General features: G+C 70.6%; 24 protein-coding genes and 1 tRNA gene. 16 read left to right on the top strand and 9 right to left on the bottom strand.

Annotated elements, in window-relative coordinates:
* The first annotated feature begins 159 nt into the window (after positions 1-159).
* On the top strand, positions 160-978 hold the full coding sequence (locus PV350_RS17895; protein WP_500334778.1) for an alpha/beta fold hydrolase: 819 nt from the start codon (positions 160-162) through the stop codon (positions 976-978).
* A gap of 149 nt (positions 979-1,127) precedes the next feature.
* Here the strand turns inward: PV350_RS17895 and PV350_RS17900 are convergent, their stop codons facing one another.
* Positions 1,128-4,817: a S8 family peptidase gene (locus PV350_RS17900; RefSeq protein ID WP_500334780.1), complete on the bottom strand. Its 3,690-nt coding sequence runs from the start codon at positions 4,815-4,817 to the stop codon at positions 1,128-1,130.
* A 476-nt stretch (positions 4,818-5,293) separates the two neighbouring features.
* Between PV350_RS17900 and PV350_RS17905 the strand changes: the two genes are divergently transcribed.
* A complete protein-coding gene (locus tag PV350_RS17905; protein WP_499516384.1) occupies positions 5,294-5,521 on the top strand; it encodes a hypothetical protein in 228 nt (75 codons plus the stop codon).
* 156 nt (positions 5,522-5,677) lie between these two features.
* On the opposite strand, the gene PV350_RS17910 is transcribed toward PV350_RS17905, so the two are convergent.
* Entirely contained in the window at positions 5,678-6,433 is a 756-nt protein-coding gene (locus tag PV350_RS17910) for an SDR family NAD(P)-dependent oxidoreductase (RefSeq protein WP_499516383.1), read from the bottom strand.
* Between the two features lie 131 nt (positions 6,434-6,564).
* Here PV350_RS17910 and PV350_RS17915 point away from each other — a divergent pair, with 131 nt between their 5' ends.
* Positions 6,565-6,999: an Rrf2 family transcriptional regulator gene (locus PV350_RS17915; protein ID WP_500334782.1), complete on the top strand. Its 435-nt coding sequence runs from the start codon at positions 6,565-6,567 to the stop codon at positions 6,997-6,999.
* A gap of 146 nt (positions 7,000-7,145) precedes the next feature.
* On the opposite strand, the gene PV350_RS17920 is transcribed toward PV350_RS17915, so the two are convergent.
* Positions 7,146-7,508: a superinfection immunity protein gene (locus tag PV350_RS17920; protein ID WP_500334783.1), complete on the bottom strand. Its 363-nt coding sequence runs from the start codon at positions 7,506-7,508 to the stop codon at positions 7,146-7,148.
* A gap of 381 nt (positions 7,509-7,889) precedes the next feature.
* On the opposite strand from PV350_RS17920, the gene PV350_RS17925 reads away from it, so the two are divergent.
* Positions 7,890-8,318 carry a PP2C family protein-serine/threonine phosphatase gene (locus tag PV350_RS17925; protein WP_500334785.1) on the top strand — a complete coding sequence of 143 codons (429 nt, stop codon included), beginning with the start codon at positions 7,890-7,892 and terminating at the stop codon, positions 8,316-8,318.
* A gap of 88 nt (positions 8,319-8,406) precedes the next feature.
* On the opposite strand, the gene PV350_RS17930 is transcribed toward PV350_RS17925, so the two are convergent.
* Positions 8,407-9,321, bottom strand: a complete 915-nt coding sequence (locus PV350_RS17930) for a LysR family transcriptional regulator (protein WP_500334787.1) — start codon at positions 9,319-9,321, stop codon at positions 8,407-8,409.
* 131 nt (positions 9,322-9,452) lie between these two features.
* On the opposite strand from PV350_RS17930, the gene PV350_RS17935 reads away from it, so the two are divergent.
* From PV350_RS17935 to PV350_RS17960, 6 genes are all read left to right on the top strand, one after another.
* Positions 9,453-10,475, top strand: a complete 1,023-nt coding sequence (locus PV350_RS17935; protein ID WP_500334789.1) for a DUF4331 family protein — start codon at positions 9,453-9,455, stop codon at positions 10,473-10,475.
* 151 nt (positions 10,476-10,626) lie between these two features.
* Positions 10,627-10,803, top strand: coding sequence for a hypothetical protein (locus tag PV350_RS17940; RefSeq protein WP_500334791.1), 177 nt, complete (start codon positions 10,627-10,629; stop codon positions 10,801-10,803).
* A 297-nt stretch (positions 10,804-11,100) separates the two neighbouring features.
* On the top strand, positions 11,101-14,865 hold the full coding sequence (locus PV350_RS17945) for a S8 family serine peptidase (protein WP_500334793.1): 3,765 nt from the start codon (positions 11,101-11,103) through the stop codon (positions 14,863-14,865).
* A gap of 310 nt (positions 14,866-15,175) precedes the next feature.
* The gene (locus tag PV350_RS17950; protein ID WP_499516375.1) at positions 15,176-15,928 is read left to right on the top strand and encodes a hypothetical protein; all 753 of its coding nucleotides are present in this window, start codon (positions 15,176-15,178) and stop codon (positions 15,926-15,928) included.
* A gap of 126 nt (positions 15,929-16,054) precedes the next feature.
* Positions 16,055-16,288 (top strand): type II toxin-antitoxin system HicB family antitoxin, encoded by a 234-nt coding sequence (locus tag PV350_RS17955; protein WP_499516374.1) that lies wholly within the window; start codon positions 16,055-16,057, stop codon positions 16,286-16,288.
* A gap of 1 nt (position 16,289) precedes the next feature.
* Positions 16,290-16,661: a toxin Doc gene (locus tag PV350_RS17960; RefSeq protein ID WP_499516373.1), complete on the top strand. Its 372-nt coding sequence runs from the start codon at positions 16,290-16,292 to the stop codon at positions 16,659-16,661.
* Between the two features lie 103 nt (positions 16,662-16,764).
* On the opposite strand, the gene PV350_RS17965 is transcribed toward PV350_RS17960, so the two are convergent.
* Both PV350_RS17965 and PV350_RS17970 read right to left on the bottom strand, forming a co-directional pair.
* The gene (locus PV350_RS17965; protein ID WP_500334796.1) at positions 16,765-20,880 is read right to left on the bottom strand and encodes a carboxypeptidase regulatory-like domain-containing protein; all 4,116 of its coding nucleotides are present in this window, start codon (positions 20,878-20,880) and stop codon (positions 16,765-16,767) included.
* A gap of 669 nt (positions 20,881-21,549) precedes the next feature.
* Positions 21,550-22,401: a D-alanyl-D-alanine carboxypeptidase family protein gene (locus PV350_RS17970; protein ID WP_499517050.1), complete on the bottom strand. Its 852-nt coding sequence runs from the start codon at positions 22,399-22,401 to the stop codon at positions 21,550-21,552.
* 473 nt (positions 22,402-22,874) lie between these two features.
* On the opposite strand from PV350_RS17970, the gene PV350_RS17975 reads away from it, so the two are divergent.
* From PV350_RS17975 to PV350_RS17985, 3 genes are all read left to right on the top strand, one after another.
* Positions 22,875-27,080: a carboxypeptidase regulatory-like domain-containing protein gene (locus PV350_RS17975; protein ID WP_500334798.1), complete on the top strand. Its 4,206-nt coding sequence runs from the start codon at positions 22,875-22,877 to the stop codon at positions 27,078-27,080.
* A 405-nt stretch (positions 27,081-27,485) separates the two neighbouring features.
* A tRNA-Met gene (locus PV350_RS17980) sits at positions 27,486-27,559 on the top strand.
* 243 nt (positions 27,560-27,802) lie between these two features.
* On the top strand, positions 27,803-28,444 hold the full coding sequence (locus PV350_RS17985; protein ID WP_500334800.1) for an aggregation-promoting factor C-terminal-like domain-containing protein: 642 nt from the start codon (positions 27,803-27,805) through the stop codon (positions 28,442-28,444).
* A gap of 238 nt (positions 28,445-28,682) precedes the next feature.
* Here PV350_RS17985 and PV350_RS17990 read toward each other — a convergent pair whose 3' ends face one another.
* Complete coding sequence (locus tag PV350_RS17990) at positions 28,683-32,786, bottom strand: carboxypeptidase regulatory-like domain-containing protein (protein WP_500334802.1); 4,104 nt, start codon at positions 32,784-32,786, stop codon at positions 28,683-28,685.
* Between the two features lie 831 nt (positions 32,787-33,617).
* On the opposite strand from PV350_RS17990, the gene PV350_RS17995 reads away from it, so the two are divergent.
* Together PV350_RS17995 and PV350_RS18000 are read left to right on the top strand one after the other, a co-directional pair.
* Complete coding sequence (locus tag PV350_RS17995; RefSeq protein WP_500334804.1) at positions 33,618-35,081, top strand: MFS transporter; 1,464 nt, start codon at positions 33,618-33,620, stop codon at positions 35,079-35,081.
* Positions 35,078-35,641, top strand: coding sequence for a TetR/AcrR family transcriptional regulator (locus tag PV350_RS18000; RefSeq protein WP_500334806.1), 564 nt, complete (start codon positions 35,078-35,080; stop codon positions 35,639-35,641). Before PV350_RS17995 ends, PV350_RS18000 begins: the two co-directional genes overlap by 4 nt.
* 667 nt (positions 35,642-36,308) lie before the next feature.
* Here PV350_RS18000 and PV350_RS18005 read toward each other — a convergent pair.
* On the bottom strand, positions 36,309-37,793 hold the full coding sequence (locus PV350_RS18005) for an MFS transporter (protein WP_500334808.1): 1,485 nt from the start codon (positions 37,791-37,793) through the stop codon (positions 36,309-36,311).
* A gap of 579 nt (positions 37,794-38,372) precedes the next feature.
* Complete coding sequence (locus PV350_RS18010; RefSeq protein WP_500334810.1) at positions 38,373-38,954, bottom strand: TetR/AcrR family transcriptional regulator; 582 nt, start codon at positions 38,952-38,954, stop codon at positions 38,373-38,375.
* 897 nt (positions 38,955-39,851) lie between these two features.
* Between PV350_RS18010 and PV350_RS18015 the strand changes: the two genes are divergently transcribed.
* Entirely contained in the window at positions 39,852-40,454 is a 603-nt protein-coding gene (locus tag PV350_RS18015) for a VOC family protein (protein ID WP_500334812.1), read from the top strand.
* Positions 40,455-40,473: the final 19 nt, after the last annotated feature.

Raw genomic sequence — 40,473 nt, forward strand, 5'->3', positions numbered from 1 at the left:
CCACGCGGAGCCGGCCGGGGGAGTGCTGTTCTTGGTCATGTCTTTTCCGCCTTGGTGGTGTGAGGACGTGGGGTGTGGCCTTGTGGGGGCCCGCGACCCACGTCGCGGGCCCCCACAAGGCCACACCCCACGTCCTCACACCACCAAGGCGGAAAAGACATGACCAAGAACAGCACTCCCCCGGCCGGCTCCGCGTGGAGCGGCATGATGCCCGTCGACGACACCGCCCTGGCCGTCACCGACACCGGCGGCCCCGGCACCCCCGTCCTCTACCTCAACGGCCAGTTCGCCACCCAGGGCTACTGGCGCCGGGTCATCACCGAACTCGGCTCCGGATGGCGGCACATCACCTACGACGAACGCGCCCGCGGCAGAAAATCGAAGCGCTCGGCGGACTACTCCTTCGAAGCCGCCGTCCGTGACGTCGACGCCGTCCTCGCCGCCAGGAACGTGGCACAGGCAGTGCTGGTGGGCTGGTCCTACGGAGCAGTCGTCGCCGCCCACTGGGCCCACCGCAACCCCGACCGCACCCTGGGCGCGGTCCTGGTCGACGGCGCATTCCCCCACGACTGGCTGGACGAGGCCATGGAACAACGCATCCGCACCTTGTTCCGCCGCATGAGCTGGATCACCCCGCTCCTGCGCCCCACCGGCCTGACCCCCCGCATGACCGCCCACCAGATGGCCGACAGCAACATCGAACTCGGCCGGCTCTCCCGCGAACGCGAACTCGGCCCCGTCCTGGACGCCATCACCGTCCCCGTCCGCTATGTCGTCGCCTCCGGAACCTCCCTGGGAAGCCGCGGGGACGAGCAGGAACGCATACGGACCAGCCTCGAGGCCGTCACCACCCGCAACCCCACCATCCGCATCAGTGCGAAGGTCGCCAGCAACCACGGCGCCATCCTCAAGAAGGACGCCCCCGCCATCGCCCACGCCGTACACGAAGCCACCGGCCTGAACCGTGCCAACCACTGACCACACGCCACCACACACCGCCGCGAACCCACGCACCACGCTGCGGCGGCAACAGCGAAGCAGGCCGGCCAGCCGCCTGCTTCGCTGTGCCATTGCGTTCGGTGCGCTCACCGCGCCGTGACCGCACCGGCGCGGTGTCGGCTCGCGGACTATCCGGCCGGCCAGTGCGGCCAGGCCGGGGCATATCCGCACCACTGCTCCGGGCAGCCGACGCGGTAGGCCCGGGTGACCGTCTCCGTCACCGATGTGCCGGAGCGGTCCGTGGCGGTCACCTGCAGTGAGACCCAGCCGGTGCCCGTCGCGGGCACGGTCACCCGCCGGTCGCCGTCCCGGCCCCGGACCTCCGCCGCGCGCCAGGTGGCGCCGTCGTCCGTGGAGTACCGCACCGCCACCCGCTCGATGCCGGCGCCGCCGCTCACCCCGGCCTGCCGGCCGATGCCCAGGCCGAAGGTGAACTCCCGGTTCGCCGCGACCGAGTTGTCGCCGTCGAGCCCCGCCATGACGTAGCGCGTGTCGAGCAGCGGCAGCGGGCGCTCGGCACCGGTGTGCTCCGAGCGGAACCGCCAGGTTTCCGTGACGTGCGTGCCCAGCTTCCACTCCGGGCTGTCGTGGTGCGCGGACGAGGTCATCTCGTACCACTGGCCACGTGCGGGCACGTCGAAGACGCCCTGCCCCGGCTCGTCGTTACGGGCGATCACCTTGCCGGAGCCATCGCGCAGCACCGTCTCGCCGGACTCCAGATTCCGCAGCGGCTCCGACCGGTGGCCCGCGGCGTCCGAGAACATCGGCAGCGCCAGACGCAGCTTGTCCCCGGCGCGGGTGGCCTGTGCCCGGCCGTCGGGGCCGTTGACCGACAGCGACGGGTTGAACGGCGCGGTGAGCCAGTTGTCCGTGACGGTGCGTCCCTGGCGGAGGACCGTCGGGTTGGTGTACTGCACACCCAGCGGTCCGTCGTCCAGCGCGTACTCGAACGTGGCCGTCGTCCACGGCACTTCGGGTGTGTAGTACGCCGTCATCCGCTGCGGTGCGCGGAACAGCGTCGACTGCTGGGCGAGATTGAGACCGCGGTAGGTCACCCAGCCGTAGATCCCCTTGGGGTCGTTGGGGAACCCGGTGGTGCGGAAGCTGTGGTCCACGCGGGCCAGGTCCCGGCGCCGGTCCTGCCAGTTCGCGCCCGCCGGCACCCCGTCGTCGTGGGCGTGGAACGTGAAGTAGGTGCGCTCGCCGTTGCGCTCCCCCTTGATCCGCAGGGTCACCTCGCCCTTGGCGAGCTGCTCGCGCAGCAGGGCCACACCGTGGTCGTCGGTACCCAGCGTGGGGTCGTCCGCGCCGATCGACGCCGACCCGGCCAGCAGGATCGCCGCCGGCCGCAGCGCCTTGACCGCCTGGTAGCGCCGGTCCAGCTCCTCCCAGGGCAGGCTCCAGTCCGACTCCAGGAGCACGATCCGGTCCTCGATCTCAAGACCCGTCAGGTCCCCGCCGTCGCCCGCGTCGGTGACCCGCTTCTCCAGGTCCCACTCCAGCCGCTGCGTCATCAGCCACACCGGCACGTCCACCGGGCTGCCGGAGCTGTCGGCGGTCGCCGCGAGGACGGACGGCTGCTCCCAGGAGGCGGCGGAGAAGTACGTCAGTCCGGGTATCTTCGCGCTGCCCACGGCATAGGACCGGTAAGCGCCGGAGTAGAGCGGCGCGACCAGGCCCTCCGGGACGCCCGCCCCGGCCGACGAGACCAGCCCGGTCGCCGACCCCCACTCGTTGATCCGCATCTTCGGGTCGTCGATGCCCATGGTGACCGGCTTCGCGCCGGACAGGTCGGTCCGCAGCGTCCGGTCGCCGGTGAGGGTCAGACGCCGGGCGACGGCGACGGACGTCTCGGGCACGCTTGCGCTGCCGTACCGGACGTACTCCCACACGCCGCCGAACACCCGGTAGTCGCCGACCGGCAGCCGGAGCTCCTCGGACCCCTCGGTGAGGCTGACCAGCCGGGCCTCGCCGGTCAGCTCGTTCTGCACCACCAGGTTGGTGTACGCCGTCTCGACCCCGGGCCGCAGCGCAGCGGCTTCGAGGGTGAGCGTGGCGGCCGGACCCTCCGCGTCGACGCCGACGGGGGTGCGCGTCGTGCTGCCGTCACTGCCGTGTGCGGTGATCCAGGCGCTGTGGGCACCGGCGGACGCACGGGCGGTGTCGATCCGCACGGTCGCCTCGGCTGTGCTGCCCGCCGGGACGGTCAGCCGGCGTGTGACGAGCGAGACCGGTGCCTTGCCGCTCAGGGAGAGGTCCAGCCGGATGTCCTTGCCGCCGCTGTTGCGGTAGGTCACCGTGCGGGTCGGGTTGCCGGTGTACGGCCAGGTCAGCTCAGCGGAGACCACGGAAGGAGAGGCGGTGACCGTCGACGAGAGCGCGCCGGGCACGTCCACGCTGCCCGCGCCCTGCTCGTACACGCCGGCGCCGTCGACCGGGTCGGCGGTACCGACGAGCGCCGCCTTGAGCCGCTGCGCGTCCCAGTCCGGGTGCCGCTGCTTGAGGATGGCGGCCGCCCCGGAGACGTGCGGGGTCGCCATGGAGGTGCCGCTGATCGTCGCGTAGAACTCGCTGTTCGCGGCGCCGTCCAGCGTGCCCGCGGCTCGGGCGGCGGTGATCGCGCTGCCGGGCGCGGTGATCTCGGGCTTGACGCCTCCGTCGGTCACCGCCGGTCCCTGGGAGGAGAACGACGACATCGCACCCTCCTTGGTGATCGACCCGACGGTCAGGGCGCTCGGAGCGGCGGCCGGCGTGCCGATGGTGCCCGGCTTGCCCTCGTTGCCGGCCGCGACGACGAACAGCGGTCCGCCGTCCCCGGACAGGGTCTCGACGGCCTGGGAGATCGGGTCGCTGCCGTCGCTCGGCAGGTTGGAGCCGAGGCTCATCGAGACGATGTCGGCGTCCTGGGCGGCGGCCCATTCCATGCCTTCGAGGATTCCGCTAAAACTGCCGGACCCGCTGCCGTCGAGCACCTTGCCGATCAGCAGGTCGGCCCCCGGTGCGACGCCCTTGTAGCGGCCCTGCGAGGCGGCACCGCTTCCGGCGACGGTGGAGGCGACGTGCGTGCCGTGGCCGTGGAGGTCGGTGACGTCCTCGTCCCAGGTGAAGTTCTTCTCCGCGACGACCTTGTTCTTCAGGTCGGGGTGGGCGGGGTCGTACCCGGTGTCCAGCACGGCGACGCGCACGCCCTTGCCGTCAAGCCCCTTGCGCCATGCCTGGGGCGCGCCGGTCATGGCGACGGACCGGTCGAGGCTCGCCTCGACCTCGGCGTCCAGCCAGAGTTTCCCGGACGCGGCGGCGCGGGACGTCCCGCCGGCGGCGAGGAAGCCCCGCCAGGCCGTGGCCGCCTCGGACTTGGCGACCGTACGCGCCGCCAGCCCAAGCTCGGGGAAGGTGTCCCGCTGCGTGGACCCGCGCAGCGCGGGACCCGCCTGGGCCGTCGTGATCAGCGGAATGGACGCCCGGGTCGCGTCGTCGAGCCCTTGCGCGGCGAGTGCGGTGACGTCGAAGAGCTGCCGGTCCACCCGCCCTTCGGCCAGCGGCTCCGTGGCGTCGACGGGAATCACGTACTCGTGGTCGTTGAGCCTCGCCCGGGTGAACGCGATGTGGCCCCGGCCATTGCCCGGGGTCACCCCGCTGACCTGGAGTCCGCTCCCGCTGCCGGTGAAGCCGACCCGGTCGCCGCTGATCAATGTGACGGTGTGTTGCGCGGGCGGCGCCGGCGGTACGGCCGGGCGGCCGGTGCCGGCGGCCGGCTCCGGCCCGGCTGCCGCCGGCATCCCGGTGGCGAGCAGCGCCACCGCGGTGGCCGCGACCACGGCCGCGGTCCTCGATCTGGATCGCATAACGTTGTACCAACTCCCCTGAGATCGCCCGATGAACGAGCGTCACCGGCGTGTGCCCGGCAACAGTCGGGCCAGGAGTTGACGCTGTGCCAGGTGGAAGGGGTGGCGCATAGACGCCATGTCACCTGTTCGCCAGTCGGCCACCCTGCGAGCGGTGGCGTGACCAGCGAGGGCCAGGTGCTCGGGAGTTGCCGCGTCCATCCGTGCCCAACTGCCGGCCGGCAAAGACGAGCTCGCACGACCGAATCGTCAACTGGCGCACGGCAGCTACGTCATCCGGGATCGGGAGGCGAGGTGGTCCGGCAGCCGGGCGATGGTGGCCCGGAAGGAGCCGGATGTGGCGCCGTCCGCGGCAGCGCGGTCCGGATGTCGGCGGTGCGGCGGCCGCAACCGGATGGATCGTTCGTTCGTCCGCAATGACGAGACCGGTCCCCCACCGAGAGGCAGCTGTGACCCAGCCCGCGGATCCCCTCGTCGAGTACTGCTTCATCATCACCTTCAGCCATCGCGATCAGGATCTGATGACCTTCTCCGGTACGTACACACCGGCGCCGGGGATGACCAGGCACGATGTCTACAACACGATCCGCGCCGATCATGTGCGGCAGCTGCCTTCACTGATCCAGGGCTACTGCCAGGTGAGCTTCTTCTCGCTGGAACGCAACCAGCTGCTGTGACGGGCTGTTCCGCCGGACGGGAACGCGCCGCTCCTGGAGCCGGCGATGGTCGCCCGGGGCGAGCGGCCACCGTGCCGCGGGCCGGCGCGGGCGCGCATGGCCCGCGGCATGGTGGCCGAGGCTCGATGTCTCTTCGGGGGCGCGGCAGGATCGCCCTCAGGCGTTGTAGCCGCCGTGGGCGTCCAGCACAGCCCCTGTGACGTACGACGCGGCGGGGCTCGCCAGGAAGGCGATCGCCGCGGCGATCTCCTCGGGGCGCCCCATGCGCTGGAGGGAAAGGGAGCCGACGAGGGCCTTGAGGGTCTCGGGGTCCGGCGGTTCCATGCCGCTCTCCATCAGTCCGGCCTCCACGACGTTGGCCGTGATGCCCCGGTGCCCGAGGTCCCGCGCGACGCCCATGGTGTACCTCTCGATCCCCGACTTGGTGGCCGAGTAGTCGGCCAGACCGGGAAGGCCGACGCGGGAACCGAGCCCGGAGCTCACGGTGATGATGCGGCCGTCCGCACGCAGCACCCGGGAGGCGGCCCGGATGACGGCGATCACACCGAGGTAATTGGTGGCGTGCATGCGGTCGAGTGCGGCGGTGTCGGCGTCCGGATCGTCCACCGTGCGGCCTTGTTCCACCGATATCGCCGCGTTGTTGACGAGGATGTCCAGACCGCCGAAGGCGGCGACCACCTCGTCGATCAGCGCCGGCGCCAGGCTCGTGTCCCCCTGGTCGGTCTGGATGGCGACGGCCTTCGCTCCCTTGCCGCGCACCTCGTCGACGACGGCCTGCGCCCGCTCTGCGGAGCTGACGTAGGTGAACGCGACATCGGCACCCTGCTCGGCCAGGAGCCGTACGGTGGCGGCTCCCAGTCCGCGGGATCCTCCGGTGACCAGGGCGACCTTGCCCGTGAGTGGCTGGCTCATAGTTCCCACCTCGTTGAATCTGTCTCTTCCGACGCCTGTCGCAACAAGAATGGTTACGACAGCTATCGCAACTATACTCGTTACGACTGCATAGTCGTAACAGAAAATGTTTCCACTGCGAGGAGGGTCACATGAGCGCCAACAGCAGGTTGACGATCGCCGCTCACGCGCTGGCCTGGATCGGCCTCTACCAGCGCCAGGGCCATGAGGTTGCCACCTCCGAGCAGATCGCGGCCAGCGCGAACACCAATCCGGTGGTGATCAGACGCCTGCTGGGCGAACTGCGCCGAGCCGGTCTGGTGGAGTCCCGGCGAGGCGTGGGCGCAGGCTGGACGCTGGCACGTGAGCTGGGGTCGATCACCTTGCTCGACGTGTACGAGGCCGTGGAACCCGGCCCGCTCTTCGCACTGCACCGGACCACCCCGGACCAGGGATGCGTGGTCGGTCACGGCATCCAGCCGGCGATGCGGGGTGTCTACGAGGGCATTGAGGAGACCGTGCGACGCGAACTGTCCCGCGTCTCGCTCGAGGACGTGCTCCGGGACGTCCTCGCGGCACCTCGCTGACGGCAGGCGCGGCCCAGACGTGCGACCCGCGCCCACCGATCACTGCGGCGCGGGCCGCCCTCGGGGGTCGGCGGGAGGCAACCATCCGGCGCGTACGGGCCCCGGCAGCCACCGTCCCTCACACTCTTGGCGACCTCACCAGCGATTCACGCCGAGCCTTGCACCGACGCCTTGGGCTTCTTGGGCGTGCGGGTTGCCATGTAGAGGGCCACACCCCACCCGATGAGCGATGAACCGAGGAACACATTGATGACAAGAATCAACCACCGGTCCTTTGCTCCACGCGCAAACGCCATGTACGACGGCGCCATGTAGAGCACGGCAAAAGCAAGTATGAGCATGAACGTCAGCAGGTCTTCCACAGCGCCCCCCACGAGTTGATCTTGAAAGACTGCCACAACATACACCCGTGCCCGGGGTCCGCTGAAGGCTTCGCGGGCGACCGTCCACCCTTTCCGGCCGACTCCTACCATCGTCACCGCACGTAGGCGGTCAAACACATCCTCCATCCATGATCCCTTGGCAAAATGCGCGAAAATGAAGAAGCAGTTGTTTCGGTATGTGCCAGGGAGCAACCCATGAACGCCTCGGACGAACTCCTGCAGAGGGCTGACCCGGCGGCTCTTGTGACGCTGGACGGGGCCATCCGCAGCCTCAACCCTGCGATGGCCACAACGTTGGGCAAATCGGCGGAGCAGTGCCTGGGACCTGGCAGGCCAGGCGCTGAGGCGCATCAGGTTGCAGCAGGCACGAGTCGAGCTGGCCACCGCGCTGCAGCAGACCATGCTCCCCACGCTGCCCGAGCACCTCGCGGGCCTGGAGGTCGCCGCCCGCTACCGGCCCAGCAGACACGGGCCGGACGTCGGCGCGACTGGTACGACGCCTTCGTCATGCCCGACGGCGCCATCGCAGTGGAGATCGGCGACGCCCAAGGGCACGACGTGGACGCCGCCGCCCTCATGGGACAGGTCCGTTTGTCCATGCGTGCGATCGCCGCCCACGAACCGGATCCGGCAACCGTGCTGACGCGCACCAACGAGCTGCCGGGCGGGCCGGTCCTCGGAGTCGTGCCCGACACCGAGTACCGCGAGGAGACCTTCACCCTGGACAAGGACAGCGCGCTGATCATGGTCACCGACGGCGTCGTCGAAGGACCGGGCCTCACGTTGGAAGCCGGACTGGAGCGAGCCGGAACACTGGCCGGCGCAGCCCTCCACGACGGACTGAACACCGAGGAGACCGCCGACCGCATCCTCGACGCCGCGGTCGCGGTGGACCACGCCGACGACGTGGCCGTACTGGTCATCCAGCGCACATGACGGCGCCCACGTCCTCACGCACCCGCATCGTGCGGGCAATGAGCCGGGACTCCGAGAAGGTCCGTGACTGGGCATCAGCCGGCAACCGTCAGCGGTCCTCGCGGTGGGTACGCGCCGCGATCCGGAGCAGTTCCTCGACCGCGCCGGTCAGCGGGCGGTCCTTCGGCCACACGGCGCGCAGCCGGCGGCGCAGGTCGGCCCCCGTCACCGGGACCTCCACGATGCGCCCCTCGGCCAGGTCGTCCCGGACACTGACCGCGCTGAGCACCGCCGGGCCCGCGCCTTCGGCGACGGCCTTGCGTACCGCGACGTTGGCGTCCAGCACCATCAGAGGTCTGGCCGGCTCGGCTCCCGCGCCGGCGAGCACACGCTCGATGGTCTCCCGCGTACCTGAACCCGGTTCGCGGACGATCAGGCGGGTTCGGGCCAGCTCGGTCAGATCCACCGGCTCTCGCCGTCGTGCCCAGGCATGCTGCGGCGCGACCACGACGACCAGCCGGTCGGCACCCACCTGTCGTGAGCTGAGGCCGGACGGAACGGTGGGCGCCTCGATGAACCCCAGACTGATCCGGCCATTCGCCGCGAGCGTGGCGACCTGTTCGGAATTGGTCACCTTGAGGCTGACGTATACGTCGGGCGATCCGCGCTGCAGCGTGCCGATCCACCGCGGCACGAAGTGTTCGGCCAGCGTCATGCTGGCCGCCAGGTGCAGGTCGAGGGCGTGGTCACCGCGCAGCGCCGCGACGCCCACCATCAGGGAGTCCACTTCGGCCAGCACCCGCCCCGCCCATTGGCACACCGCCTTGCCCTCGACGGTCAGTGCGGAGCCGCGGGTGTCGCGCTTCACCAGCGTCAGCCCCAGGCGCCGCTCGAGTTGTGTCAGGCGCTTGCTCGCGGCGGGCTGGCTGATCCCCATCCGCTCGGCGGCCTGCCCCAGGCTGCCGATCTCGGCCACCCATGTCAGCAACAGGAGACTGCTGAGATCGGGAGGCGACCTGCTCATAACCACAGTGTATGACGGCATTCCCGATGTGGCGGTACCAGGCCGCCGCCCGCTCGGCGAGGATGAAACAGCCGGAAAAACGCCCGGCACCCTTTCCTCGGAGAAAAACCGAAAGAGTTTAAGGACCGACCATGTCGCACCATCTCGACACTCCGCTGGCGGCCCAGAACGGCCAGCTGTTCATCGACGACCTGTACGTCTTTCCCGGTGAGCGCAGCACGGTGTTCATCATGGACGTCAACTCCGACATCACCGGCGTCTACGCCGAGCCCGGGTTCCACCCGGAAGCACGCTACGAATTCAAGGTTCACTTCGACGGCGCCGAATTCGAGACCTTGACCTATCGGGTCTCCTTCGACGAACCCGGCCCCGACGGCAGGCAAACCCTGCGCCTGCACGTCCTGACCGGAAACGAGGCGCGCGAGGACTCCGCTGACGGCGACCTGGTGCTGGAAGGCCGCACCGGTGAAACGGCCGACGCGGACGGCACCCGCGTCTGGGCCGGGCGCATCTCCGACTCCTTCTACATCGACCTGTCCCTGCTGGCCGTCGTCAATGGGGCGGTGGCCAAGGGAACGGCGGTGGACCTCTCGGACTGGCGCCCGCAGGAGGCGCAGAACAGCTTCGCCGGCACCACCGTGGAATCGATCGTGCTGGAGGTTCCGCACGAGCACGCGCAGCTGCGCCCCGGGGCCCGCACGGGCGTCTGGTGTGCGACCAAGCTGGCCACCGACGCCGGCGGATGGCGGCAGATCAACCGCGGCGGGCACCCGATGATGTGGCCGATCTTCTGGCCCGGCGACACCGACTTCAGCAACCCGGCCAACACCCGGCACCCCTCGCAGGACCGCGCCGCCGTGGGCGAATCCATCGCGGGCCAGGTCTCGGCTGTCGTCGCGGCCACCGGGACTTGCGCCGACCCAGAGGGCTACGGCCGGACCGTGGCCGGGCAGCTGTTCCCCGACGTGCTGGCCTACGTCGTCGGAACGCCCGCCACGTACGGCTTCGCCGCCCGCAACGGCCGCACCCTGGCCGACAACGCGCCTGAGGCGATGCTCTCGCTCGTGACCAACACGGCCGTGCCGGCCGGACTCAAGCCGTCCGTCGCCCAGCACCTGCGGAACGACCGCTTCCCGTACGTCGTGCCCGTATGACCACCCCGGTCACCCGTCCCCTCCGCGTCGCGATCGTCGCGGAGGGCTTCCGGCTCACGGGTTCCGACCGCATCGAGAGCCATCACGACACCGCCAACCAGGCCGACGGAGGACTTCGCGGGCACCGTCGAAACGCTCGGCGAGGGCGTGGATGGCCGCGCCGGACGGCGTGAACGCCGTGGCGCCAGGCAAGGACGAAACGCTGCTCATCTCCGGCGCCACCGGCGGCGTCGGTGCCTTGGCCGTGCAGATCGCCGCCGCCCGCGGCGCTCACGTGATAGCCACTGCCCGCCCCGGCGCCAAGGCCGACGTCGTCACCTGCGCCTGACCCCGCCTTTCCGCGGTCCGTCGCCCAGGCGGCGGACCGTACCCCACCGCGGCCGCCCCGCCCCGCCCCGACAGCCCCCGCCGTGGAGGGGTATCGCGAGAGCACCGATGGGCGCTCCCGACTGCCGATCACAACGAGAGCCCGTTGTTCCGTTGGTGTGCCCACACCGATCTCTGGGAGCCGGCGGCACAGGCGGTGGGCAGAACGGGGCGGTTGAACGGGAGGTAGACAACCAACACATCACATGTTGTGACACCATGCGTTGCACATCCAACGGAGACTCGACCAAGGACTCGTGTGCGACCACATATTCCGGCCCGGCAGGGCCTGCCCATCCTGGCGGCGGTCACCGCGCTGCTGACGGTGGTCCCCCTGGCGACAGCCGCCGACCACACCCCCGCCGCGGCCAAGGGCGTCACCATAGCCAACGGCGGTTCACTCGGATCCACTGCGCGGACCGTCACCCTCATCTCCGGTGACCGCGTCACCGTCACCCCCGACGGCTCCGGCCCCGCCACCGTCACCGTGGCCGCACCGAACGGGGACCGGGCGGACGTACGCGTCAGCAGCAGGGACGGGGACGTCTACGTCGTGCCCGCCGTGGCGGAGCGGTACGTGGCCGCCGGCCTCCTCGACGAGACCCTGTTCAACGTCACCCGGCTCGTCGCCGACGGGTACGACGACTCGCGCTCCCGTGGGCTGCCCCTCATCCTGAGCTATTCCTCGGACTCGCTGCGCAAGAAGGACCTGGCGTCCCTGCCCGAAGGTGCCACCGGCGCACGGGCGTTGACCAGTATCGACAGCACCGCTGTCACCCAGACCCACAGCCGGGCGGCGGACTTCTGGGCCGAGCTGACCCAGGCGACGCCCGCGGCTCGCGGCACCACCGCGGGCGAGCCGGCGCTGAACGGCGGCGTCCGCAAGGTCTGGCTGGACGGCAAGGTCAAGGCGACGCTCGAGTCGAGCGTCGCACAGATCGGCGCCCCCGACGCCTGGGCACGCGGCAACACCGGCAAGGGTGTCGACGTGGCCGTCCTCGACACCGGATACGACACCGAGCACCCGGATCTCGCAGGCGTCGTCGCCTCGTCCCGGAGCTTCATCCCGTACGAGGACGTCGTGGACCGCAACGGCCACGGCACACACGTCGCCTCCACCATCGCCGGCAACGGCGCAGCGTCCGGAGGCAAGGAGAAGGGCGTCGCGCCCGGAGCCGAGCTTCACGTCGGCAAGGTCCTCGACAACTCCGGCTCCGGATCCGACTCCTGGGTCATCGCCGGCATGGAGTGGGCGGCGCGTGAGACCAAGGCACGCGTGATCAGCATGAGCCTCGGCGGTATCGCCCCCGACGACGGCACGGACCCGCTCAGCCAGGCGGTGAACGCACTCAGCGCCGAGACGGGCGCCCTGTTCACCATCGCGGCGGGCAACAGCGGGGAGAACGGCCCGTCCACCGTCGCGAGCCCGGGCTCCGCGGACGCCGCCCTGACCGTCGGCGCCGTCGACTCCACAGACGCACTGGCCTGGTTCTCCAGCCGCGGCCCCCGATTCCGTGACGACGCGATCAAGCCCGAGATCACCGCGCCCGGCGTCGGCATCCTCGCGGCACGCTCGCAGTACGCCACGTTCGGCAGCGGCTCCTACGCCTCCCTGAACGGCACGTCCATGGCGACCCCGCACGTGGCCGGCGCCGCCGCCCTCGTGGCGGCCGGCCACCCGGAGTGGACCGGGGCCCGCATCAAGGACGCCCTCGTGAGCACGGCCCACGAGACGCCCGCCAACACGGCCGACGACGGTGGCAACGGGCGCGTCGACGCCGCGGCGGCCTCCGCGGCCCGCCTGGTGGCCACCGGCACCGCCGACGCGGGCATCCACTCCCTGGGCGGAAAGCCCGGGCAGACCGTGGAGCGCCGGATCGAGTGGCTCAACTCCGGCGACAAGGCGGTCACCGTCACGCTACGGGTCGACGCGCCCGACGCACCGCAGGGCCTGTTCACCGTGGCGGACCGTCAGGTGACCGTGCCGGCCGCGGGCACCGCCGCCACTACGCTCACCACCGTCCTCGACCGCGCACCGGCGGGTTCCCGCTTCACCGGACACCTCACGGGCCTGGTGGACGGCAAGCCCGCCACGCGCACCCTGGTCGCCGTCAGCACCCGCGAGGAGCACCACCATCTGCGGCTGCACTTCCAGGGCCGGGACGGCGAACCGCTGGCCGACGTGGTGCGGGTCCAGCGCCATGGTGACGGGTCCCGCTTCGAAGGGGTGACCAACACACGCGGCGACATCGACCTGGTCGTGCCGAACGGCGTCTACACGGCCTGGTTGTGGGGCGACGTCCGAGGCACCCACGGGGCCTCGTCGCTCGGGCAGGGGCTCCTGCTCAAGACCGGCATCCAGGTCCGCGACGCCGACACGTCGGCGACCGTCGACGGCAGGCAACTGCGACTGACCGAGGTCGTCACACCGCAGGTGACCACGGCAGGCGTCGTCCGCGCCGATTTCCTCCGGTCGTTCACCGACGGCTCTCCCGCCATCGGCGAGACCTCGACCCTCGCCCCCCAGCACGACAGCATGTGGGCGCTGCCGGCGAGCAAGCCCGCAGACGGCGATCTGCTGTACACCGTCCGGGCACGGATGGAGCAGCCTCTGCTCAGCCTCTCCTCGGGCTTCCAGAACTTCGACGACCTGGCTCTGGAGCCCGGTTCGGCCCGGCCGGCCGACCGGACGCACACCCTCCCGGCCGTTTTCGCCGGTGACGGCCGGGAGCAGGACTACGTCGCGGCCGGGGCCCGGGGCAAGGTGGCCGTGGTCCGCTACGTACCCCCGCCGGACGACGACGATGACGGCGATTCCCGGACCGCCTCCCACGACCAGATCGCCGCCGCCGAGAAGGCCGGCGTGGCGGTCCTCGTCATCGTCAACGGCGACAGCGGACGCTACTGGCCGAGCGGCAGCCGTAGCAAGATCGTCGTCGCGGGCATCTCGCGAACCGAGGGCGAGATCCTGATCGGCCGCATCCAAAGCGGTTCCGGCTCGGTGCCCATGCACATCGTCGGCCGCTCCACGACCGCGTACCTCTACGACCTGGTGCGCACCTGGCGCGGCGGCATCCCGAAGACGCTGCGCTATGCGCCGGGCACGAGGGAACTCGCCCGGGTCGACGTCGATTTCCGCACGACGAACAAGGTGTACGAGAACCGGTTCGACATCCAGCCGTACCAGCTCTTCCTGCTGGACTCGACCCGGCTGTCGACCTCCGGGGCGCGACGCACCGACTGGGTGACCGCCGCCCCCGGCGCCGTCTGGAGGGAGGAGGCCCATCAGAGTGGCAGCCAGTACTCCGACCAGTATTCCGGCCAGGTCGCCTATCGGGCAGGACGTGCCACGAGCGTCCAGTGGTTCGGTCCGGTCGAACGGCCCCGGGTCGTCGAGTACCTGGACACCCCGCGGCGCACGGGCGCTTCCGTCGTCGGGCAGATTCCCGGCTTCGGGGACGGCGGCCGCCATCACGCCGGCACCAATGGGCCCGGTACCACGACGCAGTCCGTCGAACTCCGCCGGAGCGACAAGCTGCTCGGCAGCACCGAAGGCCCGTACTTCGACTTCCCGGTTCCGAGCACCCCGAGCCGCTACCGGCTGGTGACCACCACGAAGCGCACCGAAGGGTACCCGTACTCCACCTCCACCCGAACCGAGTGGGGCTTCATGTCCGGGGTACCGCGGAACGGCAAGGCGCCGCTGCTCCCCCTCGTGCAGCTGGACTACACCATCCCGACCTCGACCGACGGGTCGGCCCGGCGTGACGCCGAGCTCGTCGTGGAGCCGTCGCACATCCGCGGCGCCTCCACGGCCCGGGTCCGCACCGACACGGTGGAGGTGTCCTACGACGACGGCAGGACCTGGCACCGCGTCAAGCAGCGGGACCTGCGGGACGGCGCCGTGCGCGTGAGGTTGGACGCCCCGCGGAAGGCCGCGTTCGTATCGCTGCGGGTCCACGCCTCGGACACGCGGGGCAACACCGTCACGCAGACGGTCATCCGGGCCACCGGCCTGCGCTGACCGGCCATCGGCGACCGGGCCGGGTGGGAACCACTCGGCCCGGTCGGCCTCGGGGCCCTCGGGGTCCTCGGGGAGGTGCCATCGCGAGCCGCACCTGGCACGGGAAAAGGGCTCCGGGGCGATCCGTCCCGTGCCATGATCCAGGCTTGTGTGGGGTGACGAAAGTCTGGCCGAACTCGAGGATTCCCTGAAGCGCCTGGCGGTACCTGGCCGTGCTCCGGCCCGGGTCCGCGTTGCCATCCGTCGCAGGCGTCACCTTCGCATCTTGTTGACCTGCATCCTCTGTTGCGCAGCGACGGGTGCGGTCTTCGTGACCGTCGACTACATGACCGCTGACGGCGTTTCCATGGCACAGACCCCCTGGGCAGTGGTCGCGCTGGTCTTCGGTGCCGTCGCGATTCCGGTGATGACCCTTCGCAGTTCCCTCGGCGGACGCGAAGCACCGCAGACCCGCTTGTCCTTCCGGCAGGTAGGCGTGGTCTTCGGTGCACGGCGGTACGCACTGGTCATGGAGATCGCCGAGGCCATCACGGCCTGCGCGGAGGCGCACAAGGCGGGCGGCGAAAGGCTGGCACCGAAACTTCGCACGGTCTCCCGCCGGATCGGAGCGGTCAGTCGTGGCATATCCGCCGCTCACAGGCAACGGCGCTCCGTCTCCTTGCTCTCGCACCGCCGCAGGACGCTCAAGGCGCACGAGCGCCGGGTGATCGCCGCGCTGCGCGCCTGCGAAGCCCGTCTCGACAGCGATCCGCGCCCGGCGCTGGAGGAGCTGGGCGGACTCCTTCTGACCATCGCGGATCGCTACTGCCAAGCCCGGGTGGGCGCGCTTCTGGACGAGGGCCAGCTACAGGGCGCCGTGGCGGGGCCTGACCGGGAGTGGATCCGTACCGTCACGTGGGCCGTCCTCACGATCGGAGGCGTGATCGGCGTCTCCCGGCTGGGGTTGTCCGACGGTGCTGAGCCGATCGTCATGGCGTGCACCGCCATCGCGGTGGCGGCCGTGGTCTGGAACCGCTCCGTACGTCGCGCCCTCGACATCGTCGGCCTCGCCCTGGGCCCTTGAGAGCGGGCCCCGCGCGCCGTGGGGCGCACCTGGGCGAGCGGGCGTCGGCACCAGCGTTCGCCGTCGCTTCGGCCTTGCGCTTGGCGCGGCATCCCGATGTATAGCAGCCTGCTATACACTGGGGGCATGGCGAAGCAGATCAACATCCGGCTCGATGACGCCGTTCATGCCCGTCTCGTCGCACGCGCCGAGGCCGAGGGCACCACGGTGACCGCACTGATCACGCAGGCTGCCGAGCGCGACCCCCGCCTCGACGACGGGGCCGCCACGGCCGCTGCGTTCCTGGCCAGGCATGCCGCGGAGTTCGCCGAGGCGTTCCCGGAAGAGGAGCCGGACAGCGCCACCGGACGGGCCGCCTGAGGTGGAGCTGCAGGTCGACATCCGCTGGCTGCTGGAACGCCAGGCCGAGGTGCTGCCGAAGGAGCCGTCGGTCCACGACTTCTCCGGTCTGGTCGCGGCGGTCGCCCGGCACCGGGTCAACGCCCCGAAGCTGGATTACACCGTAGACGCGGCCTGGCGTGCGGCAGCCCTCTTCCACGAGATCGTTTCGGTGTGCCCGCTGCCCGCCCGCAACGCCATGTACGGGGCGCTCGTCGCGGTGGCCTACATGGCGGCGTGCGGCCAGGCGGTCGATGCGCCGTACGGGGCGCTCAGCGACCTGGCGAAGCAGGTCCGTGCGGGGCGCGCGGACGTCTACGCCTGCGCCGACCAGATCCGTCGCTGGCGGCTCTGACCCACCTGCATCGTCACCCGCGACGAGGCGACCCGGCACCCACCGGACGGGCGCGGGCCGGTCCCGAGGGGCCGGCCCGCGTCCGCTTCCGCCGGATCTGCGGTTACTGCTTCTTCAGCGTGAAGTCGCTGGTGACCGTCGCCCCCTTCTGGATCTTCACGGTGGTGGCCACCGGCCGGTAACCGTCCTTGGCCACGATGACCTCCAGCGGGTTGTTGCGGGAGTCCAGCCACAGGGAGTAGGTGCCGTCGGCGGCCGTCCTGAGCGAGTAGTCCGCCGCCCAGCTGCCGATCTCCACGGTGGCGCCGGCCAGCGGCTTGGTGGTGCCGTCGCTCTGGATGCCACGGACGGTTCCGGTGATCTTGCCCCAGGTCTTCGGCGGGTCGACGTGCAGGGACACCGGGACCTTCCGCATCCCGTACGGGCTGTCGTTGTCCAGCGCCAGCTGCGCCGTGAAGTCACCCGGCTGCGCGACCTCGGGCACCGAGGCGTCCAGCGTGACGGTGACGGTCGTGCTCGCACCGGGCTGCAGGGTGAAGTGCTGGGTGCTCGTCCTCAGCCACGGGACGTCGCTCGTGCCTCCCTGGTCGTAACCGGGCAGGAGCTCCACGGTGTTGCTCGGGGTGTACGGCTCGCTGCCGCCGCCGATCTTGTACAGGCCGAGGGCGGCGGCGCCGCGGTAGGTGGCCACGTTGGCGTTGGGCAGGGCGGTCCAGGCGCCGGCCTGCGGGTCGTAGGCGAAGCCCTGGTTGGTGAGGGCCTCGTGGCTGATGCCGCTGGAGATCACGAGCTGGTCGTTCGCCGCGGTGGACGAGGAACTCCACAGCGGGATCGGCAGGTCGGGAAGCGCGGTCCACGTGTCGGCGGCCGGGTCGTACACGTAGGCGTGCTTGCTCTCGCCGAGGCCGTCCGCGTTGCCGCCGGCGCAGTAGAGCTTGCCGTTGACGCCGCCGCACGACTCCCAGGCGACCCGCTCCGGGTAGTCGGCGATCCGGGACCAGGTGTCGGTGTCGGGGTCGTACGCGTACGCCTCGGCGGTGCCGCAGCGGTCGTCGCAGCCGCCGACCGTGTAGAGCTTGCCGTCGAGAGCCGCGTTGCCCTGCCCCGCATAGGCCGCGGGCGTCGGTGCGCCGGTGCTCCAGCGGTCGGCGACGGGGTCGTAGATCTCCAGCTTGGGGTCGGTGGTGTTGTCCGGGAGCCAGCCCCCGACGGTGTAGAACTTGCCGTCGACGAACTGCCCCGAGGGCGCCTCCCGGCGGTCCGCCGCGCTGGCCACCCGGCTCCAGCCGCCGACGACGGGGTCCAGGACGTACATCGCGTTGGTGACGTCGAAGCCGGTGTAGCCGAAGGCGGAGTAGACCTTGCCCCCGTAGGTGCCGACCGCGTTGCCGAGGACGGTCTCCGGGAGGTCGGGGCCGGTCTGCCAGGCGCCGCCGGACGGCGCCGCGGCGTGCTTCGCCCCGGTCGGGGCCGAACCCTTCTTGCTCGCGTGCGGGGAGAAGTGCCCCTTGACGGTCTGGAGGGGTGCGCCGCTGCCGAGGGCCTGGGACTGGAAGCCGCCGGCCCGTTCGCCCACCGTCACGGTGACGGGCGCGCCCCCGGTGTTCTTGACGGTCATGTTCCGCGTGGCGGACTTGCCCCAGGCGAGGGTGGCGCCGACGGAGTCCGGGGTCACGGTCAGTTGCCCGGCCTTGAGCTTGTAGGAGGCCGTGACGGCGCTGTCGGCCGCGATGTTGACGCTCTTGGTCAGCTCCGTGTAGCGCGGCCTCGCAGCGCTGACCTCGTGCTTTCCGAGGCCTGGCGAGAACATGAGGTAGAGCCCGTCGCCGAGTGCGGGGTCCTCGGGGGTGGCCACGCTCGTCGCGGTCGCCCCCGGCTCGCCCTTGACGGTGACGGCGGCGCCGACCAGGCCCTTGCCGGTGTTGGCGTCGGTCACGGTCCCGGTGACCAGGCCGCCGGGGGTGGCCGTGTAGCCGCGATCGCCGACGAAGACGTCGTCGACGCCCCACCACCAGGCGAACTCGGTGACGAAGTGGAAGCGCACGCGGACGTCCCGCTTGCCGGCGAAGTCGTCGAGCGGGATCTCGACCTTGGCGTGGTCCGCGAAGCCCGCCGTCGCCGACCACAGGGACTTCCATGTGGCGCCGTCGTCGGAGCTGGCGTCGACCGAGACCGCGCTCCCGTCGGACACCCAGTACATGGCGTCGAAGGCCAGCTCGGGATCGGACGCGCCGGTCAGGTCGTAGGCGGGGCTGATCAGCTGTGTGTCGTAGGGCGAACCGATGGTGGGGTTGTCGGCGATGGCGAAGGCTCCGTCGCCGCCGGTCTGGTTGCCACGGCCGCCGGGGTCGTCGAAGGTCCAGCCGCCCTCGCTGCCGTCGGCGTTGACGACGCGCCAGCCCTGCGGGGCGGAGTCGGTGGACGCGAAGTGCTCGGTGGCGCCGTCCAGGTGCACGGCGTAGCCGGGTGCGGTGGCCTGCCAGGGGTCGGCCCGCAGGGGCAGGTCGAGGGACTGCGGAGCGTCGGTGACCGTGAGGGACCTGGTCGCCGTCGTGTAGCCGGGCAGGGACGCGTCGGCGTGGAGGGTGTAGTCGTGGCCCTCGGGAAGGCTGAGGGTGAAGGCACCGGTGGCCGGGTCGGTCCACACCGGGCCGCCGGGGACACCGTCCACGGTGATCTTGGCGTACAGCGGCCAGCCGTGACCGGAGTCGTCGGTGACCTTGCCGGAGACGGTCTGGCTGGGGACCGGCTTCAGCGCGAAGTCCCGGGTGACGGTGCCGCCTTCGGTGACGTCGACGTCCTTGGTGGTGCTGCCGGCGTAACCGTAGGCGTCGACGGTGACGTCGTAGCCGCCCACCGGGAGGCCGAGGCTGTAACCGCCGTCGGCCCCGGTGCGCGTGACGTTGTCCGTTCCCGCGCTGACGGTGGCACCGGCGAGGGGCTTGCCGGTGACCTGGTCGGTCACGGTGCCGGCCAGCGTCCCGTGCGGGCCGGTGCGGAAGGCCCGCAGGCCGTCGGGGGTGCCCAGGCCCGTCGGGCCGTCGTATCCGTCGGCGCCGGAGCACAGGTAGGCCGGGGTGCAGGTGCCGTTGCTGCCGGCGGTGACGTCGTGGAACCCCGCGTCCGCCGCGTAGGGGTAGGAGTTGGGGTACGTGCCCGCGACGGGGGTGCCGGCGTTGGCGTAGACGGCGGCGATGATCGGCGAGCCGGCGCTGGTGCCGCCGAACTGCGCCCAGCCGCCGCCACCGTAGGTCTGGTACACCGCGACCGGGGTGGCGGGGTCGGCCACCGCGGCGACGTCCGCGACGGCGCGGTTGGCGCAGCCGGTGTCCTTCTGGAATGCGGGCTTGGGCACGTAGAGCGAGCACCCGGACCCCGCGCCGTCCCAGACGGTCTCGGACCAGCCGCGGCTGCTCCCGCTGTCGGCGGTCAGGGAGGTGCCGCCCACCGCGGTCACGTAGGACGACGCGGCCGGGTAGGAGACGCCGTAGCCGAAGTCGCCGGAGGAGGCGACCATCGCGACGCCGGGGTGGTTGTAGTGGGCGTCCAGCACCGTCGTCTGGTAGGGGTCCTCACCGCTGCCGAAGCGGTAGTCGGTGCCGTAGGAGTTGGAGACGAACTTGGCGCCGAGCGCGACCGCCGTGTCGACGGCGGCGCCGAGGTCCTCGAAGCCCGGGGTGTCGGCCTCGACGAGCAGGATGTGGGCCTCGGGGGCGATCGCCGAGACCATGTCGAGGTCGAGGGAGATCTCCCCGGCCCAGTCCGGGTCGGGCTGCGGGTAGTCGGTGCCGCCGCGCTGGTCGACCTTGCGGAAGCAGCCGTCGTCGGCGGTGCAGGCGGGCAGGCCGTACTGCTCGCGGTAGACCGCCAGGTCGTCCTCGGCGGTCGGGTCGTCGAAGGCGTCGACGATGGCGATCGTCTGCCCCGCTCCGCCGCCGGCCGGGAGGTTGTAGGCCGAACGCAGGTCGGCCGGTCCGAACCCGCCCGGCGCCGCGGTGGTCCGCAGGCCCTTGGCCGGCTTCACATCGGTGCGGCGCAGGGCGTAACAGGTGGCCTCGCCCTTCTTCGCGGCGCCGCACGCCGCTTCGTAGGGCGCGTCACCACCCGCGGCAGCGGACGCTGTGGCGGTCGCGGCGGAGGGCGCCGCAGCCTGGGACGGTGTCTGGATGCCCAGGACGGCCAGCGCGGCGGTGACGATCACCGCCGACCATGTGGACATCCGCCGCCGGAGCGGTGGACCGGATATGTGTGCTACGCGCAACGTCCGACTCCCCAGTGATCCCGTGAAACGCCGATATATGAAGGTTCGACAGCGAACTTCTGCGGTCGCCGGGAGTCCATTAGCGGAGAGATCACGTATCCATGTCAACGCCGAAAAGGCAGAAACGGGCCGCCATTTCGCGTTCTCCGGTGCACTCGACGTGAATGTGTCCGGATTCCGGTGAGCGGGTGTGGATCAATGGCGCCATGCGTGACAGGTCGCACCATGAGGGTGGTTGACGCACGCATCGCCCGATTCCCGGCCTGCCGTCCTTACCCCGCCGTGGAGCCCGCGTGCCCTGCTTGCGGCCATCTGGCCCCAATCACGCGACGTACCGGGGTATTCGCCGACATCCCCGCCTTTCCCGGTTTCCGTGCGCGACCCCGGCCGGGTCGTTACCGCCGGGCAAAATCGCGTCAATTATTCACCCATTGATGTTTCACTCGCCCGCGGGCGACTTGGCCGTACGGCGGGCACGGGATTGCCTATTCCCCATTACCTCCGACTTCCGGGACGGACATCCGGTCGCCGCGCAGGATGCCGGCCGGGCGGGTCCGCCGGCGAACGACGAAGGGTGTGCCCCCGACCGTGCGGCCGTGGGCACACCCTTCGCCATGGTGGGCTTGCCTACTTCTTGAAGCCGTAGTTCATCAGCTTCGTCGCGTCCGAGGCACGGCTGGTCGCCGAGGAGGAGGCGAGAACGGTACCGATGACCGTCTTGCCGTTCCGGGTCGCGGCGAAGACCAGGCAGTACTTCGCAACCGCGCCGGAACCGGTCTTGACACCGATGGTTCCGGAGTAGCTCTTCAGCAGCGTGTTGGTGTTGGTCCACGACATGTAGCGGTAGCCACCGCTCTTCGTGGTCACCTTCTGCTTGGTCGCCTTCGTCTTCACGACGGTGCGGAAGGTGGAGTACTTCATCGCGCTGCTGGCGAGCTTGGTCAGGTCGCGGGGAGTCGAGTAGTTCCCCCCGTTCCCGATGCCGTCGAACGAGTCGAAGTGGGTGTTCTTCAGACCCAGGCTCTTGGCCGTCGAGTTCATCTTGCCGATGAACGACTTGACCCGTGCGGCCCGCGTGGAGCCGCTGCCGAACTTGTCGGCGAGAGCGTAGGCCGCGTCGCAGCCGGACGGGAGCATCAGCCCGTACAGCAGCTGACGGACCGTCACCTTGTCACCGACGATCAGGTGCGCCGAGGAGGCGCCCTTGGAGACGATGTAGTCGCTGTACGCCTTCTGAATCGTGACCTTGGCGTCAAGGTTCAGATTCGGCTGGGCGAGCACGACGCGAGCGGTCATGATCTTGGTGGTGGAGCCGGTGGAACGGCGGGTGTCGGCGGCCTTCGAGTAGAGGGCCTTACCCGTCGCGTTGTTCATCACGAAGCCGCCCTTGGCGGTGATCGTGGGCACCGTAAGCGTCGCGGCCTGGGCCGGGACGGTGAGTGCTGCGGCGGACAGCACTGCTCCCGCAGTGATCGTCACCGCAGACACGCGGGATGTGATCTTTATACCGTTTTTCAAAGTGTATACCCCAAATGTTCCTATGGGTTGACGGCATGACGAAGCCGCCAGCCCATAGGACTCCCGAGGGGCGCAAAGGGATGCACATCCTGCCGAGAATTTTCCGAGTTCTCACGCGATTCATTCGGGCATAAGCATCGAATCACCCCTGCGTGGAGGATTTCGGGCCGGTGCGGCATGATGCCGACCCCGCCACGCACTCTCCCCCATCCAGGCCCGCCGCGGGACCGGCATCCGCATGCGCGACGGCCGCCGCCGGCATCTCCCGGTCGCCCGCCCGACGCTGCGCACCGCCCTGGGGCCGCTCCGCCAAGATCCGCTCAACCAGCCACCCAGCCAGCAGAAACGATGTCTAATGGCCCCGCAGTGAATGGATTCATTCGCCACCGCCGACACAGCTGATGGCGCATCACCGTCCAGATGGGATCACTTACTTGCACATATCGAGAAAGCTCACGCGCTTCGGACGGCACAGACTCACCGCGGGCCTGACGGTACTGAGCCTGTCGCTGCTCACCCTGCTGGGGACGCAGGCATCGGCCGCCGCACGGACGCCGACCGGTACGACACGCGAGGTCGCGGACACCGGCAGGGACAACGGGCTGTCCATGGAGCCCTCCTGCTCCACACCCGAGAAGAACGAGTTCGCGTGCTTTGCCCTGCGCCGCACGGACCTCGCCACCGCCAGGCGGTCGTCGGAACCGGCCGGGTACGGCCCCGGCGATCTGCGGAGCGCCTACGACCTCCCGTCCAACGGCGGCGCCGGCCAGACCGTCGCCGTGGTCGCCGCGTACGACGACCCCACCGCCGAGCAGGACTTAGCGGTGTACCGGCAGCAGTACGGACTGCCGGCCTGCACCACCGGCAACGGCTGCTTCCGCAAGGTCGACCAGCGCGGCGGCACCGACTACCCGCAGCCCGATCCCGAGTGGGCCGGGGAGATCTCGCTGGACCTGGACATGGTCTCTGCCGTGGCGCCGAACGCGCACATCCTGCTGGTCGAGGCCGACAGCGCCGACCGCGAGAACCTCGGCGCGGCCGTCGACCAGGCCGTCGCGCTCGGCGCCAAGTTCGTCTCCAACTCCTACGGCTCCTACTACGACAGTTACCCCGGTGGCGGTGAGGACCCCGCCGAGACCACCGACACGCACTACGACCACCCCGGTGTCGCCATCGTCGTCGCCTCGGGAGACCTGAACTACGGGGTCCCCTATCCCGCCGCCTCCCCCTACGTCACCTCGGTGGGCGGAACCTCCCTCGCCCGTGACCCGAGCAGTCCCCGCGGATGGTCGGAGTCGGTCTGGAGCAACGGGAACGACGGCACCGGCTCGGGCTGCTCCGCCTACCAGGCGAAACCGGCCTTCCAGAAGGACACCGGCTGCCCGCGGCGTACCGTCGCGGACGTCTCGGCCGTCGCCGACCCCGCCACCGGGGTGGCGGTCTACCAGACGTACGGGCAGACCGGCTGGCAGGTCTACGGAGGGACCAGCGCGGCCACGCCGATCATCGCCGGGGTCTACGCGGCGGCCGGAACGCCGGCGGCCGACAGCTACCCCAACTCCTACCCCTACTCCGCCGTCGGCGGCCTCAACGACGTGACCAGCGGGGCCAACGGCGAGTGCGACCCCGCCTACCTGTGCACCGCGGGGCCGGGATACGACGGACCGACCGGACTGGGCACGCCCCGGGGTCTCGGCGCGTTCCGCGGCGGGCCGCGTGGGGAGGTCTCCGGGACGGTCACCGACTCCGGGACCGGCAAGCCGGTTGCCGGGGCCGCGATTTCGGGCGGTGACGTCGTGGTGCACTCCGACGCCTCGGGGGCCTACACGCTCTCCCTGCCGGCCGGAACCTACGACATCGGCGTCGAGGCCTTCGGCTATGCGACCGTGTCCACACCGGACGTCACGATCGCCGACGGGGCCGCCCTGACGAGGGACTACGCACTCCACACGGTGCCCAGCCGCACGGTCACGGGGAAGGTCACCGACGGTTCCGGCCACGGCTGGCCGCTCTACGCCAAGATCGCCGTGGACGGCTCGCCCGCCGGCCCGGTGTGGACCAACCCCACGACCGGTGCGTACAGCGTCAAGCTCCCGCAGAACCGTGCGCACACCCTGCGGATCACGGCCTCCCTCCCCGGCTACGAGGAAGTCACCCGGCACCTCGCGGCAGGAACGGCGGCGCAGAAGCTCGACATCCCGGTACCCGCCGACGTCTGGTCGGCCGGCGCCCCCGCCTACGCGCCGAAGCTGACCGGCCCGACGCAGGAGTTCGCCTCGACGGACTCCGCGCCCGAGGGCTGGTCGGTGGTCAACGCCGAGGGGACGCAGGGTGGCTGGGCGTTCGACGACCCGGGATCGCGTTCCAACACCACCGGCGGCGACGGCGGTTTCGCGGTGGTCGACAGCGACCACTACGGCTACCCGGCCAACCAGGACTCCAGCCTGGTCAGTCCGCGGTTCGACTTCACCGACGTCGCGGTCCCCGAGCTGGCCTTCGACACCGACCTGATGCCCTTCTTCGGTCAGACCGCCGACCTCGACGCGAGCACCGACGACGGCCACACCTGGAAGAACATCCGGTCCCTCACCAACGACGCGGCCGGCCCGGCACACCTCGAGGTGCCCCTGGCCGGGTACGCGGGCGAGCCCTCGGTCCGGCTGCGGTTCCACTACGCCGCCTCCTACGCCCTGTGGTGGGCCGTGGACAACGTCTTCATCGGCGGCCGGGAACTCACCCCCACCCCGTCCGGCCTGATCACCGGAACCGTCACCGACGCCAACACGGGCACGGGGCTGGCATCCGCCACCGTCACCGACCGCGACGAGCCCAGCCTGAGCGCGATCACGGCGTCGACACCCGACGACCCGAACCTCGGCGACGGCTTCTTCACGCTGACCGCGCCGCCGGGCAAGCACGCCCTCACGGCATCGACGCCGCGCTACACCGAGCGGACCAAGACGGTCGCGGCTCGCGCCGACACCGCCGTCGCCTCGTCGTGGGAACTCGCGGCGGGTCAACTGTCCCTGACGACCGACCCGATCGAGGCGACCGCTGTCCTGGGCAAGAGCGCGACGCACAAACTGACCGTCGCCAACACCGGGGGCGCGCAGGCCACCTTGACGCTGGCGGAACGGGCGGGCTCCGGCGACGCCGACGAGGGCGCACCTCTCCACCGCGTCACCCAGCGTCTGCTCCCGTCCTCCGGCGCCGACGGGCACTCCGCGCAGATCGACGGCCGCACCACGCGGACGGCCGGACACGCGGCTGCCCCCGCCACGGCCGGACCCTCGGGTGACGCCTGGAAGCCCGTCGCCGACCTGCCCACGGCCATCATGGACAACGTCGTCGACACCTACGACGGCAAGGTCTACTCGGCCTACGGGTACGACGGGGAGGACGACACCGGCGACCTGTACCGCCTCGCCCCGGACACAGGAACCTGGACCCGGCTCACCTCGTCCCCGCACCCGCGCCGCGCTCCCGCGCACGGCTTCATCGACGGCAAGTTCTACGCCGCGGGCGGCTGGGGCAGCAGCACCGGCGGCATCGACCCGGGCCTGGACGTCTACGACCCGGTCCGCAACACCTGGACCAGCGGCGCGAAGGCGCCCAAGGCCTACGCCGGATCGGGCAGCACCGTCCTGGACGGCAAGCTGTACACGATCGGCGGTTGCGCGGCCACGAGCTGCGGCACGACCGACGCCTCCGTCTACGATCCCCGGGACGACCGCTGGTCCGAGATCGCCCCGTATCCGGAGCCCATCGCCTGGCAGTCCTGCGCCGCCATCGGAACCCGGATCTACTGCGCCGGCGGGGAGAGCGGAGGCGCCGCCGCCGTCTCCTCCGCGTACGTCTACAACCCCGCCACCGACAAGTGGTCGGCCCTGCCCGACATGCCGATCCCGCTGTGGGGGGCGGCGTACACCGCGGCCAACGGACTGCTGCTGATCTCCAGTGGAGTGACCGACGACAGTCAGCTGACGAACCAGGGCTTCGCCCTCGACCCCGCGACCGGCACGTGGAGCACCCTGCCCAACGCCAACACCAGCACGTTCAGAAGCGGCGGCGCGACGGGCTTCTACAAGGTCGGCGGCACCGTCGACGCGTACGAGCTCTCCCCCACCACCACCGTCGAGCTCCTGCCCGGCTACGACCAGACGGGACTGTCGGAGGTCACCTGGCTCGGCGAGTCCGCCAAGAAGATCACCCTGGCCCCCGGCCAGAAGACGGTGCTCACGCTCACCTTCGACACCGCGGAACTGGAGGTCGCGCAGCCCGGCGACTACGGCGCCCGGCTGGCCCTGTTCACCGACACCCCCTACGCGCTGCCCGACATCCCCGTGTCCCTGCACGTCGACCCGCCCAGGACCTGGGGCGCCATCAGCGGAACGATCCTCGGGGCGACCCCGGCAGGAGGCACGGCTCCCCTGGCGGGCGCGACCGTGCAGATCGACGGCTGGGCCGGCTCCTACACGCTGACGACGCGCGCGGACGGCACCTTCGGGCTGTGGCTCGACAGCCGTAACAACCCGCTGACCGTCATCGTCGCCAAGGACGGCTACCGGCCGACCGTGGCCACCGTGCGGCTCGAGAAGGGAGCCACCGTCACCCACGACGTCACGTTGAAACGGGTATAGCGGCCACGGCCTCCCCGGGGACCGCGGCGGCCGTACGCAGTCCCCTGTGGGCTGCGTACGGCCGCCGCCATGGTCCACCCGGACGATCCGTCCGGTCCCTTGGGCGCGCCGCGCCATCGCCCCGAGGGCCGTGGCGGGACGCTCGCCGTAGCCGCGACGGGTTCCTCCCGTCGACAGGCCGGGCGCCGTATCCCCGAGCACGGCGCCCGGCCACCGGTGCGGTCGGGCGGCGGGTGCATGGCTGCGGCGGTACGGGGCAGGCGACCGAGTACGGCCGCGCCGCGACCATCCCACCCCCGGTCGTCGGCGCGGCCGCCGCATCATGCGAGCCGTACGGACGCCTCCCGGGCTCGCGAGCTATATGTCAGCCCGACCCGCCCGGATGACGTATGGTGGACTCACCGACGCGGGGTGGAGCAGCTCGGTAGCTCGCTGGGCTCATAACCCAGAGGTCGCAGGTTCAAATCCTGTCCCCGCTACGACATCCGGCCCCTGCCACATCATGTGGCAGGGGCCGGACCCGTGTGTTCGCGGTGCCGCGTCTCCGGTGGTCGGTGGAGTGACCAAACCATGTGACTCGGAAAGCTTCCAACCGTTGCGCTTCCGTGTCCGGATGGGGCAGGCTGTCGATCTTGTCAGGCCCTACCCATGGCAGGCGCCGGTGCGAGGGGGCATGTTCACGTCCGTGAGGTGACCAAGCGGGCGATGCGGAAGGAAACCGTGTGAGCCGGATCTCGGTCCGGGGATTCGCGGTGGCTTCGGCCACTGCGGTCACCACCGTGGGCGCCGTCGTCGGTGTCGCCTCCGAAGGCGAGCAGACGGGCCTGCAGCCCGTCGCCGCCGACACGACGACCGTCCTCGCGGACATCACCACCGGCCAGCACGTTCAGCAGGCCTCGCTCACGCATCAAGTGCAGGCGCAGACGGACGCCGCTGACGTCACCACGCGCAAGACCGCTGAGGAATCGGCCCGCCGGCAGGCCGCCAAGGACGCCACCGTCCGCAAGGAGGCCAAGCGGAAGGCCGAGGAGAAGAAGAAGGCGGCCGCCCAGGTGGTGACGGCTTCCTACTCCACCGCCGAGATCCAGGCAATGGCGCGCGAGATCGTAGGCGACTCCTCCCAGTTCCAGTGCTTCTCGCAGATCGTCACCCGTGAGAGCGGCTGGAACTACACCGCGACCAACGCCTCTTCCGGCGCGTACGGGCTCGTCCAGGCCCTTCCGGGCACCAAGATGTCCACCGCCGGCGCCGACTGGCAAACCAACCCGCGCACCCAGGTCAGGTGGGGCCTGAACTACATGAACGCCGCCTACGGCAGCCCCTGCGGCGCCTGGTCGTTCTGGCAGACCAACCACTGGTACTGACCAGCCGTTGCTCCCCCATCGCGGTGAGCCGGCGCGCTGCTCGGGAACGCCACCGTCCTCTCAGCCGCCCTGACCGACACCATCGGCTGACCCACCGCACGGCCACGGCGCACCCCCGTCCGGGGGTGCGCCGTGGCCGTGGAACCTTCATCTCCCGCAGCCGGTCCGGAGTTCACGTCCGGGGTGCGCCGACGGCCCGTTGCGCGGGCCGTCGGCGCCGTTCCCGGCGCTTGCCCGGTTACTTGCGCTTGAGGGTGAAGTTGGCGGTGACCGTCGCTCCCTTCTTCAGCTTCACCGTCGTGACGGTCGGCTGGTAGCCGTCCTTGGCGACGATGACGGTGAGCGGGTTGTTGCGGACGTCGAGCCACAGTCCGTACGTGCCGTCGGCGGACGTGGTGAGCGTGTAGGACGAGGCCCAGCTGTCGATCTGCACGGTCGCGCCGGCCAGGGGTGCGGTGCCACCGGTGGCCTTGTTGCCCAGGACGAGACCGGTGATCTTCCCCCAGGTCTTGGGCGGGTCGACGTGCAGGCTGACCGGGATGCGCGGCACCGCGTACGGCGTGTCGGTGCCCACGCTCAGGCCTGCGGTGAGGTCACCGGGCTGGGTCACGGAGGGAGCCGTGGCGTCCAGCGAGACGGTGACGGTCGTGCTGGCACCGGGCTGCAGGGTGAGCTCCTGGACGCTGGTGCTCAGCCAGTCGACGTCGCTCGCCCCGCCCTGGTCGTAGCCGGGCAGCACCTCGACCCTGCCGATCGGCCTGCCGGGGGCGTTGCCGCCGCCGACCTTGTAGAAGCCGGGTGCGCCGCCGCCGCGGTAGGTGGCGACGTTGGCGTTGGGCAGGGCGCCCCAGGTGCCGGACTTCGGGTCGAAGGCCTGGCTCCGGTTGGTGAGGGCGTTGTTGCCGATTCCGCCGACCAGCAGCAGGCGCCCGTTGGCCGCGGAGTAGTGGGTACCCCACTGCGGGGCCGGGACGTCCGCGAGCTGCGACCAGCTGTCGGCGCCCGGGTCGTAGGCGTAGGTGTGGATGACGTCGTTCTCGCTGGCGCCCAGACCACCGGCGCAGTAGATCTGGCCGTCGATGGCGCCGCACGCCTCCCACGAGATGGGCTCGGGGTAGGCCGCGATCTGGGACCAGCTGTCGGTGCCCGCGTCGTAGACGCTGGCGTCGGTCGTGCCGCAGAAGTCGGCGCCGCAGCCGCCGATCATGTAGAGCTTGCCGTCCAGGACGGCGGTGCCGGAGCCGGCGTACGGCTTGGGCGCGGAGGCGCCGGTGGTCCAGCTGTCGGAGGCGGGGTCGTAGATCTCCAGCTTGGCGTCCGGGGTGCCGGCCGGGCCCCAGCCGCCGACGGCGTAGAGCTTGCCGTCGATGAACCCGTGGGCCGGGTCCTCACGGGTGTCGGACGCGCTCGCCAGCTTGGTCCAGCTGCCGGCGACCGGGTCGAGGACGTACAGGTCCTTGACGTCGGTCGATCCGTTGTACCCGAAGGCCGAGTAGACGTTGCCGTCCAGGGTGTCGACCGCGTTGTCCATGAGGGCGGTCGGCAGGTCCGGGGCCGTCTGCCAGGTGTCGTCGGCAGGGGTCGCCGCGGCGGGCTTGGCCGTGCCGGCCGGTGCCCGGGCGTTGCTGGACAGCGGGTTGAAGTTGCCCTTGACGTTCTGCAGCGCGGCGCCCTTGGCCTGCTGGGTGAAGCCGCCGGCCTGTTCGCCGAGCTTGACCGTGGCGGCGGCGCCGCCGGTGTTCCTGACGGTCAGCTTCTGCGTCTTGGCCCCGCCCCAGGCGACGGAGGCGGAGACGGAGGCCGGGGTGATGGCGACCTGACCGGCCTTGAGCTTGAAGTTCGCCTGGACGGCGCTGTCGGCCCCCGCCTTGGCGGTCTTGGTCAGCGAGGTGTACTTCGCCTTGGCCGCGGTGTAGGGGTGGCTGCCGAAGGCGGTCGAGACGAACGAGTAGTAACCGTCGGGCAGGTTCGGGTCGTCGGGGGTGGCCCCGGTGGTGGTCTTCTCGGTGGGCTTGTCCTGGCTGGTGACGGTGGCACCGACGATGCCGCCACCGGTGTTGGCGTCGGTCACGGTGCCCACGACCAGGCCGGCGGGGACGGGGGTGAGCTGCCGGTTGCCGATGAAAACGTTGTCGACGGCCCACCACCAGCCGAAGCTCCCGGTGAAGTGGAAGCGCAGCTGCACCTCGGACTTGCCCGCGAAGTCGGACAGCGAGGCCTCGATGTGGTCGCCGGTGACGTCCGAGCCGGGCGACCAGATCTTGGCCCAGGTCTTGCCGCCGTCCGCGGTCGCCTCGACGGCCGCGGACTGGCCGCCGTACTGCTTGTACTCGGTGTCGAAGGCGACCTCGGGGTCGTTCTTGCCGGTGAAGTCGTAGACCGGGCTGATCAGCGAGGTGTCCTGGGTGACGCCGCCGCCGAAGTGGTCGCTGTCGATGACGGCGAACGCGCCGTCACCACCGGTGTGGTTGCCGCGGTCGCCCGGGTCGTCGAACTGCCAGCCGCCCGTGGTGTCCTTGGCGTTGTCCACCGTCCAGTCGGCGGGCGGGGCGTCGGTGGCGTCGAACGGTTCGGTGGTGCCGGTCACGTCGACCCGGTATCCGGGCGGGTTCGCCGTCCAGGAGTCGACCGGGACCGCGATGCCCACCGTCTGCGCCGAGTCGCCGACGGTGATCGTCTTGCTGACGGTCTTGTAGCCGGGCGTCGCCGAAGCGACGTGCAGGGTGTAGGAGTGCCCCTGGGGCAGGTCCAGGCTGTACGCACCGGTCGCGGGATCGGTCCACACCATGCCGGGGACGCCGTCCGCGGTGATCTTGGCGTAGAGCGGCCAGCCGTGGCCGGAGCCGTCGGTGACCTTGCCGGCGACCGTCTGGCTCGGCACCGGGGAGAGGCTGAAGTTCTTGGTGACCGTGGCGTCCTCGTCGACCACGATCCCGTCGGCCGAGCCGTCGGCGTAGCCGAACGCCTCGACAGAGACGTCGTAGGTGCCGGTGGGCACGGTCAGGGAGTAGGTGCCGGAGGCGTCGGTGTGGGCGATGCCGGTGCCCGCCGTGACGGTGGCACCGCTGACCGCCTTGCCGGTGGCGCTGTCGGTCACGGTTCCGGCGATCACACCGTGCGCGCCGGTACGGAACGCGTTCAGGCCGGCGGGCGTGCCGAGGCCCGTCGGGCCGTCGAAGCCGGTGGCTCCGTTGCACAGGTACGACGGGGAGCAACTGCCGTTGCTGCCGGTGGTGATGTCGTTGAGTCCGGTGCCGGCCTCGTACGGGTACGCGTTCGGGTACGAGCCGGCGACGGGGGTGCCGGCGGCGGCGTACACCGAGGCGATGATGGGCGACGAGACGCTGGTGCCGCCGTAGACCGCCCAGCCGTTGTGGCCGTAGGTCTGGTAGACCGCCACGTCCTCCGCGACGGCCGAGACGTCGGCGAGTGCGCGGTTGTCGCAGCCGGTGTCGTGCTGGAAGGCGGGCTTGGGCTCGTACAGCGAGCAGCCGGAACCGGCCAGGCTCCAGGCGTCCTCGGTCCATCCGCGGGGGGTGGACGGCGCGCGGGTCAGTGTGGTGCCGCCGACCGCGGTCACGTACTGCGAGGCGGCCGGGTAGCTCACGCCGTAGCCGTAGTCGCCGGTGGACGCGGTGATCGCGACGCCGGGGTGGTTGTAGTGGGCGTCGAGGTCCGTGGTCTCGGACGGGTCCTCGCCGTTCCCGCCGCGGTAGTCGGTGCCGTAGGAGTTCGAGACGTACTTCGCACCGAGTGCGACCGCCTGGTCGACGGCGGCGGACAGGCTCTCGAAGCTGTTGTCGTCGGCCTCGACCAGCAGGATGTGCGCGTTGGGCGCGATCGCGGAGACCATGTCGACGTCGAGCGAGATCTCACCGGCCCAGCCGGGGTCCGGAACGGGGTAGTCGGTGCCGCCGCGCTGGTCGACCTTGCGGAAGCAGCCGTTGTCCGTGGTGCAGGCCGGCAGCCCGAACTGCGCCCGGTAGACGGCGAGGTCCGCTTCGGCGGTCGGGTCGTCGAAGGCGTCCACGATGGCGACGGTCTGTCCGGCGCCCCCGTCGGCGGGCAGGTCGTAGGCGCTCTGCAGATCGGCGGCACCGTAGCCGGCCGGGGTGTCGGCCGCCCGCAGCAGGCCCTTGACCGGCTTCACATCGGTGCGGCGCAGGGCGAAGCAGCTGAAGTGGCCGGGCTTGGCGTCGTCACAGGTGGGTTCGAAGGAGGGGCGGCCGTCGGAGGCCGAGGTGGCGGACTTCGCGCCTGCGGCCCCTGTGGCTAATGCCGGTGCTTGTACTCCGAGCACCGCCATGGCGGCGGCGCCGAGGACGGCCAGTCCTCTGGTCACCGTCCGGCGGAGGGGGTTGGTGGTTCTCGCTGGTCTGCGCAACGTGACTCCCATGCGTGCGTGCAGGGATAGAGCCGTGTACGGCTCCCGGGCGACGGCGAACGTCCGAGCGTTCACCGGAGCCCATTAGCGAGTTCCGCTCTGTTCATGTCAACAAGGAAGAATCGGCACCGATGGTGACCGAACGTCATCGCACGAATGCTGCACGTGCACGCCAGCCCCGATTGTTGGGCGTTTTGGAGGGGAATTGGTGTTGTAGCGTGTTCGCTGAGTGAACGCTGGGCTTCTGTTACTCGTGAGTGGTCACTGCACGTATCGAGGGCGTGAATACGACACGCGACGGAAAGCCGCCAGCACCCCGGAGGGTCGATCAAGGTTCCCGGACGGCATTTACGCTGGTCAGCAGCCCATTCACTGACAACTCACCGGCGCGATAGGTTCGTCCGCCGGAAATGTCCTGACGTGACCCGCCGCATCCGTAGAACCCGCCTGCGGCACGCCCCAATGCCGCCTTCCCGGCGTCCGGCGGAATTGCGGACCGCATCTTGGGTGGCGGCTTCCATCAATCCTTTTCTGACCCGTCATCAGCTCGCAGGGGCGATCCGGGGGAATCTCGGGCCGCACCGCATTCCTGATGGACGGGTTTGTCGCAGATCGGCTGCAGCACGCGTCGGCGTGCTTGCGCCGCAGCTCCTCGACGGAGACGCGGCCCGCCCCTCCCCGGCCAGGGAGGACGCTGCCGGGGAGGTGCCGGGAATAATGTCATCATGCGATGACTTCAGCTGAAGACATCGCATGATGACATCGAGGAGAGTCGTGGAGAATCCCGCGATGGCGGAGCCCCGGTCCGCGCGGCAGCGAGCGCTGGTTCCCGTGCTGGTCTCGCTCGGCATGCTGGTCGCCGTGGTCAGCAGCCTCGGCGCCCCGCTGGTGCCGGCCATCGCCGCCGAGGAGCACGTTTCCCTGAGCGACGCCCAGTGGTCGCTGACCGTCACGCTGCTCGTGGGCGCCGTCGTCACACCGGTGATGGGACGGCTGGGCGACGGTCCACGCCGACGCCCGGTGATCCTCGGGGCCCTGGTCGCTGTGCTCACCGGCTGTTTTCTGGCCGCGCTGCCGCTGGGCATCGGCTGTCTGGTGACCGGGCGCGCGCTGCAGGGCCTCGGGCTGGGCCTCACCCCGCTGGCGATCGCCACCGCCCGCGACGCCCTGCCGCCGGAACGGTCGCGCCCCGCGGTGGCCCTGCTGTCGATCACCACCGTCGCCGGCGTCGGCCTGGGATACCCGGTGACCGGGTTGATCGCGCAGTCCTACGGGCTGTACGCCGGATTCTGGTTCGGGGCGGCGGTCAGCGCCGCCGCGCTGGTGGCGGCGGCCGTGGTCCTGCCGCCGTCCCCGCGCCGCGCCGCCCCGCGGCTGGACGTGCCGGGTGCGGTGCTGCTCGGCACCGGACTCGCGGGACTGCTGCTCGCCCTGAGCGAGGCCGAGCTCTGGGGGTGGGACTCCGCGCGGCTGCTCGCCCTGGTCGCGGGCAGCGTCCTGCTGCTCGCACTGTGGGTCGTGCACGAGGTGCGGACGGCACGGCCGCTGGTCGACCTGCGGCTGACCAAGGACCGCACGGTACTCACCGCGAACGTGACCGCGCTGGTGGCCGGCCTCGGGATGTACCTGCTGCTGTCGCTGGTCACCCGGTTCGTGCAGACGCCGCGCGAGGCCGGTTACGGGTTCGGCGCCTCGGTGGCCGTCACCGGGCTGGTGCTGCTGCCCTTCTCCCTCGCCAGCATGGCCGCCGGCCGGGTCGTGCCGCTGCTGGCCCGGCGGGCGCCCACCGCACTGGTGCTGTCGCTCGGGGGCGCGGTCTCCCTGGCCGCCGTGCTGGTCTTCGCCCTGGCCCGCGGACAGCTGTGGGAGCTGTTCGTCATCATGACGGTGGCCGGCTTCGGGGTCGGCTGGATGTTCGCCGTCATGCCCGGCATGATCGTGGGTTCCGTACCCGCACACGAGACGGGCAGTGCGATGAGCTTCAACCAGGTGCTGCGCTACGTCGGCTACTCCACCGGAAGCGTGCTGAGCGCCACGATCCTGCAGGCCCACACCGCCGCCGGAAACGCGCTGCCCACGGGTGACGGCTACCGGACGGCCGCGCTCCTGGCCTGCGGGGTGTGGGTCGCCATGATCCTGTTCACCGCCGTCCTGCCGCCGCGGCACCGGCGCGCTGCGGTTGCGGTTCCCGCACCGGGCGCGGCCGCCGTGCCGCAGGGTGGGGAATCGGCGCGGCAGGAGGCGACACGGTGAACGAGGGCACACCGTCGCGCAAGCGCGACTCCACCCGCAGCCGCGAAAGGCTGTTCCAGGCGGCGAGCGAGCTCTTCAGCGAGCGGGGCTTCGACCGGACCACGATCCGCGACATCGGGGAGCGGGCGGGCGTCGACCCGGCGCTGATCGCCCGGTACTTCAACAACAAGAGCGGCCTGTACACCGCGGTGCTGCGCGCCGAGCTGGGCGACGCGACCCCACCGGACCTGCTCGCACCCGAGCGTCTGCGCGCACTGTTCGACCGCGGGGACCAGCGCGGCACCGGCCCCGTCTTCCGCTCGGCCGTGCACGCCCACGACGACACCGCCGTGCAGGACGCCGCCCGCGCCCAGCTGTACCTGCGCGTGGTCGACCCACTGCGCGAGCGGTTCACCCGCGACGGGCTGGACCGGCCCCAACTGCGGGCCGAGGTGGCGGCCGCCGCCTTCATCGGGGTGCTGCTGGCCCGCGGCGCGGGAACACTCGACAAGCTCGCGGCCGCCGACCTGGACGATCTGGTGCCCCTGGTCCTGGCGGCCCTGGGGGGCCTGGACGTCTGACGGCGGTCCACGGGACGCCGGGCGAGCGCTGCCGGGATCCGGCGGACCGTTCCGTCGCGTGACCTCGCCCTTACCCGCCCGGCACGACGTCATACACCACCAGATGCCGTAGGCCTTGAGCCCGGCCGGCGCTCCCGCGTGCGGGTGGACGGTTAGGGGGATGCCGCGCGGGTCTGACACAAGATTCATTACTGGGACGGCACGCGGTCTGGGTCAAGGTGGCCTACCTCGAGGGCGACGGCCTGCGCGTCGTGCACTGGCGCACCTATTGGTGGAACCCCGGCCCGATCCGCGTGGGCACCGACCGCCGGAAGCGTGTGCAGGCCCGCCGGCACGGGTTGACCGAGATGAACGGGTTGCAGTATCTGGCCCACGAGTTGTACTTCATACGGTCTCCGCGGGTCTGCTCACGGCGGGCCTGCTCGATGCGATGGACGTCGGCAGTCTCTGGGGTGTACCGAGGTGGGACTCCCCGCGGGCGCGGGTCTACCGGTCCTCGGCGCCGGCCTTGAGCCAGGGACCACCGGCGCGGGCGCGGGGAGCAGCATTCGCCTCACCACACGTAGGGGACGCCGATGGGACCATCCCCGCAGGCGCGGGAACCCGCGACACCGCATGCACAGTTCGGCAGGGCCGAGGGTCCGGCGCGCCCCCGGCCCAGTTCTCGTCACCCCGCGTGCTGGAGTTCCGAGGTATCCGCGCTCCTGGCCGCGACCTTCGACTGGTGCTTCGGATTGCCGGCATCGACGGCGAGGAACGCGACCAGTGCCGCGGCGGCGAGGAATCCGGTGCCCCACCAGTAGGCCACGGAATAGCCGTGCACCAGCGGCAGGTTGGTGAGGGAGGCGGAGCCGTGGTGGGAGGCGACGTATCCGGTGGTGGCGCTTGCGGCGATGGTGTTCAGCAGCGCGGTGCCGATGGATCCGCCCATCTGCTGCGCGGTGTTGGTCATGGCGGAGGCGACTCCGACATCGCGCGGTTCGACTCCGTGGGCGCCCAGGCTGAAGGCGGGCATGAACGCCGTGCCGATGCCGACGCCCACGACGATCTCGGCAACCGCGATGAAGCCGAACGAGGAATCGACGTCAAGCAGGGCGAGCATCAGCACACCGGCACCGGACACCGCGTAGCCGGCGCCCATCAGCAGGCCGGGGCGTACTCGGTGCGAGAGGCGGGCGCCGATCTGCGTGGAGCCGATGGCCTGCGCGGCGGCCATCGGGATGAAGGCCGCGCCGCTCTGCACCGGCGTGTATCCCTTCACCAGCTGGAAGTAGTAGCTGAGGAAGAGGAACATGCCGAACATGGACATGACGGACAGGGCGAGGGAGAGATAGGAACCCGCGCGGTTGCGTTCGGTGAGGACGCGCAGCGGCAGCAGCGGCGACTTCACCTTGGCCTCCAGCAGGACGAAGGCCGCCAGCAGGAGGACGGACAGGACGAACATGCCGATGGTCACACGGGCGCCCCAGCCGTCGCTCTCCGCTTTGGCGAAGCCGAACACCAGGGCGACAGCGCCACCGCTGGCGAGGATGGCCCCCGGTGCGTCCAGCCGGCCGCGGCCCGCGTGCGCGCCGGAGTCACGGACGACGACAAGGACACCGACGATGCCGACGGCAGCGATGGGGAGGTTGATGTAGAAGCCCCAGCGCCAGTCGGTGTACTCGGTGAACACTCCACCGAGCAGCAGGCCGAGGGCACCGCCCGCGGTGGCAATGGCGCCGTAGATGCCGAAGGCCTTGGCACGCTCCCTGGCATCAGTGAACGCCAGCGAGATGAGCGCCAGGGCGGCGGGAGCGAGGAGTGCGCCGAATACGCCCTGGAGAGCACGGGCCATGAGGAGCGTAGGCAGGTTCTGCGCCGCGCCGCCGATGCCTGAGGCCACGGCGAAGCCGACCAGTCCGAGGACGAACACCCGCTTGCGGCCCCAGAGGTCGCCCAGGCGCCCGCCCAGAATGAGCAGACCACCGAAAGCCAGGCCATAGGCGGTGATGACCCATTGCCGGCCGCCGTCGGTGAAGTGCAGGTCATGCTGAGCAGACGGCAGAGCGATGTTCATGATCGCCCCGTCGAGGAAGACCATCAGTTGGGCGATGGCGATGAACAGCAGGGCCAACCAGCGCCGGGGGTCGGGATGGTGGACGTCTTGGGACATGACTGGCATTCCTTGGAGGTGTCGGTTGTCGGCCAGGCCTTGTTCGGCCGGGCTACGTCAATGGAAGGTTTGCGCGTGCCGGTGGTGCGGGCGCGCTCGATGGCGTCGGTCAGGCGCGCCGGGACCACGGCGTCGGGCGCCATGCTGGCGCCAGCGGCCCAGGTCCCGGGCGAGCCGGGAGGACAGGCGGGCGCCGTTGCCGCCCATGGCGTGACCGAGGTCGGCGGGCACGTCGTCACCCCCGCACGACTCCGGTACCCGGAGGGTGCGGACAGCGGTGTCCGCGCCCCAGCCTCCGGCCAGGAGGCAATTGGCGACTCGCATCAGGGGCCCTCACGGTCGTTGTACGCGGCTGCGGCGGCCCGCGCCGAACCCTGTCGCGATGTGCTGACGTCGCGGAGTTCGAACGCCGGCGACGCCTTGATCGCCGGGATGTGGAGATGGAGGCCTGGTACGGGCCCCTCCGCCGAACCGGGTCATGCCCTCCATTCTAACTCGAACGATCGTTAAATTAAGCATCCACAAAAAAGCTTCGCTGTCATGCGGCGCCAGGAGCGGTCGAAACCTGGCGCTGCGCGCTCAGCGAAGGCAGTTCAGGGCGACCTCCGCGGCCCGCGTAAGCGCGGCCCGATCCGGATTGATGGCACCCATGACCCGCAGGCCCTGGAAGGTCATGGCGAAAAATCCGGCGAGGTCTGCGGCGCTCTGGTCGGCCGGGATCTCGCCCCGTCCCTGGGCCTCGGCAATGGCCTCGAAGAGTGTGAGCTCAAGCAACTGCGTCGTTGCGCGAAGCCGCTCGGCCACCTGCGCATCGCTGTGCGCACGCTCCATCGCCGCCCCCACGATCAGGCATGACGCCTGGCCGGGACCGCAGGTCACTTCGTCGATCACTGCCGCGAAAGCCGCTCGGATCGTCTCCCGCGCATCACCGCCGGCGCGCAGCATCTCGATGAACGGCAGCGCGTAGCGCCGCCGGTACAAGTCCAGTGCAGCCAGGTAGAGACCTTCCTTGCTGCCGAAGGCCGCATAGATCGAACCACTGCCGATCTCCATGGCCTTCGCCAGATCACGCACGGAGGTGCCACCGTACCCGGAACGCCGGAACTCCTGCATCGCCGCGGTGACGGCGGCCTCGGTGTCGAACTCGCGGGTGCGTGCCATACACCCGACCGTACCTATTGATGGAACGATCGGCAAATAAATGTGGGGGTCCCGCGAAGCCGCTGGTCATCGCCGGCTGCTGCAAGATAAGCCTCGGACCCCTCGGAACGACAGCGGCGCGAGACCGTGGGTGCCCCAGCCAAGGGCGCTCACCACGTGCCCGGTGTAGGTGCGCGCGGCGGTGAAGGACGCGTCGAGCGTTTCTCCGCCGACGGTGCCGTGGACGATGTCGAAGCCCTGCCTGCCGGCGTGCTCGCCGACGTACGCCTCGGCCGACGTAGACGTGTAACACCAGGGGAAGTGCCGCGGCCTGATGCATCGTCAGCGCCGGAGGTTTGCGGGCCGGCAGACGGGCGTCCACCGCCGCGTACTCGGCGAGGGAGCCCTGCACCAGTTGTTCGCAGGGATCGTCACCGGCCGCCAGGGCGGCGGCGCACAGCTTGCCCCGCCAGGGAGTCGTCGACCCGGCGCAGATACGCGGCGCCCAGTCCCTCAGTCGTCCGTTACTTACTTATCATTAGTGACTAATGTTCCTCTTGGCCACCAAAGGCGACGGCCGCACCATGGAACGCATGACCGAGCACATCCGGCCCTCACCGGCCGACAGCCCGTCCGCCGTCGCTGACGCAACGGCTGGTCATCGTGGCTGCCGTCCGCATGACGGCGGGGGACGGGCCGACGGTGAACGCATCCAGGTCCCGGTAACGGCTCGGTCTGCGCAAGCCATCTCACGTGCCCACCGCACTTCTGCCGTGTGGCACCGCCGGGGTGCCGGTCGTCGCTGACAAGGCCCGATCGTGGCCCGTGCGGCAGTTTCATCCCGGGCGCGGCCGCGCCCAAGCATGCGGTCAACGTCGGTACGGCCCCATGGCCGTCCCAACACAAGGAGGAAAGACGATGGCGTCTCCTGCCAAGCTCGCACATGTGGTCCTTCGGACGCAGCACCTGAAGGAAATGCGGGAATGGTATGTGACCGTGCTCGACGGCAAGGTCATGCACGAGGACCCGGCTTCGGCCTTCATCACCTACGACGACGAGCACCACCGAATCGCGCTGGCCAACATGGCCGACCTGGAAAACCCCGATCAGGCCGAGCCGGTCCGGCCCATCGTGAAGCGGGAGAAGCCCGCCCCCGTCACCGCGGACACCGACATCTTCCAGGCGCTCGCCGGTCCTGCCACGGGGCTGTTCCACATCGCCTTCACCTACGACACGATCCTGGAACTGCTGGGCACCTACGAGCGGCTGGCCGCCGCCGAGATCTGGCCGGTCCTGGCGATGAACCACGGCGTGACCACCTCGATGTACTACCGGGACCCCGAGGACAACCTGGTGGAACTGCAGATCGACAACTTCGCCACGGCAGAAGAGGCCGAGGACTTCATGCAGGGCGAGGTCTGGCTCCGCCGCCCCGGCGGTGCCCCCATCGACCTCGACGACCTGGTAGAGCGCTTCCGGGCAGGCGAGTCCTTCGAGGACCTGGTCAAGCCGACCTGGTGACCTCCTGAAAGCACCTGCC

It is taken from the genome of Streptomyces sp. PA03-6a (assembly GCF_033792765.1).
Lineage (GTDB): Bacteria > Actinomycetota > Actinomycetes > Streptomycetales > Streptomycetaceae > Actinacidiphila.

Excerpts from the sequence above, each read along its gene's own strand:
- PV350_RS17930 (WP_500334787.1), bottom strand. The coding sequence starts at position 9,321 with ATGAGCAGGTCGCCTCCCGATCTCAGCAGTCTCCTGTTGCTGACATGG.
- PV350_RS17935 (WP_500334789.1), top strand. The coding sequence starts at position 9,453 with ATGTCGCACCATCTCGACACTCCGCTGGCGGCCCAGAACGGCCAGCTG.
- PV350_RS18010 (WP_500334810.1), bottom strand. The coding sequence starts at position 38,954 with ATGGCACGCACCCGCGAGTTCGACACCGAGGCCGCCGTCACCGCGGCG.
- PV350_RS17895 (WP_500334778.1), top strand. The coding sequence starts at position 160 with ATGACCAAGAACAGCACTCCCCCGGCCGGCTCCGCGTGGAGCGGCATG.
- PV350_RS17910 (WP_499516383.1), bottom strand. The coding sequence starts at position 6,433 with ATGAGCCAGCCACTCACGGGCAAGGTCGCCCTGGTCACCGGAGGATCC.
- PV350_RS17995 (WP_500334804.1), top strand. The coding sequence starts at position 33,618 with ATGGCGGAGCCCCGGTCCGCGCGGCAGCGAGCGCTGGTTCCCGTGCTG.
- PV350_RS18005 (WP_500334808.1), bottom strand. The coding sequence starts at position 37,793 with ATGTCCCAAGACGTCCACCATCCCGACCCCCGGCGCTGGTTGGCCCTG.
- PV350_RS17940 (WP_500334791.1), top strand. The coding sequence starts at position 10,627 with ATGGCCGCGCCGGACGGCGTGAACGCCGTGGCGCCAGGCAAGGACGAA.
- PV350_RS17915 (WP_500334782.1), top strand. The coding sequence starts at position 6,565 with ATGAGCGCCAACAGCAGGTTGACGATCGCCGCTCACGCGCTGGCCTGG.
- PV350_RS17955 (WP_499516374.1), top strand. The coding sequence starts at position 16,055 with ATGGCGAAGCAGATCAACATCCGGCTCGATGACGCCGTTCATGCCCGT.
- PV350_RS17925 (WP_500334785.1), top strand. The coding sequence starts at position 7,890 with ATGCCCGACGGCGCCATCGCAGTGGAGATCGGCGACGCCCAAGGGCAC.
- PV350_RS17965 (WP_500334796.1), bottom strand. The coding sequence starts at position 20,880 with ATGTCCACATGGTCGGCGGTGATCGTCACCGCCGCGCTGGCCGTCCTG.
- PV350_RS18015 (WP_500334812.1), top strand. The coding sequence starts at position 39,852 with ATGGCGTCTCCTGCCAAGCTCGCACATGTGGTCCTTCGGACGCAGCAC.
- PV350_RS17920 (WP_500334783.1), bottom strand. The coding sequence starts at position 7,508 with ATGGAGGATGTGTTTGACCGCCTACGTGCGGTGACGATGGTAGGAGTC.